Source organism: Hyphomonas sp. CY54-11-8, from assembly GCF_000682735.1.
In the GTDB taxonomy this organism is placed as follows: Bacteria; Pseudomonadota; Alphaproteobacteria; order Caulobacterales; family Hyphomonadaceae; genus Hyphomonas.
In genome coordinates this window covers 56,568-112,443 of sequence record NZ_AWFD01000006.1, presented here as the reverse complement: position 1 = coordinate 112,443, position 55,876 = coordinate 56,568, and the positions used below count along the sequence as shown (strand labels likewise).

At 61.4% G+C, this 55,876-nt stretch carries 54 protein-coding genes and 2 tRNA genes (2 of these 56 only partly in view); 18 read left to right on the top strand and 38 right to left on the bottom strand.

All coding sequences use genetic code 11. From position 1 onward, the window contains the following. The 7 genes from HY17_RS06905 to HY17_RS06875 form a co-directional block, all read right to left on the bottom strand. Positions 1-268, bottom strand: the 5' portion of a protein-coding gene (locus HY17_RS06905) for a hypothetical protein (protein ID WP_034764739.1). 752 nt of this gene lie to the left of the window's left edge; only the first 268 of its 1,020 coding nucleotides appear in the window; the start codon lies at positions 266-268; its stop codon lies off the left edge, out of view. Beyond that, positions 265-648, bottom strand: a complete 384-nt coding sequence (locus HY17_RS06900; RefSeq protein WP_139068931.1) for a lysozyme inhibitor LprI family protein — start codon at positions 646-648, stop codon at positions 265-267. The genes HY17_RS06905 and HY17_RS06900 overlap by 4 nt, the downstream gene beginning before the upstream one ends. Positions 649-726: 78 nt before the next feature. After that, positions 727-1,167, bottom strand: a complete 441-nt coding sequence (locus HY17_RS06895) for a hypothetical protein (protein ID WP_034764724.1) — start codon at positions 1,165-1,167, stop codon at positions 727-729. A 1-nt stretch (position 1,168) separates the two neighbouring features. Next, complete coding sequence (locus tag HY17_RS06890; protein WP_197020240.1) at positions 1,169-1,756, bottom strand: hypothetical protein; 588 nt, start codon at positions 1,754-1,756, stop codon at positions 1,169-1,171. 148 nt (positions 1,757-1,904) lie between these two features. After that, a tRNA-Val gene (locus HY17_RS06885) sits at positions 1,905-1,980 on the bottom strand. Positions 1,981-2,071: 91 nt separating this feature from the next. Continuing rightward, a complete protein-coding gene (lon, locus tag HY17_RS06880; RefSeq protein WP_034764720.1) occupies positions 2,072-4,486 on the bottom strand; it encodes an endopeptidase La in 2,415 nt (804 codons plus the stop codon). A gap of 166 nt (positions 4,487-4,652) precedes the next feature. Beyond that, positions 4,653-5,954: an NADH:flavin oxidoreductase/NADH oxidase family protein gene (locus tag HY17_RS06875; protein WP_034764718.1), complete on the bottom strand. Its 1,302-nt coding sequence runs from the start codon at positions 5,952-5,954 to the stop codon at positions 4,653-4,655. A 54-nt stretch (positions 5,955-6,008) separates the two neighbouring features. Between HY17_RS06875 and parE the strand changes: the two genes are divergently transcribed. Beyond that, positions 6,009-8,012: a DNA topoisomerase IV subunit B gene (gene parE / locus HY17_RS06870; protein ID WP_034764716.1), complete on the top strand. Its 2,004-nt coding sequence runs from the start codon at positions 6,009-6,011 to the stop codon at positions 8,010-8,012. A 45-nt stretch (positions 8,013-8,057) separates the two neighbouring features. After that, the gene (locus tag HY17_RS06865; RefSeq protein ID WP_034764715.1) at positions 8,058-8,480 is read left to right on the top strand and encodes a hypothetical protein; all 423 of its coding nucleotides are present in this window, start codon (positions 8,058-8,060) and stop codon (positions 8,478-8,480) included. Between the two features lie 89 nt (positions 8,481-8,569). On the opposite strand, the gene HY17_RS06860 is transcribed toward HY17_RS06865, so the two are convergent. Further along, positions 8,570-8,815 (bottom strand): YrhK family protein, encoded by a 246-nt coding sequence (locus HY17_RS06860; protein ID WP_051599792.1) that lies wholly within the window; start codon positions 8,813-8,815, stop codon positions 8,570-8,572. 263 nt (positions 8,816-9,078) lie between these two features. Here HY17_RS06860 and HY17_RS06855 point away from each other — a divergent pair, with 263 nt between their 5' ends. Both HY17_RS06855 and HY17_RS06850 read left to right on the top strand, forming a co-directional pair. Then, a complete protein-coding gene (locus HY17_RS06855; RefSeq protein ID WP_155843552.1) occupies positions 9,079-10,746 on the top strand; it encodes a hypothetical protein in 1,668 nt (555 codons plus the stop codon). Positions 10,747-10,833: 87 nt separating this feature from the next. After that, complete coding sequence (locus tag HY17_RS06850; RefSeq protein ID WP_034764853.1) at positions 10,834-12,483, top strand: NAD+ synthase; 1,650 nt, start codon at positions 10,834-10,836, stop codon at positions 12,481-12,483. 2 nt (positions 12,484-12,485) lie between these two features. Here the strand turns inward: HY17_RS06850 and HY17_RS06845 are convergent, their stop codons facing one another. Both HY17_RS06845 and HY17_RS06840 read right to left on the bottom strand, forming a co-directional pair. Continuing rightward, positions 12,486-13,430 carry a diguanylate cyclase gene (locus HY17_RS06845; RefSeq protein WP_051599791.1) on the bottom strand — a complete coding sequence of 315 codons (945 nt, stop codon included), beginning with the start codon at positions 13,428-13,430 and terminating at the stop codon, positions 12,486-12,488. 196 nt (positions 13,431-13,626) lie between these two features. Further along, positions 13,627-14,478 carry a hypothetical protein gene (locus HY17_RS06840; protein ID WP_051599790.1) on the bottom strand — a complete coding sequence of 284 codons (852 nt, stop codon included), beginning with the start codon at positions 14,476-14,478 and terminating at the stop codon, positions 13,627-13,629. 145 nt (positions 14,479-14,623) lie between these two features. Between HY17_RS06840 and gltX the strand changes: the two genes are divergently transcribed. Together gltX and HY17_RS06830 are read left to right on the top strand one after the other, a co-directional pair. Then, positions 14,624-15,964, top strand: coding sequence for a glutamate--tRNA ligase (gltX, locus tag HY17_RS06835; RefSeq protein ID WP_034764843.1), 1,341 nt, complete (start codon positions 14,624-14,626; stop codon positions 15,962-15,964). 166 nt (positions 15,965-16,130) lie between these two features. Next, entirely contained in the window at positions 16,131-16,454 is a 324-nt protein-coding gene (locus HY17_RS06830; protein ID WP_034764711.1) for a hypothetical protein, read from the top strand. Between the two features lie 91 nt (positions 16,455-16,545). On the opposite strand, the gene HY17_RS06825 is transcribed toward HY17_RS06830, so the two are convergent. Both HY17_RS06825 and HY17_RS06820 read right to left on the bottom strand, forming a co-directional pair. Then, positions 16,546-18,450, bottom strand: coding sequence for a biotin carboxylase N-terminal domain-containing protein (locus tag HY17_RS06825; protein WP_034764710.1), 1,905 nt, complete (start codon positions 18,448-18,450; stop codon positions 16,546-16,548). Further along, complete coding sequence (locus HY17_RS06820) at positions 18,419-19,336, bottom strand: DUF817 domain-containing protein (protein ID WP_081813024.1); 918 nt, start codon at positions 19,334-19,336, stop codon at positions 18,419-18,421. The genes HY17_RS06825 and HY17_RS06820 overlap by 32 nt, the downstream gene beginning before the upstream one ends. 148 nt (positions 19,337-19,484) lie before the next feature. On the opposite strand from HY17_RS06820, the gene HY17_RS06815 reads away from it, so the two are divergent. Continuing rightward, entirely contained in the window at positions 19,485-19,832 is a 348-nt protein-coding gene (locus HY17_RS06815; protein WP_034764708.1) for a hypothetical protein, read from the top strand. Between the two features lie 11 nt (positions 19,833-19,843). Here the strand turns inward: HY17_RS06815 and HY17_RS06810 are convergent, their stop codons facing one another. The 4 genes from HY17_RS06810 to HY17_RS06795 all read right to left on the bottom strand — a co-directional run bounded on the left by HY17_RS06810 (position 19,844) and on the right by HY17_RS06795 (position 23,548). Beyond that, the gene (locus HY17_RS06810) at positions 19,844-20,644 is read right to left on the bottom strand and encodes an enoyl-CoA hydratase-related protein (RefSeq protein ID WP_034764706.1); all 801 of its coding nucleotides are present in this window, start codon (positions 20,642-20,644) and stop codon (positions 19,844-19,846) included. A 141-nt stretch (positions 20,645-20,785) separates the two neighbouring features. Beyond that, positions 20,786-21,112: a hypothetical protein gene (locus HY17_RS06805; protein WP_051599789.1), complete on the bottom strand. Its 327-nt coding sequence runs from the start codon at positions 21,110-21,112 to the stop codon at positions 20,786-20,788. A gap of 153 nt (positions 21,113-21,265) precedes the next feature. Continuing rightward, positions 21,266-21,850 (bottom strand): NAD(P)H-dependent oxidoreductase, encoded by a 585-nt coding sequence (locus HY17_RS06800; RefSeq protein ID WP_034764704.1) that lies wholly within the window; start codon positions 21,848-21,850, stop codon positions 21,266-21,268. 90 nt (positions 21,851-21,940) lie between these two features. Continuing rightward, entirely contained in the window at positions 21,941-23,548 is a 1,608-nt protein-coding gene (locus HY17_RS06795; protein ID WP_034764702.1) for a carboxyl transferase domain-containing protein, read from the bottom strand. Positions 23,549-23,664: 116 nt separating this feature from the next. Between HY17_RS06795 and HY17_RS06790 the strand changes: the two genes are divergently transcribed. Together HY17_RS06790 and HY17_RS06785 are read left to right on the top strand one after the other, a co-directional pair. Continuing rightward, positions 23,665-25,482, top strand: a complete 1,818-nt coding sequence (locus HY17_RS06790) for a patatin-like phospholipase family protein (protein ID WP_233348681.1) — start codon at positions 23,665-23,667, stop codon at positions 25,480-25,482. Between the two features lie 73 nt (positions 25,483-25,555). Beyond that, positions 25,556-27,523, top strand: coding sequence for an ATP-binding protein (locus HY17_RS06785; RefSeq protein WP_034764827.1), 1,968 nt, complete (start codon positions 25,556-25,558; stop codon positions 27,521-27,523). A 12-nt stretch (positions 27,524-27,535) separates the two neighbouring features. On the opposite strand, the gene HY17_RS06780 is transcribed toward HY17_RS06785, so the two are convergent. The 6 genes from HY17_RS06780 to HY17_RS06755 all read right to left on the bottom strand — a co-directional run bounded on the left by HY17_RS06780 (position 27,536) and on the right by HY17_RS06755 (position 33,719). Further along, on the bottom strand, positions 27,536-28,084 hold the full coding sequence (locus tag HY17_RS06780) for an arsinothricin resistance N-acetyltransferase ArsN1 family B (protein WP_034764698.1): 549 nt from the start codon (positions 28,082-28,084) through the stop codon (positions 27,536-27,538). Beyond that, complete coding sequence (locus tag HY17_RS06775; RefSeq protein WP_034764696.1) at positions 28,081-29,253, bottom strand: isovaleryl-CoA dehydrogenase; 1,173 nt, start codon at positions 29,251-29,253, stop codon at positions 28,081-28,083. Before HY17_RS06775 ends, HY17_RS06780 begins: the two co-directional genes overlap by 4 nt. 38 nt (positions 29,254-29,291) lie before the next feature. Further along, positions 29,292-30,452 (bottom strand): lysozyme, encoded by a 1,161-nt coding sequence (locus tag HY17_RS19285; RefSeq protein WP_051599788.1) that lies wholly within the window; start codon positions 30,450-30,452, stop codon positions 29,292-29,294. A gap of 105 nt (positions 30,453-30,557) precedes the next feature. Continuing rightward, complete coding sequence (mgtE, locus tag HY17_RS06765) at positions 30,558-31,940, bottom strand: magnesium transporter (RefSeq protein WP_034764820.1); 1,383 nt, start codon at positions 31,938-31,940, stop codon at positions 30,558-30,560. A 43-nt stretch (positions 31,941-31,983) separates the two neighbouring features. Further along, entirely contained in the window at positions 31,984-33,156 is a 1,173-nt protein-coding gene (locus tag HY17_RS06760) for an acyl-CoA dehydrogenase family protein (protein WP_034764681.1), read from the bottom strand. 101 nt (positions 33,157-33,257) lie between these two features. Continuing rightward, positions 33,258-33,719 carry a MarR family winged helix-turn-helix transcriptional regulator gene (locus HY17_RS06755; RefSeq protein WP_051599787.1) on the bottom strand — a complete coding sequence of 154 codons (462 nt, stop codon included), beginning with the start codon at positions 33,717-33,719 and terminating at the stop codon, positions 33,258-33,260. Between the two features lie 264 nt (positions 33,720-33,983). Here HY17_RS06755 and HY17_RS06750 point away from each other — a divergent pair, with 264 nt between their 5' ends. After that, positions 33,984-34,553, top strand: coding sequence for a tetratricopeptide repeat protein (locus HY17_RS06750; RefSeq protein WP_034764679.1), 570 nt, complete (start codon positions 33,984-33,986; stop codon positions 34,551-34,553). Between the two features lie 186 nt (positions 34,554-34,739). Here HY17_RS06750 and HY17_RS06745 read toward each other — a convergent pair. Continuing rightward, positions 34,740-34,824: transfer RNA gene (locus HY17_RS06745), tRNA-Leu, on the bottom strand. 85 nt (positions 34,825-34,909) lie between these two features. Between HY17_RS06745 and lipB the strand changes: the two genes are divergently transcribed. Further along, a complete protein-coding gene (gene lipB, locus HY17_RS06740; RefSeq protein ID WP_034764815.1) occupies positions 34,910-35,608 on the top strand; it encodes a lipoyl(octanoyl) transferase LipB in 699 nt (232 codons plus the stop codon). Here lipB and HY17_RS06735 read toward each other — a convergent pair. From HY17_RS06735 to HY17_RS06715, 5 genes are all read right to left on the bottom strand, one after another. Beyond that, the gene (locus tag HY17_RS06735) at positions 35,593-36,366 is read right to left on the bottom strand and encodes a hypothetical protein (RefSeq protein WP_034764677.1); all 774 of its coding nucleotides are present in this window, start codon (positions 36,364-36,366) and stop codon (positions 35,593-35,595) included. The genes lipB and HY17_RS06735 overlap by 16 nt on opposite strands. A gap of 27 nt (positions 36,367-36,393) precedes the next feature. Next, positions 36,394-36,918 (bottom strand): DUF805 domain-containing protein, encoded by a 525-nt coding sequence (locus HY17_RS06730; RefSeq protein ID WP_034764674.1) that lies wholly within the window; start codon positions 36,916-36,918, stop codon positions 36,394-36,396. Between the two features lie 164 nt (positions 36,919-37,082). Beyond that, a complete protein-coding gene (locus HY17_RS06725) occupies positions 37,083-37,532 on the bottom strand; it encodes a DUF805 domain-containing protein (protein ID WP_034764672.1) in 450 nt (149 codons plus the stop codon). A gap of 101 nt (positions 37,533-37,633) precedes the next feature. Further along, positions 37,634-38,167, bottom strand: coding sequence for a DUF805 domain-containing protein (locus tag HY17_RS06720; protein ID WP_034764670.1), 534 nt, complete (start codon positions 38,165-38,167; stop codon positions 37,634-37,636). Positions 38,168-38,314: 147 nt separating this feature from the next. Beyond that, positions 38,315-40,318, bottom strand: coding sequence for an acetyl/propionyl/methylcrotonyl-CoA carboxylase subunit alpha (locus HY17_RS06715; protein ID WP_034764666.1), 2,004 nt, complete (start codon positions 40,316-40,318; stop codon positions 38,315-38,317). Between the two features lie 148 nt (positions 40,319-40,466). On the opposite strand from HY17_RS06715, the gene HY17_RS06710 reads away from it, so the two are divergent. Further along, a complete protein-coding gene (locus HY17_RS06710) occupies positions 40,467-41,435 on the top strand; it encodes a hypothetical protein (RefSeq protein WP_051599786.1) in 969 nt (322 codons plus the stop codon). Here HY17_RS06710 and HY17_RS06705 read toward each other — a convergent pair. Beyond that, positions 41,432-41,893, bottom strand: a complete 462-nt coding sequence (locus HY17_RS06705) for an ion channel (RefSeq protein ID WP_034764664.1) — start codon at positions 41,891-41,893, stop codon at positions 41,432-41,434. The two genes, HY17_RS06710 and HY17_RS06705, sit on opposite strands and share 4 nt — an antisense overlap. Before the next feature lie 129 nt (positions 41,894-42,022). On the opposite strand from HY17_RS06705, the gene HY17_RS06700 reads away from it, so the two are divergent. The 4 genes from HY17_RS06700 (at position 42,023) to ald (ending at position 46,887) form a co-directional block, all read left to right on the top strand. After that, positions 42,023-42,838: an SDR family NAD(P)-dependent oxidoreductase gene (locus HY17_RS06700; protein ID WP_051599785.1), complete on the top strand. Its 816-nt coding sequence runs from the start codon at positions 42,023-42,025 to the stop codon at positions 42,836-42,838. Between the two features lie 174 nt (positions 42,839-43,012). Further along, positions 43,013-43,690: a TorF family putative porin gene (locus HY17_RS06695; protein ID WP_034764661.1), complete on the top strand. Its 678-nt coding sequence runs from the start codon at positions 43,013-43,015 to the stop codon at positions 43,688-43,690. A gap of 170 nt (positions 43,691-43,860) precedes the next feature. Further along, positions 43,861-45,684, top strand: coding sequence for a cation:proton antiporter (locus tag HY17_RS06690; RefSeq protein ID WP_051599784.1), 1,824 nt, complete (start codon positions 43,861-43,863; stop codon positions 45,682-45,684). Positions 45,685-45,771: 87 nt separating this feature from the next. Continuing rightward, positions 45,772-46,887 (top strand): alanine dehydrogenase, encoded by a 1,116-nt coding sequence (gene ald / locus HY17_RS06685; RefSeq protein ID WP_034764659.1) that lies wholly within the window; start codon positions 45,772-45,774, stop codon positions 46,885-46,887. 84 nt (positions 46,888-46,971) lie between these two features. Here the strand turns inward: ald and HY17_RS06680 are convergent, their stop codons facing one another. Then, the gene (locus HY17_RS06680) at positions 46,972-47,505 is read right to left on the bottom strand and encodes a phospholipid-binding protein MlaC (RefSeq protein ID WP_051599783.1); all 534 of its coding nucleotides are present in this window, start codon (positions 47,503-47,505) and stop codon (positions 46,972-46,974) included. Between the two features lie 536 nt (positions 47,506-48,041). Here HY17_RS06680 and HY17_RS06675 point away from each other — a divergent pair. Continuing rightward, on the top strand, positions 48,042-49,322 hold the full coding sequence (locus HY17_RS06675; protein ID WP_233348679.1) for a tyrosine-type recombinase/integrase: 1,281 nt from the start codon (positions 48,042-48,044) through the stop codon (positions 49,320-49,322). On the opposite strand, the gene HY17_RS06670 is transcribed toward HY17_RS06675, so the two are convergent. Beyond that, positions 49,310-49,930 carry a hypothetical protein gene (locus HY17_RS06670; RefSeq protein ID WP_034764656.1) on the bottom strand — a complete coding sequence of 207 codons (621 nt, stop codon included), beginning with the start codon at positions 49,928-49,930 and terminating at the stop codon, positions 49,310-49,312. The genes HY17_RS06675 and HY17_RS06670 overlap by 13 nt on opposite strands. A 94-nt stretch (positions 49,931-50,024) precedes the next feature. On the opposite strand from HY17_RS06670, the gene HY17_RS06665 reads away from it, so the two are divergent. Continuing rightward, positions 50,025-51,059, top strand: coding sequence for a PIN domain-containing protein (locus HY17_RS06665; RefSeq protein ID WP_034764654.1), 1,035 nt, complete (start codon positions 50,025-50,027; stop codon positions 51,057-51,059). 15 nt (positions 51,060-51,074) lie between these two features. Here HY17_RS06665 and HY17_RS06660 read toward each other — a convergent pair whose 3' ends face one another. The 7 genes in view from HY17_RS06660 to trbJ are tightly spaced (at most 16 nt apart) and all read right to left on the bottom strand, a layout consistent with a single transcriptional unit that may run on beyond the window. Next, the gene (locus tag HY17_RS06660) at positions 51,075-51,377 is read right to left on the bottom strand and encodes a DUF736 domain-containing protein (RefSeq protein ID WP_034764651.1); all 303 of its coding nucleotides are present in this window, start codon (positions 51,375-51,377) and stop codon (positions 51,075-51,077) included. Between the two features lie 2 nt (positions 51,378-51,379). Further along, the gene (locus HY17_RS06655) at positions 51,380-51,607 is read right to left on the bottom strand and encodes a DUF2274 domain-containing protein (RefSeq protein ID WP_034764648.1); all 228 of its coding nucleotides are present in this window, start codon (positions 51,605-51,607) and stop codon (positions 51,380-51,382) included. An 11-nt stretch (positions 51,608-51,618) separates the two neighbouring features. Next, on the bottom strand, positions 51,619-52,878 hold the full coding sequence (locus tag HY17_RS06650) for a TrbI/VirB10 family protein (RefSeq protein ID WP_034764645.1): 1,260 nt from the start codon (positions 52,876-52,878) through the stop codon (positions 51,619-51,621). Then, the gene (gene trbG, locus HY17_RS06645) at positions 52,871-53,872 is read right to left on the bottom strand and encodes a P-type conjugative transfer protein TrbG (RefSeq protein WP_034764642.1); all 1,002 of its coding nucleotides are present in this window, start codon (positions 53,870-53,872) and stop codon (positions 52,871-52,873) included. Before trbG ends, HY17_RS06650 begins: the two co-directional genes overlap by 8 nt. Positions 53,873-53,876: 4 nt before the next feature. Then, entirely contained in the window at positions 53,877-54,581 is a 705-nt protein-coding gene (gene trbF / locus HY17_RS06640) for a conjugal transfer protein TrbF (protein ID WP_034764639.1), read from the bottom strand. Between the two features lie 16 nt (positions 54,582-54,597). Further along, on the bottom strand, positions 54,598-55,875 hold the full coding sequence (gene trbL, locus HY17_RS06635) for a P-type conjugative transfer protein TrbL (RefSeq protein ID WP_034764636.1): 1,278 nt from the start codon (positions 55,873-55,875) through the stop codon (positions 54,598-54,600). Then, positions 55,875-55,876: a 2-nt sliver of a P-type conjugative transfer protein TrbJ gene (gene trbJ, locus HY17_RS06630; RefSeq protein WP_051599794.1), read on the bottom strand. 727 nt of this gene lie beyond the right edge of the window; a 2-nt sliver of its 729-nt coding sequence is all that appears in the window; its start codon lies off the right edge, out of view; the stop codon is cut by the window's right edge — 2 of its three bases fall inside, at positions 55,875-55,876. The genes trbL and trbJ overlap by 1 nt, the downstream gene beginning before the upstream one ends.

Here is a 55,876-nt window from a genome sequence, read left to right as displayed (position 1 = left end):
CATCTTCATCGGGAAAGTATTCGGCAACCCTCGGCATGTGCCGCTCAAAATGGTCCATATCCAGAATGCAGCCGTCCGGAAGACCGACCTCCACGATCCCGGCGAACTCACCGCTCCAGTTCGAGACTTCGACCGTCCAGCCATTGCTGGCGCGGTACAGAATATCGCCCTTGAACTGCTCCTGCGGATCCTGCTCCGGGACCAGCGTCACGTCACCCGTTTCGATCTGGCGGAGAACCGCCATGACCTCGTCTTCGGTTGGCATCATGGCGCGACGTCGTAAAGCTCGCGCAATTGCACTGTTCGCGCTTCAGTCAGTTCCGTCATGCAGTCCAGTTCATCCACGTGCCGGGACGTGCCGCCGCTCATCAGGCGAAAAACGGCCGTACAATGTTCATCCCGATAGTTCGTCCAGGCGGATTGCCCGAGTTCCAAGCTTTCTGCGATGTCCGCAGGCTCGACCATGAAATCTTCGAACCCATTGTTTGCGATTTTCGTCTGGACTGCGTCCAGAGTCTCAGCCATCTCCGTATCGGCCAGATCAAACGCCGCCTGTGCCGTGCACATCTCTTCGGGAAACTCGCAATCGGTTTCCGCGTGGCAGCTCATCGCGAGCATCGACAATGCCGCAACCAAAACAAATCTCATGAATATATTCCCCCGGGTAAAATGCTTGATCAGTTCAATCTGGCTTATCACGACCTAAAACAATGGCATTTCCTAGGCCTAATTTTGCTGGTCTTGTACCGGGCACCAACGCTCGGAGTCGAACCAGTCAGCCCCCATGTGCTCATCGCTGAACCGCGCAATCGCATTCGAGGTAATCTCGGGACCCGTCCATTGACGCAAAGACAATCCTTGCGCTGCAATCAAGCGCTCCTGTTCAGCCTTGTCAGCTACGTCACGTCTTATCTTTCGGATGCGCGGCGCGCGGTTTTCAAACCAGTCACGCTTTTCTTCAAACCATGCCAGGCTTTCGGCGACCTGTTCCGGTGCAAGGTCAAATATCTCATAGGTACGGGTCTCTTCTCCCGCATCGCTCGCAAGGCGGAACCAGACGTCTTTGCCCTGCCATCGCGCGAGCCCGGACACCGGGCCGTCATACCAATCCAGCCAGCAAGTCAAATTGACCCCGTTTGCGTCCACGAAGTTTGCCGAGGAGCCCATATTACCCAAGCCTCTTTCTCAAGCGCTTCACGACCGTCTCCCGCGCCTGCTTTGTCAGGAAGACTTGAGGAATTTTCATCAGGAACGGCCAATATGTAAAATCGTCAGGCTTTCGTTGAGAGGCATCAATGAACTCCGCCAGTTCCAAGACGCTGGCGCGGTCGAAAGCCCAGAGCGTGTGGTTCCTGTACTCGACTTGGTAGAAAGCTTCCTTCGGCCAATCCAGAACATGTTTTCTGCGCACACCACACGACGCGCAAATGAGGGTGCCACGCCAGTCTCCCAAAGGACGAAATTTACGGTCTGAATGCGCCCAGTCTTCCATGCGATAACCCGCCGGAAGGTCGCCAACTGCCGGCAGGTCATTGCCCGCCAGCTTATGGTAGTACGTCGCGACATTATAAGACTGCCCGTTCGGATCTTCCATTTTGTGGCATTCGAAATGTTTCGAATTCTGGAACCACCCCAGATCTGCGTTGGTTTTGATCCGAACATTTTCAGCAAACTCGAAAACGGCTTCGCCGGCGCATTCGGAGCACGTGACAGCCACACGGTGCGGCATGACGCTGTGGTAGGAATATGAACTCACCTGAATTTGCCCCCATTCCCTTCCAGCTGATCCAAGATAGCCGAAGTCAGATCGTGCAAGACGTGCTCGCAGAGCTCTAGAATGCAAGACTGGCGGGCCGGTTTACAGACCGAATTCGCAGCGGAAAGCCATAATGCCTTGAAAAGAATGGTGGGCGGTAACGGGCTCGAACCGCTGACCCTCTCGGTGTAAACGAGATGCTCTACCAACTGAGCTAACCGCCCATCCGGGCGCGTTCATGCCGGGCCTTGGAACAAAAAGCAAGACGGCCGCTCCAGAAGAAGCGGCCGCCTCGTGTTTTTAGTTTGCCGAGCCTCAGTGGGCGCGGGGCTGGTTGCCCGATCCGCTGCCCTGCCCGGACAGCGACGCATGCAGCGCCGCTTCGTCAGCTTCCGACCATTCGATCGGGGTCAGCGGCCGGGTCAGCGCAATCTCCAGCACCTCATTGATGTCAGAGACCGGCACGATCTTCAGGCCCGTCTTCACGTTCTCCGGAATCTCGTCGAGATCTTTCTCGTTCTCCTCCGGAATGAGGACCGTCTTGATGCCGCCGCGGAGGGCTGCGAGCAGCTTCTCCTTGAGGCCGCCGATAGGCAGGACCTTGCCACGCAGCGAGATCTCGCCGGTCATCGCGACCTCGCGGTCGACCGGGTTGCCGGTCAGCAGCGAGACGATGGCCGTAGTCATGGCGACACCGGCAGACGGGCCGTCCTTCGGCGTAGCGCCATCCGGCACGTGGACGTGGATGTCCGTCGTGTTGAAGACCGTCGGCTTGATGCCGAGCATCACCGACCGGGACCGGACGAGCGAGCTCGCCGCCTGGATCGATTCCTTCATCACGTCGCGCAGGTTGCCAGTGACCTTCATGTTCCCGCGGCCGGGCATCTTGACCGCCTCGATGGTGAGGAGGTCGCCGCCCGTCTCGGTCCAGGCAAGGCCGGTGACGGCGCCCACCTGATCGGTCTCGTCGGCAAGGCCGTAACGGAACTTCCGCACGCCCGCGAACTCGCCGAGATTTTCCGGCGTCACGGTCAGCGTTGCGCCTTCGCCCTGCTCTGCCAGCTTGCGCACGGCCTTGCGGGCCAGGCGCGCAATCTCACGCTTCAGGCTACGGACACCGGCTTCGCGGGAGTAGTAGCGGATGAGGTCGCGGATGGCCTGGTCGGTGACGACGAACTCGTCTTCGGCAAGGCCGTGATCCTCACGCACCTGAGGGATCAGGTGGCGCTTGGTGATCTCCAGCTTCTCATCTTCCGTGTACCCGGCGATGCGGATGATCTCCATACGGTCCAGCAAGGGCTGGGGCATGTTGAGCGAGTTCGCCGTCGTCACGAACATCACATCCGAAAGGTCGTAGTCGACTTCCAGATAGTGGTCGTTGAACGTCGAGTTCTGCTCCGGGTCGAGCACTTCCAAGAGGGCCGAGGCCGGATCGCCGCGATGGTCCATGCCCATCTTGTCGATCTCGTCCAGAAGGAACAGCGGGTTACCCGACTTCACCTTCTTCAGCGACTGGATGATGCGTCCCGGCATCGAGCCGATATAGGTCCGGCGGTGGCCGCGGATCTCGCTCTCGTCACGCACGCCGCCCAGCGACACGCGCACGAAATCGCGTCCCGTGGCTTCGGCGATGGACCGGCCGAGCGAGGTCTTACCGACACCCGGAGGGCCGACGAGGCAGAGGATCGGCCCCTTCATCTTACCGGTGCGTTTCTGCACGGCGAGATATTCGAGAATCCGCTCTTTCACCTTTTCGAGGCCGTAGTGATCGTCGTCGAGCTGATGCTCGGCTTTGATCAGGTCGGTCTCGATGTCCTTGCGCGTGCCCCATGGCAGGGCGAGCAGCCAGTCGAGATAGTTCCGCACAACGGTGGATTCCGCCGACATCGGCGACATCTGCCGCAGCTTCTTCATTTCGGCTTCGGCCTTGTTGCGGGCCTCTTCGGACAGCGGCGTTTCCTTGATGCGGGCTTCCAGTTCGGCCAGCTCGTCGCGCTCGCCGCCTTCGCCCTGCTCACCCAGCTCGCGCTGGATCGCCTTCATCTGCTCGTTAAGATAATACTCGCGCTGGGTCTTCTCCATCTGCCGCTTGACGCGGTTTTTGATTTTCCGCTCCATCTGCAGCATGCCCATCTCGCTCTCCATGAGCGCGAAGACCTTTTCGAGGCGTTCCTTCACGTCCGTGAGTTCGAGCAGTTCCTGCTTGTCGGAGAGCTTGACCGAGAGGTTCGACGCCACCGAGTCAGCCAGACGGCCGGCATCGGTCATCGCCGCAATCGTGCCCACCGATTCCGGCGGGATCTTGCGGTTCAGCTTGACGTAATTCTCGAACTGCTCCTGCACGGCCCGCATCAGGGCCTGCACGTCGGAATTGTCCGTTTCGGCTTCTTCCAGCGTTTCGACTTCGGCTTCGAAATAGTCGCCGCGGTCGATCAGCTCGTTCACGCGTGCACGTGTCTTGCCTTCGACCAGCACTTTCACGGTGCCGTCGGGCAGCTTCAGAAGCTGGAGGATGGTGGCGATCGTACCGGTTTCGTGCACGTCATCGGAGCCGGGATCGTCGATCGCGGCATCCAGCTGGGCCACCAGCATGATTTCATTGTCTGCCTCTTCGATCATTTCGAGGGCGCGAACCGACTTGTCGCGGCCCACAAAGAGCGGGGCGACCATGTCGGGAAAAACCACGATGTCCCGAAGCGGCAACACCGGAAGGTTCTTGGTCTTTGGCATGTAACTGCCTCCTTCGTATTATGGTCCCGCCTGGCGGCGACCATGTGACCCTACCTGCCAATGATGACGGGAGTCGGGCGATGTACCAGATGTGGAGAGTGGCAACGGCCGCTTCAACCCGGCCCCTGCGCAACAAAATTGTGATTTACCCCGCCCCTGCCTGCAATCAGGGCGCTGCGGCCCGCCATGCCTTTGCGGCAGCCTTTTCCGATTTCTGATTGGCCAGAAAAGCCGACAGAACGCCAAGTTTCTCATCTGGCTCCCCTCCCGCACCGAGCCGTTTCAGCTGCTCATAATACCACCCCATGGCGCCGAAACCGTTAAGCGCCTTGACGAGTTTGATCGGTGAGTGCGGCCCCAGCAGGCCCGGCCCGATGCGCAGTTTCTGCTCCCACCGGTCCAGCGCGTCCTGCGAGCCGTCCAGCAGGCGGGCCGGCGCAGCCGTATCGACACAAAGCGGCCGGCCAAGCCCGATCAGGTCCGCCTCGCCCGCCGCCAAGGCGTCGTTCATCGCAGCCACAGTGCGGAAACCGCCGGTGACCATCAGGGGCATCTTCGCCCGGTCCTGTACGGCGCGGGCGTATTTCAGGAAGTAGGCCTCCCGCGCGCGGGTCGACTCGGCCACCGGCTGGTCGAAGGCCGGCTGCAGGCCTTCCTGATCCATCATTTTCGGCTGCTCGTAATTGCCGCCGGAAATCTCCACGAAATCAACGTTCAGCGTATCGAGGAGGTCGATCACGCCGAGGCAGTCCTCAAAGCTGAAGCCGCCTTTCTGGAAGTCTGCGGAATTCAGTTTCACCGACACGGAAAAACCGGGGCCCGCCGCCGCCTTCGCCTCTTTCACGCAGGCGACCAGCAATCTTGCCCGGTTTTCAAGCGGGCCGCCCCATTCGTCCTGGCGCTGATTGGCCAGCGGCGACAGGAAGGAGGACAGGAGGTAACCATGGGCGGCATGGACCTGAATGCCGTCAAACCCGGTCTGTTTCGCGACTTTCGCGGCCCGGCCGAAGCCTTCGATCACGGCCTGGATCTCATCCGCCGTCATCTCGCGGGGCGATCCGAACTGGCCGCCCGGCAGGCCAAGCGCCACAGGGCTCGGCGCAGCCGGCCGCGGATTTACCAGTTTCGGCGTCTGCCGGCCGGCATGGCTGACCTGCATGACCAGCACCGCGCCATGGCTTTTCGCCGCCTCCGCCCAGCGGGCGAACCCGTCCAGTTCCTCATTCGAGACCTTCGGGCCGATGACGACATTCCCCACTTGTTCGAGGTGGTCGGGGTCGATCTGGACATTGCCGGTGATGATGCCGCCAAGGCCCCCTTCGGCCCAGCGCCGGTAGAGCGTGACATGTGCCTCAGTGACCCGGTTGCGCGAATCAGCCAATCCCTCTGTCATTGCCGCTTTCACAAGACGGTTGGGGAATGTCAGTCCGCTGGCCAGGGTTAATGTAGTGTTAATCGTGGCAGTCATTGATGTTCCCCCAATATCGACACTGACTCGTGACGCCCTTAAGGGAGACCATAAATGGCCGCCGCCAAGCAAGCAAAGCTGTTCGACCAAATGAGCTCCGACACGTCCGGTTACTCCGCCAAGGACATTGAAGTCCTCGAAGGCCTCGAGCCTGTCCGTAAACGCCCCGGTATGTATATCGGCGGCACGGACGAGCGCGCCTATCACCACCTCTTCGCCGAGGTGCTGGACAATGCCATGGACGAAGCCGTCGCCGGCCATGCCAACCGGATCGAGATCAATCTCGACGCCGAAGGCTACCTGACCGTCACGGACAATGGCCGGGGCATCCCGGTCGACCCGCACCCGAAATTCCCCAAGAAATCCGCCCTCGAAGTCATCATGACCACGCTGCACTCGGGCGGGAAGTTCTCGGACAAGGCCTACGCCACCGCCGGCGGCCTTCATGGCGTGGGTATCTCGGTGGTAAACGCGCTTTCGGAGCATGTGGAAGTCGAGGTGGCCCGCGACAAGCGGCTTTACCGCCAGTGCTTCTCCCGCGGCCTCGTCGAAGGCAAGCTGGAGAAGGTCGGCGCGGCCCCGAACCGGCGCGGCACGTCGGTCAAGTTCAAGCCGGACCACCAGATCTTCGGCGAGAAGATGCGCTGGCGCCCGGCGCGCCTGTTCCAGATGGCGCGCTCGAAAGCCTATCTCTATCGCGGCGTCGAAGTGCGCTGGAACTGCGACGCGTCCCTCCTGCCGGAAGACTCCAAGATCCCGGCAGAGGCCGTCCTCTCCTACCCGAACGGCCTCGCCGACCAGCTGGCAGAGGTGTTCGGCGGTAAAGCGACGATCACCGAAGCGCCTTTCACGGGTCTCGTTGACATGGGCGCGGAAGGCAAGGTCGAGTGGGCCATCGCTTGGACGCAGGCCGGCTTCGGCGAGAGCGACGGCTTTGCCCGCTCCTATTGTAATACGATCCCGACGCCGGAAGGCGGCACGCACGAGGCGGGCTTCCGCTCGGCCATCACCAAGGGCCTGCGCAATTTCGGTGAGCTGACCGGCAACAAGAAGGCCGGCGACATCACCGCCGACGACATCATGGGCCACTCCGGCCTCTTGCTCAGCGTCTTCATCCGCGGCCCGGAATTCGTTGGCCAGACGAAGGACAAGCTATCGACCACCGCCGCGTTCCGCCTCGTCGAGAACGCCGTGCGCGACCGGTTCGACCACTGGCTGGCCGGATCCCCGAAGGAAGCCGATAAGCTGCTGACCTGGGCGATCGACCGCGCCGATGAGCGCGCGCGCCGCAGGAAACAGAAAGAAATCAACCGCAAGTCCGCGACCAAGAAGCTGCGCCTGCCCGGCAAGCTGGCGGACTGCTCCGAAAAAGGTCCGGACGAAACCGAGCTGTTCCTCGTCGAGGGAGACTCGGCTGGCGGCAGCGCCAAGCAGGCGCGCGACCGGAAAACGCAGGCCATCCTGCCGCTCCGCGGCAAGATCCTGAACGTCGAGAGCGCCTCGCTCGACAAGATGATGGCCAACCAGGAGATCAATGATCTCGCCCTGGCCCTCGGCACCCAGCTCGGCAAGAAATTCGCCATCGATGACCTGCGCTATGAGCGCATCATCATCATGACCGACGCCGACGTGGACGGCGCCCACATCGCGGCGCTGCTGATCACCTTCTTCTACCGGATGACGCCGGGACTCATTGAATCCGGACGGCTTTTCCTGGCCATGCCGCCGCTCTACAAGCTCTCCAACAAGGGCACGATCGTCTACGCCATGGACGATGAAGACCGCGCGGCGAAGATGAAGGAACACTTCAAGCCGAACCAGAAAGTCGACATGACGCGCTTCAAAGGTCTCGGCGAGATGAACCCGGCGCAGCTGAAAGAGACCACGATGAACCCGGCAACCCGCACGCTCGCCCGCGTGACGCTGCCGGATTCCATGGACGAGCTGACCGAGATGAAGCCTGCCGAACTCATCAACACGCTGATGGGCAAGAAGGCCGAGCTGCGCTTCCGCTTCATCCAGGAAAACGCGGCCTTTGTGGAAGATCTGGATATCTAGGCCAAACAGGCGCACACTCCCCGAAAAATAAGGGGAGCGAAAACAATGTACTCACAGAAAGACTGGCTGCTCATCTTCGGGGCGGGCCTGTTCCTGCTGGGCCTCGTCACAGGCTTTGTCGGGCCGCTTTTGCTCAATCCGCGGATGGGACTGTCCTCGCATCTGGAGGGCCTGATGAACGGCACTTTCCTGATCGCCATTGGCGCAATCTGGGACCGGGTGCACCTCGGCCCGGCGCTGAAGAAGACGGCGTTTGGCCTGTTCCTGTTCGGCACGACCGCCAATTGGGCGACCGTGTTCCTCGCCGCCGCCTGGGGCGCGAGCGCACTGATGCCGATCTCAGGCTCCGGCCATACCGGCACGCCGTTTCAGGAAAACATCGTCGCGACGCTGCTGATGGGGCTCTCCATCGCGATGCTGATCGCGACCGCGCTTATGCTCGCCGGGCTCCTGCGCAAACGCGCCTGAAGTGGTGGATAAGTGCCCCGCCGGGCAATGAACAACACCTTGAATACACCGTGTATAGACCATGCTTACGCGGGCTGGGCGGGCCGCCCCTACGTCTTCGGCAGCCGCCGCATGTGCACGTCGCGCATGACGTGTACGACCGGGCGGATGGCAAAACAGACAGAGCCGACCAGGAACAGCCACGTCCCCACTGTCTGCGTCGCCTCCCCGAAAAACAGGACCGAGCCGATGATGAACAGGATCGCCGCCAGCGCATCGACACAGTCATAGACCGTCCCATAGGCGACATAGACCTCCCTGTGGCGCGGCGTCGTAAAACGCATTCCTTCGGTCATGATGGACGCTCCCGTGTTTGCAGTGAGGCCTATGGGTGCCGGTTTCAGGTGGGGCTGTAAACAGATGCGTCCACGCTCTTGCGCCCGGCAGGAAGTAGAAACGAATTCAGGAGATCGACCGATCTCTTATAAGTTTGACGCTCCAAACCAACCACCGCTCCCCAAAATCAAAGAATCTGCTTTGCTTATTACAGAACAGGAGCCTAAAAATATTGACACCTTTGGTTGATGAAGGGTGATTGAGATTTCTAGGGGGGCAGAACATGCCGGTAAATTCCGCAAAGCGCACGGCGCTTCTATTTCTATCTGCGAGCGTACTGGCCCTTGCGGCATGTGGCGGTGGGGGTGGCGGTGGCGGCACTTCTACCCCGACGACGACCTCTCCACCGCCGCCCCCACCACCACCGCCTGCGAATGCAGCGCCGGCAATTGTGACTGCGGTGGACAATTCTACTCCGGATGAAGGCCAGACGTTTACTTTGGACGCTTCAGGCACTTCGGATCCCGAAAGCGATCCTTTGACATTTTCCTGGGCGCAGTTGAGTGGCCCCGCAGTCGATATCCCCGATACATCGATGGAAGTTCTCGCAGAACTCCGGGTCCCTGAACTGAACGAGACAAGTGTCGCAACTTTTGAAGTAACGGTCAGCGACGGAACGAATGAGTCGAAGCAAAGCCTGGATATAACGTTCACGGATATTCATCAGGAACCGCGTTTTGACGCGGAACCAGCCCTCCTTGACACACTCTCGTTCGACGATCCTGTGGAAGCCGTTTTTGTTGACAACCGAATTTCATTTTCGATGAGTGGAGCAAATGCAGCATTTGTTGCGACAGAACTTCCTACTGGAGAAAAACTCCGTATTCAGCAGCTTGGACTTTCGCCAGCGGATGAACTGGGGATCGTGAACCCGGCTTCTATTTTGGAAGATCCGACCAAGCCTGCGAGCTTCGCATCTGCGCATGTTATGGGTGCAAGCCAGTATTACTGGTCCAGCTTCGCCGTTCTTGAAGAAGCCACAAACCGGCTGAAAGTGTTCGTGCAATACGACGCGGAAGAAACTCTGGAAAACGTTCTATCTCTACCTGTGAAGAGCCCGTGTGCTTCCTATCGGATCACCAAGCCATTCAACAACTGGAATGGCCCTATGCTTATCGGCTCGCGTGAGGGAGGCTTCAGCCTCATAGACACCAAAAATGGATACCAGGGAAGTCCACCAGAAGTCCCGCTTTACAGGACTTTCGGAACTGTCGAGTCATTTTGTGCGATCTATGCCGCCGAGAATCCCCTGCAGGGACAAACTTACAATTCTTACGACCCTACCATGATCACATTGCCCGATGTGGTCGCACTGAATTCGGATACGAACGAAATTTACCACTACAAGCAGTCGGTATACGCAGATCCTTACACATCCGAATATGGCGCGCCTGAAATCACCGAACTGGATTTGCAGACATCGGAGTCCCTGCAGCTTGTGGCCTCCACACGCATTGGCAGGTTTTCCGATTTCGGTACGGGCATGGCACTTGTCTTCACTGACGGAAAGCATAACGGGACCCACAGGCTTGTTATCATCGGTACAAATGTAAACCGAGAAATCATCCAAGGCACTTATAACTGGAGTAAAGGCGTACCCGCAGACGTCCTTCTGGATGATCTCAACGGGGACAACTTTCCGGAAATCGTTGTCATTACAGAAACGTCTCCTGACGCTGTCGTATTTACCGCCCAGCCGGATGCGGCGATCATTCCGCCGGAGCCGAATGGCCAATGGGGCTTTCTGCCACTCCTCGGACCCAGCTACATCGATATCGGCCTCGGCGCGGTCAGCGCAGTCCCCAGTATTCGCAACGCATTGGGGCCGGATCTGCTGCTGATTGCTGACAAGGAAGGCAAGGAAATTCGCGCCTACGCCACCGGAAATTGAGGTGCAGGAAATGCAATTAAGCGGATGTGGATCAAAACTTCCACGCCCGCGATTGCCCCCCCGCGCCTTCCAGCCTAAATGCTCTTCATGAGCAAAAATCTGAAAATCCTGGTCGCGCAGCTCAATCCTGTGGTGGGGGACATCAAGGGGAACCTTGAGCTGGCGCACGGGGCGTATGCCGAGGCCAAGGACAAGGGCGCTGACCTGCTTGTCCTCTCCGAACTGTTCATTCTCGGCTATCCGGCCGAGGATCTGGTGCTGAAACCGGCCGCCGTGGAAGATTCCATGAAGGCGGTGCAGGACCTCGCCGTGGAGACCGCGGGCGGACCGGCCGTGATCATCGGCAGCCCCTGGATGGACGGGAAGAAACGGCACAATTCCGCCGTGCTGCTGAAAGATGGCGCGGTGGCCGGGCGCTATGACAAGCGCGAGCTGCCGAACTATGGCGTATTCGACGAGAAGCGCATCTTCGATGCCGGCGAAGGCCCCCTGCCCGTGTTCGATCTGAACGGTATCTCTGTCGGCCTCGCGATCTGTGAGGACATCTGGTATCCGCGCGTGCCCTCTGCGCTGGCCGAGGCGGGCGCCGAAATGCTGATCGTGCCGAATGGCAGCCCCTGGCGCCGCACCGTGCAGGTGGAGCGGCACACGAGCTTCTCCGCCTGGACGAAGACGGGCGTGCCGTACCTCTTCGTGAACCAGGTGGGCGGGCAGGACGAACTGGTCTTCGACGGGGCGAGCTATGCCGTCGATTTCGACGGGACCGAGCACCAGCTGCTGGGCGATTTCGTCACCGGCACGGCGCTGGTCAATTTCGATGGCGAGACGCATCAGTTCTCAAGCGACAGCCAGGTAGAGCTGACCAGCGGCTGGGAGGCCGAATACCGCGCGGCGGTGCTGGCGCTCGGCGATTACGTCAACAAGAACCGCTTCCCCGGCGTCGTGCTGGGCATGAGCGGCGGGATTGATTCCGCGCTGACGGCCGCGATTGCGGTGGACGCGCTCGGGCCGGAGCGCGTGTGGTGTGTGATGCTGCCGTCGAAATATACGTCCTCTGACAGTCTGGAAGACGCGAAACTGTGCGCCGAGGCGCTGGGCGCGCGCTATGACACGATCAATATCCGCCCCGGCGTGAATGCGCTGGACGAGATGTTAAGCGAACAGTTCGCGGACCTGAAGCCGGACACCACAGAAGAGAATATCCAGTCCCGCCTGCGCGCGGTGACGCTGATGGCGTTGTCGAACAAATTCGGGCACATGGTGGTGACCACCGGTAACAAGAGCGAGATGGCCGTCGGCTATGCGACGCTCTATGGCGACATGTGCGGCGGCTATAATGCGCTGAAGGATTTCTGGAAGACCGAAGTGTTCGAGCTGGCACGCTGGCGCAACATGGCTGTGCCGAAAGGCGCGCTGGGGCCGGGCGGGGAAGTGATCCCGATGCGGATCATCACCAAGCCGCCGAGCGCGGAGCTGCGCGAGGACCAGAAGGACGAGGACTCCCTGCCCCCGTATGACGTGCTGGACGATATCCTGCGCGGCCTGGTCGAGGGCGAGGAAGACGTGGAAGACATCATCGCCCGCGGGCATGACCCGGCTGTGGTGAAGCGGATCGAGCACCTGCTCTACATCGCCGAGTACAAACGCCGCCAGGCCCCGCCGGGCGTGAAGATCGGCGGCAAGAATTTCGGCCGCGACCGGCGCTATCCGATCACCAACCGGTTCCGGGACGCCTGAGCTCAGGAGGCCAGCCGGCGCTCCATGGATGGATCCCAGACGACGGTCATGTTCCGCCCCCGCTGCTTGGCAGCATAGGTCGCCTGATCGGCCCGCTCGATGCATTCCGCCACGCTGGCATCCGGATCGAGCAGCGTGAGGCCGAAGGAGGCCGTGATCGAGAATGGCGGGAAGCCGTCGGCCTCAATTTTCACTTCGGCCAGTTCAGACCGGATCCGGTCGATCATGTTGAACGCCGTGTTGATGTCCGTGTGCGGCACACATAGCAGAAATTCCTCACCGCCGTAGCGGAACAGGCGGTCAAACGGGCGCGAGTGCCGCATCACATGATGCGCAAACTCCGCCAGCGCCCGGTCTCCGACCAGGTGGCCATACCGGTCATTGACCAGCTTGAACCGGTCGATATCCATCATGACAATCACGCAGCTTTCCAGCTTGCGGCGGACAAGTTCCTGTTGCTCCCGTAGCTTTGTCAGCATGCCCACGCGGGTGCTGGCACCGGTCAGGGCGTCGACATTGTAGATCTCGTCTTCCAACTCGCGCTTCAGCGTCTCGATCAGCAGGCGCATTTCCTTCAAATTGCCTGTGAACCTCTCATAGTCCGCCATCGGGATGTTCTGATGGGACTGCAACAGCATCAGCAGGTGCGCCGCCGTTTCGTGCATGCTCTGGTGGGCTTTTTCCAGTTCCTGGAAATTCGGATTGCTCTGAACCACGTGCGAGCCGGGATTGTAATACCATTGACCAAAGCGGCACCTGCGGTGCGAGTCCGGTTCGAGATCGCGCGCATCTGGCTGGAGATTGCAGATCAGCGTCGTGTTCAGCGCATCCGTCCAGTGGACGTGGTTGAAAAGTGCTTGTTCCAAGACGGAAATCGCGTTCCGGATATCGCCGGGGGACACGCGCGCAAAATCGTCAGTCCCAACATCACCCTTGGTCTCAGCCATCGGCTCCCTTTCATATCCTAAAGCAAGCAGCAGACAGAATGATGTAAGGTAAAAAAATCAGGAAAGGCTCTCGAATTCCTGTTTGATTTTCGAGCTTTGTTACCTTTGGGGTAAGGACTCCGGGCCTTCGCAAAAGCCCGCGCCCGCCTCTGCACCAAGGGCGGCTTTCCGGCCTGCCCGTTGATTTGAGAAACGACTACTCGTTGGGGCCTTCGTCGAAAGAGCCGTTCTGGAAGGCTTCCAGTTCGAGCCCCTCGGCACGCACCTTGTCGACTTCATCAGGATAGATGTCAGACGCTTCGCCGAAGCCGACGATGGGCGACGGCACAATGTCGTCATGTGCGATGGCATCGTCATAGAGCAGCCAGGCGCGCGTGCCGCCAATACAGGCGACCTCCACCCACTGGTCTTCCTCGAGGCTGACCGCCGACATGCTGGAGATGTCGCGCAGCTCGGCCTCGTTGATCGTGTATTCCTGCCCGTTCACGCCGAAGATGGCGAAGCCTTCGCCGAGATAGCGCAAGTAGGACAGGACATCGCCGGCCTTCAGGTTCAGCACCTGCATGCCTTCATCGCCCGGCGTCTCGATATTGGCGTCGACCAGCATGGTCACCGGCTCGATCTTCGAGGCGACGATGAATTCCAGGCTGTCGCGCTCCACGCGCTGGCGGTTCCAGATCTGGTAATTGGCATATTGCGGCAGCGTGCAGGCGACATTGGCCGGCGCATCCGGATTGGGCCGGGCGCGGCCGTTCAGCGTGACGCCCTGCTCCAGCACGACAAAGCCGGACGGGTACTCCCCCGGCCAGCCATAGGAGACGTACCAGGTGTCGGGATATCCCGCGAGCGCGGCATAGTCTGTGTCGTCCGGCGCGGACTCGGCCACTTCATAGGGAGACGCAATCGGCTCGGACTCCGGAACCTGGGCCTCAAGCGTTTCGTGTTCGATGGCGGCAGGGGTGGAGGCGTCGCCGCCAGCGGGCGTGTCCGACGGCTGTCCGCAGGCCACGAGGCTTCCTGCCAGGACAAGAATCCAGGCTTTTTTCATGACCCCCTCCTCGGGTTGCGACTCAACTGCCGGTGCCACACTAGCATACAGATTAGCAAGAAACTGGCATGGGTCGCTTGGCTTTTTCTGCAATTTGGTGTCGAAAGCGGCACACATTCTCCTGATCCACGGCCATAACACGTCCATGACCTCCCCTATCGTCCGTTTCGCCCCGTCGCCAACAGGCCGCCTGCATGTCGGCAATGTGCGCACTGCGCTCATCAACTGGCTGTTTGCCCACAGCCAGGGCGGAAAGTTCATCCTGCGCATCGACGATACCGACGTGGAACGCTCCACGAAGGAGAACGAGGACGCGCTGAAGGTCGACCTCGAATGGCTGGGCCTGGTCTGGGCCGACACGTTCAACCAGTCCGACCGCTTCGCCCAGTATGACGCCGCCGCCGACAAGCTGCGCGAAATGGGCCTGCTCTATCCGTGCTATGAAACGGCCGATGAACTCGACCGTAAGCGCAAGATCGCCCTCTCTCGCGGCCGCCCGCCGGTCTATGACCGGGCGGCGCTCAGCCTAACGGACGAGGAGAAGGCGAAACTCGAGGCAGAAGGTCGCCAGCCGCACTGGCGTTTCAAACTCTCGGGCGAGCGCGTCGAGTGGGAAGACCTCGTGCGCGGGCCGCAGAGCATCGACACGTCCAGCCTCTCCGATCCGATCCTGATCCGCGAAGACGGCTCCTACCTCTACACCCTCCCCTCCGTCGTCGACGACATCGAGGCCGGCATCACGCATGTCGTGCGGGGCGAGGACCATGTGACCAACTCCGGCGCCCAGATCGAGATCTTCAAGGCGCTCGGCGGCACCGCGCCGGACATGGCGCACACGCCGCTGCTGATCGGCGCGGACGGCCAGGGCCTGTCAAAACGCCTCGGCTCGCTCTCCATGGGCGAGCTGCGCGCGCAGGGCTATGAGCCAATGTCGATCTGCTCGCTGCTCGCCAAAATTGGCACGTCCGACAATGTCGAGGCGCGCGAAAGCCTTGAGCAGCTCGCCGATGAGTTCGATTTCGGCAAGATCGGCCGCTCCCCGGCCCGCTTCGACGAGGCGGAGCTGAAAGGGCTGAACGCGTCGATCCTGCACGCCCTGCCGTTTGACGCCGTGAAGGACCGCCTCGCGGCGGTGGACCCGCGCGCCGCTGACGAAGCCTTCTGGACCGTAGTACGCGAGAACTGTTCCCTGCTGCCGGATGTCGCCGAATGGGTCGACACCGTGTTCGGCGACATCACCCCGCTGGTGGACAATGAGGACAAGGACTTCGTCGCCACGGCCGCAACGCTGTTGCCGGAAGGTCAGCTGACGGGCGAGACCTGGAGCCAGTGGACAAATGCCGTGAAGGCAGAGACCGGGCGCAAGGGCCGGGGCCTGTTCATGACGCTCCGCAAGGCGCTGACGGGTCAGGAACACGGCCCCGACATGGGCGCCATCCTGCCTCTGATCGGACGCGAGCGGGCGCTGAAACGGCTGGGCGGCTGATACCGGAACAGCCAAGTTCCTGATTTTGTTCCGTTTTGGTTCGACGTGAACAAAAATGGAACTTTTTCCTTTCCAAATCGTGAATATTCTGCTTATGTTCTCATATCGCGGGGCAAACGGAACGCACCCGCAATCTGGGTTCAAAACATAGGCTGGGAGTTGCGTGATGGTACGTCTGGTGATCAAGGGATGTGAGTTCGATCCGGCGCAGGTGAAGGATGTCGTTTACGGCGACAGCTTCCGCATGGAGCTCGACAAGGCGATGGAACTGGCAGATGCCGGCGTCGAATTCTGGGCCGCCGGGCCGGACGGCGCCATGGCCCGCGTCACCCTCGGCGAGAACGAATATGGCGAGCGGATCCTGAAGACCGAAGCCATTGCCTACGCCGCCAACCATCTTGGTGAAATCGTTGCCCCGCCGGTCGTGCGCCGCCCCTACCGCGCTGAGACACATATCCCTGCACGGATGGATTTCGCTGTCGCAGCCTGATCCGCGGCGCCTTTGAATTTACGCAGCGGCCCTCACCTCCTGCCCGCGCCAGAACGGTGCTGCCACCTCCCCCGGACGCGGGAGGTGAGGGTTACTCCGCCACCAGTTGGACGAGCACATCGCCTTCGGAGACCTGGTCGCCTACGTTTCCGGTCACGGCTTCCACCACGCCATCGCGCGGCGCAGTGAGGGCGTGCTCCATCTTCATGGCTTCCATGACGGCGACCGTATCGCCTCGCTTCACTTCGGCGCCGGCCTTCACGGAAATCGACAGCACCTTGCCCGGCATCGGCGCGCTGACATTGTCACCGCCGAGCACGGCTTCGACGTCGGCGTCGAATTCCGGCACCTCCACTAGAACCGTGTCGCCGCCTGTCGTCACCGCATAGCGGCGGGGCGAGATGTCCGTCACCAGCGGCAGCGGCGTCTCCGGATCCACCGGATGGTCTTCCGGATCGATCCAGTCGGCATCGGCGCCAACCGCCACCATCGACTTGTGCACCGGCGCGGAATTCATCCGCCAGCCATCCTGAATGCCCCACGGCGTCGCCCCGCCCGCCTCGTTCAGGCGCACATCGCAAACCGCCATGACAGAGGCATGTTGGTGTTCCGCAGGCGGAAGGGTCAGCGCATCGCCCGCTTCCGCGATCCAGTTCACATGATGGGAATGGTTGAGGAAGGCATCCGACGAGGCGCAGCGGCGAAGGAAGCCCGTATTGGACGGCACGCCAGCCAGCTGCAGGTGAGACAGCGTCTCGATCAGCCGTTCGCAGGCCGCGCGCCGGTTACCCTCATGCACGATCAGCTTGGCGATCATGGAGTCATAATTCGACGGCACGCGATCACCCGTCTCGAAGCCTGCATCCCAGCGCACGATCTCGCCATCGGCGGGTTCCATCATGCCGAATTCGAGGATCAGGCCCGCGCCGGGGCGGAAGCCTTCGGCGGGGTCTTCTGCGCAGATCCGTGCCTCGATGGCATGACCGTGCAGCGGAATGTCCTGCTGGTGAAGCGGCAGCAATTCGCCGGAGGCCACACGCAGCTGCCATTCGACCAGGTCCTGCCCCGTGATCATCTCGGTCACCGGATGCTCCACCTGCAGGCGGGTGTTCATTTCAAGGAACCAGAACGTGTCGAGCGCCAGCGGCCTTGATCCGTCCACGATGAATTCCACCGTCCCGGCGCCTTCATATTTCACGGCCTTGGTGAGCGCCACGGCGGCATTCGTCATCGCCTCCCGCACGTCTTCCGGCATGCCGGGCGCGGGCGCTTCCTCGATCACTTTCTGGCGGCGGCGCTGCAGCGAACAGTCGCGCTCGTAAAGGTGCACGGCGTTGCCATGGGAATCCCCGAACACCTGCACCTCTATATGCCGTGGGCATTCGACCAGTTTCTCCAGCATGACGCGGCCATCACCAAAGCTGCTTTCCGCTTCGCGCACGGCGCTTTCCAGTTCGGCTTTCAGCTCGGACGCCCTGGAGACGAGGCGGATGCCCCGGCCTCCGCCGCCGGCCACGGCCTTGATCAGCAGCGGGAAGCCGATCTCTTTCGCCGCTTCGGTCAGCGTCTTGGCGTCCTGCGCCTCGCCGCGATAGCCAGGCAGCACCGGCACGCCCGCTTCCTCGGCGATGCGCTTGGCTTCATCCTTCGGCCCCATGGACCGGATCGCGGAGGCAGGCGGGCCAACCCAGATGAGCCCGGCCTTCACCACAGCCTCGGCAAAGTCGGCATTCTCGGACAGGAAGCCATAGCCGGGATGAATCGCGTCCGCGCCGGTCTCCTTCGCTGCGGCGAGGATCGCCTCGACCTTCAGATAGCTCTCGGCGGCGGGCGCCGGGCCGATATGTACGGCCTCGCCCGCCTCGCGCACATGCTTGGCGCGCGCATCGGCGTCGGAATAGACGGCGACGGTAGCGATGCCGAGGTCACGGCAAGTGGCAAAGATGCGGCACGCGATCTCGCCCCTATTCGCGACGAGAAGCTTCTCGATTTTCATGTCCGGGCCCTCCGGTGTCCCGGTGCCCGCTGCGATGAACGGCGGCGACCAGAACGAAACTGATGATCATCAGCAGATACCACGATCCGAGCTTGGATAAAGAGACCGGGTGCCAGCCATCCTCCTGGCCTGGATAGGTCCAGGCCCGGGCGAAGGTGCCGATGTTCTCCGCAAACCAGATGAAGAGGGCGACGAGCAGGAAGCCGATGACCAGCGGCATCGGCCGGTGAAACCGGTCCGGCCGAAACCAGACGAGGCAGGGCCCGTAAACCATCACCGTACCCGCGAACAGGGCGATCCGGACATCCGGCAGCCAGTGATGGGCGAAGAAATTCACATAGATCGCTGCCGCGAGCAGGCCCTGGATCCAGAGCGGCGGGAGGCGTTCGAAGCGGAACTCGAAGATGCGCCACACCCGCGCCAGATAGGAGCCGACGGCGGCGTACATGAAACCGGTGAACAGTGGAACGGCCCCGATCCTGAGGACGCTTTCCTCCGGATAGATCCAGCTGCCATGGGCCGTCTTGAACAATTCCATGATCGTGCCGGTGATGTGGAAGACGAGGATGACCTTTGCCTCTTCCAGCGTCTCCAGCCCCGTCCAGAGCATCAGTATCTGGATCACCACCGCGCCGATCACCAGAAAATCGTAGCGCGAGACTGGTGCGCTCTCCGGGTACCAGAGGAAGGTCGCCAGCAGGAATCCCAGCATCGCCCCGCCGAACAGGCAGGCCCAGCCCTGCTTGATGCCGAAACTGACGAATTCGAAGGCGGCGAGGCTCCACGGCCCCCTCACCCACCTCTCCCGCAAGGCTTCGCGCCCGGCATGCAGGCGCCGCTGGACGGCATTGGGCGGCTTCGGGCCGAAGGCTGGGGGCGCGGGCATTGTCTGGCTTTTACATTGATTCAAGGCGGGTTTCGGGCCGGTTGGTGACCCTTCCCGGCCCGGGCCTGACCGGGTTCGGGCGGTCGCGGCCTCTTGCGCGGGGGTAAAGCGCTTGTAGGGTTAACAACCTGAATCGGAGGGAATTCATATGGCCTATGCATCTGGCGTCCGGGTAAGCAGCCTCGCCGGCCTCGTGGGAGCCGCTGTCGGCGGCTATATCGGCTACACACAAGCCGCAGACGTCAGTGAATTGACGCCTCTTGCCGGCGCCTTGATCCTTGGCGGCGTTGGCCTCGTTGCGGGTAGCGCGGGCGCCTTCCTGCTGAAGTCGCTGATGCAGTTCCTGATCTATCTGATCATGTTTGGCGTGCTGATCTATGTCTTCCAGGGTCCGATCGAACAGCTGACCGGAATAAACCCCGTTCAGGCGACCCTGCACCTTTTGTCCGATATCGGTATACCTGTGGGCAGCTGGCTCAAATCGACCGGCGGCTGAGGCGCCAGGCCCTAGCGCACCCAGGTCGGGCGCCGCTTTTCGAGGAAGGCGGCGATGCCTTCCTTACCCTCGTCAGACACACGCCGCGCCGCGATGCGCTTGGCCGTCTCATGGCCAAGATCGCGGTCGATGATCTGGCCGGTGACATCGGCGACGAGTCGCTTCGCATCGGCCACGGCGCCCGGCGCCGCCGAGAAAACGAGATTGGCGAGGTGCTCTTCCATCTTCGTCATCTCTTCCATCGTTTCGACGACATACTGGACGAGGCCGATCTTCTCGGCGAAGGCGGCGTCGAAGCTTTCGGCCGTCGTGAACAGTGCGCGGGCCCAGCGCGGGCCGATGGCGTCGATCACATAGGGGCTGATCGTTGCCGGCGTTAGACCAAGGCGGACTTCGGAAAAGCGGAACTTGGTGTTCGACATGGCAACGGCCACGTCACAGGCTGCCACCAGCCCTGCCCCGCCGCCCATGGCCGCACCCTGCACCATGGCCAGCGTCATCTGCGGCATCTCGTAGAGCGACTGCAGCATCTCGGCGAGGTTCACTGCATCGCGGACATTGTCGTCCTTCGTGTGCGTGGCGGCGCGCTTCATCCAGTTGAGATCGGCCCCGGCGCTGAAGGTGTGGCCATTGCCGCGCAGGATCATCATGCGGATCGTGGGCTGGTCGGCGATCGTCTTGAACGCGTCGGTCAGCTCGGCGATCAGCTCCATGTTGAAGGCATTGTGCACGTCAGGCCGGTTGATGGTGACGACAGCGAGGCCCTCTTCGGTGGCCTGGAATTTGATGAGATCGTAATTGGAATCGCGCATGGGGCCCTCGCGTTGAATTTCTGAGAGTCTTTTGGACCGCTGACGCGCTCACGGCAACCGGTGTTCCGCCGCAGGGGATACCCCAAAAAGCCGACGGCCCCCCGCCGCGCGCGGGAGGCCGTCGTCGGACAGTGCTCAAGCTCAGCTCGTTTTACCGTCCGGTTCCTGTTCATCGTCAATGCCGTTTTCGGGGATCAACAGCTTGGGCCCGGCGCGCCAGGCGTCGATTGCGGCATTGTATTCGGCCTCCAGCACATAGCCATCTGCATCGGCGTCGAATTTCGAAAACTTCGCGACAGCCTCGGCTTCGGTGGCCCGGCCTCGGGACGTCTTCCAGGAAACGAATTCCGCTTCGCTGAGGCGGCCATCTGCATCGGTATCGAGACCGGAAAAGTCCGGCATCTCCCCGGCATGGCCCATCAGGGCCGTGGCAAAGGCGGCGACCACAAGGAATGGGGTGCGTTGCATGACGTCTCTCCTTTGGTGCTGCGCCGCCTCATCACCTGCGACACGAGGAGCCTACGCCAGGGAGCCGTTCATGTTGCGTGAAAAGGGGTTCACGACACGATTTTAATGATCGGTTTCACAACGTGATTTTAATGGACGGACACCGTCTACGGATCAGACTCCCTCGGCGCCGATCTTGCGGCAGAAGGTTTCCCACGACCGGAAACCTTCGTCGCCAAGCTCCCCCGCCCCGCCGATGATCGTGTGATGAAGCGGGTGGAAGCCCGAAAGGCCAAGCAAGCCACGCTCCAGCGCCTTCAGCGCCCCGGCATCCATGCCGAACCGGTAGACGAGGCCGGGCATCCCCATGGAGACGAGCACGCGGGCCGACTTGCCCTTCATCATCTGGGCAGGCCAGCCATTATCGCTCTGCCCAAGGAAGAATTCGCCGCGTGCTGCCTGTTCCAGGAACGCCTTCAGCATGGCCGGCATGCTGCCCATCCAGAGCGGGAAAGCGATCAGCAAATGCTCGGCCGCAGCAATCTTCTCACGTTCTGTCAAAATGGGCTCGGGCGGCGGAGTCTCGAACTCCTCCGCGGACCGCAGCAATGGTATGTCGAGTGCAGCGACATCGATCCGGGTGACCGTATGGCCCGCACTTTCCGCGCCATCAGCATAGGCGGCGCACAGCTCATGGATCAGGTGTTTCGGGTCATTATCCGGATGGCCGTTGATAATGCAGATCGATTTCGTGGTCATGGGCGTGTCCTTCTTTCTGCCGGATCGTACGCCAGGAAGATGTCAGACCTGCGACGCTGCGCAATCCGCAAACGTCCCTATTTTCGATCCTTACATCCGGAAGACGCCGAAGCCGCGATCGGGGAATGGCGCATTGAGGCTGGCCGAGAGGGCGAGGCCCAGCACGCGGCGCGTGTCCGCCGGGTCGATAATGCCGTCGTCCCAAAGGCGCGCGGTGGAATAATAGGGCGAACCTTCGGTCTCATAGAGGTCGCGGATCGGCTGCTTGAAGGCTTCTTCCTCGTCTGCAGGCCATTCCCCGCCCTTGCGCTCGATGCCGTCGCGCTTGACCGTTGCCAGCACGGAGGCCGCCTGTTCGCCGCCCATGACGGAGATGCGGGCGTTCGGCCACATGAAGAGGAAGCGTGGGGAATAGGCCCGGCCGCACATGCCGTAATTCCCTGCCCCGAAGCTGCCGCCGGTGACGACGGTGAATTTCGGCACGCTGGCTGTGGCAACGGCGGTCACCATCTTGGCGCCGTCCTTGGCGATGCCGCCGGCCTCGTATTTCGAGCCGACCATGAAGCCGGTAATGTTCTGGAGGAAGACGAGCGGGATGCGGCGCTGGTCTGCCAGTTCGATGAAGTGCGCCGCTTTCTGTGCGCTCTCCGAGAACAGGATGCCGTTATTGGCGAGGATGGCGACCGGCATGCCGTAGAGCCGGGCGAAGCCGCAAACGAGCGTTTCGCCATAGAGTTTCTTGAACTCATGGAATTCGGAGCCATCGACAAGACGGGCGATGACTTCGCGGGCATCATAGGGCTCGCGTACATCCTGCGGGACGAGGCCGTGTAGCTCTGCCGGATCGTAGAGCGGTTCGGCTGGCTCGGTCAGGTCGAAGGGCTGGGGTTTCGGCTTTGCGAGTGTACGGACGATGGAGCGTACGATGGCGAGTGCGTGGGAGTCGTGAGCGGCATAATGGTCGGCCACACCGGAGCGGCGGGCATGCACATCAGCGCCGCCGAGGTCTTCTGCCGAGATCACCTCCCCCGTCGCGGCCTTCACCAGGGGCGGGCCGCCGAGGAAGATCGTGCCCTGCTTGCGGACGATGACCGTCTCGTCCGACATGGCCGGCACATAGGCGCCGCCTGCCGTGCAGCTGCCCATGACGGAGGCGATCTGGGGGATGCCCTTCGCGCTCATCTGCGCCTGATTGTAGAAAATGCGGCCGAAATGTTCCCGGTCCGGAAAGACTTCCGACTGGTGGGGCAGGTTTGCCCCGCCGCTGTCGACAAGGTAGATGCAGGGCAAATGGTTTTCGAGCGCGATTTCCTGGGCCCGCAAATGCTTCTTCACCGTGACGGGGAAGTAGGCGCCGCCCTTCACGGTCGGATCGTTGCAGACGATCAGGCATTCCCGGCCTTCGACCCGGCCAACGCCCGTGATGATCCCGGCGGCGGGCGCTTCATTGTCATACATGCCGTGGGCGGCCAGCGCGCCAACCTCAAGGAAGGCGCTGCCGGGATCCAGAAGGCGTTCGACCCGATCGCGCGGGAGAAGCTTGCCCCGGCCGACATGGCGCTGGCGCGAGGCTTCAGGTCCGCCAAGCGCGGCTTTGGAGGTGTGCTCGCGCAACTCATCGAGCAGGCGTTCCATGGAGGCCTTGTTCGCGGCAAAGCGCGGGCCAGCCACGTCGAGACTGGATTTCAGGACGGGCATTCAGCCTCCCTTCAGAAGTTTTTGGCAGGCTTAACTGCCTCTGGGTCAGGTGTCACGCGTGTGTCACCGGTTTTTACCAGACTGGCGAAAAAGCCCTCTAGGAAAGACCGCAGTCGATGCGCATGTTCAGGAATATGAAGCTGGATATTACGACATCCCTGAAGGCGATTGCCTTCCTCAAGGATGTGCCGGCCAAGGCGATGAAAGCGGCCGGGCGCGAAGCCTCATGGTTTTGCGTGCCGGCGGGCGGGACGCTGTTCCTGCGCAACGAACCGGCCGACATGATCTATTTCGTCCTGTCGGGCGCACTTGGCGCTTTCCGGGCGAACCCCAACGGGCAGACCGAATTTGTCGGCCATATCCGCCCCGGCGAGCCGGTGGGCGAGATGGCGCTGTTCCTGGGCGGCGTTGACCTCGACGGAGACGGCGCCCCCAATAACGCACCCCATACGAGTTCGGTGTATGCGCTGCGCGATTCCGAAGTTGTGGGCTTCTCGCGCGAAGGCTGGCGGCAACTGGTCAAGTCCGAGCCGGAACTGCTGGAGCACATGATCCGCATCATCCTGCGCCGGGTCGGTCGGGAGGGACAGCGCAATGTCAGCGCCGCCCCGAAAGTCTTCACGCTGGTGGCGACCTCGCCGACCATCGACCTCGAATTGCGTGCCAAAGCGCTGAAGGCAAGCGTCGAGGCCCTCGGCAAGACCGCCATCGTCGTGGGCGAGCGCATGGGCGAGGACAAGCCCGCTGCCTTCTTCGACGACCTGGAACAACGCCATGACGTGGTGATCCTGATCTCGACCATCGGCGATACGCGCTGGTACCGCCTCTCCGTGCGCCAGGCAGACCGGATCTGGGTGGTCGGCCGAGCCGATGCCAAGCCGTCCAATCCGCTGATGCCGGAAGATGACTCCCCTGCCCGCGAACTGAAACTGGTCGACGTGCTGCTACTGCACCCGGGAGACAATCGCCGCGCCTGCAAGCCGGTCGAATGGCTGGAAGCGGCGGGCGCGAGCCGCCTGTTCCACTGGCAGGGCATGGAAGGCGCAAATTGTGACCGGCTCGCCCGGGTCATGGCGGGTGTATCGGTTGGGCTGATACTCTCCGGCGGCGGCGCGCGCGCCTATTCGCATATCGGCGTGGTGCGGGCGATGCGCGACCGCGGTATCCCGATAGACTTTGTCGGCGGGGCTTCCATGGGCGCGGTGATCGCCGCCTGTGTGGCCATGGGCTGGGACGATGCCGAGATCGACATGCGCATCCGCAAGGCCTTCGTCGAGAGCAATCCACTGGGCGACTATACACTGCCCGTGGTCGGCATGGTCAAAGGCGTGCGCGTGAATGCCCGCCTGAAGGAGCATTTCGGAGACGTGGAGATCGGCGACCTGGAGCTGCCCTTCTTCGCCACATCCACGAATTTGATGACCGGGACGCAGCGCATTCACCGGACGGGCCTCCTGCGCGATGCGTTGCGTGCCACGATCTCCCTTCCGGGAATCCTGCCGCCGGTTGTCGATGGCAACGAACTGCTGGTCGATGGCGCCGTGCTGAACAATTTCCCGGTCGATGTGATGCGGGACATGCATCGCGGTTTTGTCATCGGTTCCGATGTGACACGCCAGCCAGAGGGGCTGAAGATCGACGAATTTGAAAAGCCCGCAGGCTTTTTCCGCTGGGTCGCGCGGCATGGATTCTCCAATCCGCCGCCGATCGCCGGCGTCCTCATGCGAGCGGCGACGATCCGGGCCGATACCCAGTTCGGGCGGGACATAACGGACGTGCTGATCCTGCCGGAACTGGCGGAAACCGAGCTGCGCGACTGGGAAAACTACGACGTCAGCGTCGAGTCCGGCTATCAGGCCGCCCTGCTCGCGCTGGATCAAGCTCGTCTGGCGTCACCCATCCGGCCGGAAACGGCGGTTCTGACAAACCTGTAATTTTCAATACAGTATTAAGCATATTCGGGCAGCTTCCGTCAGGGCTGAAGGGGGAGGATGGGAGATGCTGCGCATGGATATGGCGCTTTGGGATATGTTGCCGGTGGTCATTTGCGAGACTGCCGCCGTTCGTGATGAATCCGGAAAGCTGATTGATCTTCAATGGACCGCTTCCAATCGGCTCATGAATGAGTCGATCCTGCCTGACGGTAAAAGCATTATCGGGATGCGCATCTTCGAATTCGACCCGGCGTACAAAGATACCGAAATGGTCCGCGCGGTCACCCATGTGATCGAGACCGGAGAGTCGCGCACCTTCACGACCGCCAAAGGCCGGGCAGCCAGGATGCTCGGCAAGATCATGAAGACGACAATCATCCCGGTCGAGCGCGATGGCGAACGCCGCGCGCTGTCTGTTTCTCACGAAATCACGGATATCGCCGAAGAACGGGACGAAGCGGTACGCTTGTATGAGCTCGCTAAAACGGCGTGTGATCATGCCCTGCATGGCATTATCCTCAACGATGCCGCCGGACGAATCACCTATGTGAACCGTGCGCTTTGTGAAATGTCCGAATATTCCGAAGAGGAACTCATCGGCCAGGATGTTGGCATCCTAACGGGTGATGAAACCTATGAGCCGGACCCCGAGCTGGCGATGAAACTCGCCAGCGGCGAAGTCCTGCGTCACGTCACCCAGGCTGAGACGCCGACAAAGTCCGGCGGCACCAACCAGGTGGAACTGTCGCTCACCAGCGCCCGCTGGGGCAAAAAAGGCGAACGCGTCTTCATCACCTATGTCCGCGATATCCGCGAGGAACGCCGTCAGGGGCACGAACTGCGCGATGCCCTGCACCGCGCCGAACAGGCGACCCGGCTGAAATCCGAATTCCTGGCCAATATGAGCCATGAAATCCGTACGCCGCTGAATGGCGTGCTCGGTATGACGCAGGTTCTGGCGCACACCAGCCTGACGCCGGACCAGCGCGAGCAGGTCGCCACGATCCTCGATTCCGGCAAGACGCTGATGTCGATCCTTAACGACATTCTGGACCTGTCGAAAATCGAAGCCGGCAAACTGGAAGTCACGCCGGTGAACGGAGACTTGCGCCACAAGTTGAGCCGCATGATCAAGCTGCATGCAGCAACGGCTGAGGAAAAGGGCATCCAGCTCCAGTTGTTCATCGACCCAAGCGTGCCGTCCCGAATGAAGTTCGACCCCGTGCGTGTGCGCCAATGTGTCGGCAACCTTGTTTCCAATGCCATCAAATTCACGGAAAAAGGTGAAGTGATAGTCGTGGTCACCTGTGAACCAACCGAGAACGGACATACGCGCGTGATCGTTCACGTGTCCGACTCCGGTTGCGGTATCCCGGCAGAGAAAATGGACCGTGTCTTTGAAAGCTTCTCGCAAGCCGACGGGTCCACAACGCGCCGCTTTGGCGGCACCGGCCTCGGCCTGCCGATCACACGGAAACTGGCCCGGATGATGGGCGGCGACGTTACGGTTGTCAGCGAACCTGGCCGCGGATCTGTCTTTACCCTGAAGTTCGAAGCGGAAGCCGGCGAAGTGGTCCATCTGCACGAAGCCGTGCTGCCGAAGCCTGCTGCGCCGCAGACCAAACAGGTCGGCCTTGGCGGCCGCCGCGCTCTGGTCGTGGACGACAATGGCATCAACCGCCGGGTCGCGCGTACCTTCCTTGAGCATTATGGCCTCGTCGTATCGGAAGCCGGGGACGGCAACGAAGCGCTCGAAGCGCTTGATTACGAACCGTTTGACATCGTCCTGATGGACATTCACATGCCGGGCCTCGATGGCGCGGAAGCCTTCAAGCGCCTGCGCAATTCCGCCAGCCTGAACCGCGTCGTGCCGGTCATTGCCCTGACCGCGGACTCCATGCGCGGCGACCGGGAAAAGTATCTCGCCAAAGGCTTTGACGGTTACGTCGCCAAGCCGATTGATGAGCGGTCGCTCGTCACGGTGATCGGACAGGTGCTGAGCGTTCCAACCGAATTCGAGGAACGCCGCGCACGGGCCTGACGGGGCGGCTCTCTATCGCTTCAAGAATTCCGGCAGCGCCACGGGATCGCCCGGTATTCCGGGCGCGTCGGTCAGGATTTTCTGCCACCAGCCGACATCGTGCCAGGCGCCAAGCTTGTAGCCGACATCCCGGTAAGTCCCGAGATGCGTGAAGCCGAGACGCTCATGCAGCGCAATGCTGGCGTCATTCGGCAGGGCGATCCCGGCAAAGGCGTTCCGGAAGCCCTGCCCTTCCAGCATGTCCAGCAGACGGACATAGAGCTGCATCCCGGCGCCTTTGCGCTGGGCGTCCGGCGCGACATAGACGCTGACATCGCAGGACCAGCGATAGGCCGCCCGCGCCCTGTGCTGGGAGGCATAGGCATATCCAAGCGGCGTGCCGCCTTCTTCCCCAACGAGCCAGGGGTAGGTCTTCAGTGTGGATTCAATACGCTGAGCCATCTCTTCCGCAGAAGGTGGCTCCATCTCGAACGAAATGACCGTTTCACGCACATAGAGCGCGTAGATGCCGGCGATCCATCCGGCGTCGTCAGACGTCGCCAGGCGGATCTTCAGGCTCATGCGGTTTCGCCGAACAGCTCCCGTCCGATCAGCCAGCGGCGGATCTCGGACGTCCCTGCCCCGATCTCGTAAAGCTTCGCGTCGCGCAGCAAGCGGCCGGTCGGATATTCGTTGATATAGCCATTCCCGCCGAGGATCTGGATCGCATCGAGCGCGAGTTTCGTTGCCGTCTCAGCCGCATAGAGGATCGCGCCAGCGGCATCCTTGCGGGTGGTCTCGCCCCGGTCGCAGGATTTGGCGACGGCGTAGACATAGGCCTTGGCCGCGTTCATCTGGACATACATGTCTGCGACCTTGCCCTGGATCAGCTGGAACTCGCCGATCGACTGGCCGAACTGTTTGCGGTCGTGAATGTAGGGGATCACGACGTCCATGCAGGCCTGCATGATGCCGGTCGGCCCGGCCGACAGCACGGCGCGTTCGTAGTCGAGCCCGCTCATCAGCACACGGACACCGCCATTCAGCGGCCCCATGATGTTCTCTTCCGGCACTTCGCAATCCTCGAAGACAAGCTCACCCGTCTCCGAGCCGCGCATACCCAGCTTGTCGAGCTTCTGCGCGACGGAAAAGCCTTTCATGTCCCGCTCGATCAGGAAGGCGGTGATGCCTTTCGAGCCAGCCTCAGGCTCCGTCTTGGCATAGACCACGAGGACATCTGCATCCGGCGCATTGGTGATCCACATCTTGGTGCCGTTCAGCACATAACGGTCGCCCTTCTTGTCTGCGCGCAGCTTCATCGAGACGACATCTGACCCTGCCCCGCTCTCACTCATGGCGAGGGAGCCGAGGTGCTCGCCGGTCATCAGTTTCGGCAGGTAGCGCGCCTTCTGGGCGTCAGAGGCCCAGCGGCGGATCTGGTTCACGCAGAGGTTCGAATGGGCACCATAGGAGAGGCCGACGGACGCGGACGCGCGGGAGATTTCCTCCATCGCGACGACATGCTCGAGATAGCCGAGGCCGGTGCCGCCCCATTCCTCTTCAACCGTAATGCCAAGCAGGCCGAGCTCGCCCATCTTGGGCAAAAGGTCACGTGGAAACGTGTCCGTCCGGTCGATCTCGGCGGCGCGGGGCGCGATCTCGTTCTGGGCAAAACTTGCCACGGTTTCACGGATCATGTCGGCGGTTTCGCCGAGGTCGAAGTTCAAGGTGGGATATGTGTTCGCAATCATGGCGACTGACTAGCAGGCCGTTCCCGGCCTGTCAGCAGTCAATCCTGCCGGGTGATCGCGCGATAGAGATAGTAGATGGCCAGCACGCTCAGGAGGGCCGAGCCAAAGGCCAGAAGCGGCCCGACAAAGGCCTCGCCTTCACCGGCCGGAAAGCGCTGGGCAGCCGGCAGGGCCGTACGGCGCACACCTTCGAACACACCCCACAGGCCCAGCCCGGACAGCAGCGCATAAGGCAGCCAGCGCATGACGCTGATGTCGCCATTAAGGCCATTGCTGCGCGATGGCGGAAGCGCCGGCGGACGCAGGATTTCCCGGCGGCCTTCTGACGGCACGGGCACAGGGCGAGCCGGCGCGGGCCTTGCCGGATGGCGCGGCGGCGCGGCAGGGGCCGGGCGGGCTTCGATCACGGTATCGTCCGGGAGCTCTTCCCCTACCCCGTCCGGCTCTGCCAGAGCGGAGACGGCGCGGGTAATCTCGTCGGCCGTAGGCACACTCGTGTCGGTGGCTTCCGGAGACGCCGTGCGTTCCGCTTCGTCGCCGAGCAGTTTCGTCATACGCTCGCCCACGGCGCGGGCAGCGGCTTGCGCTGCGGATTCGGAGACAGGTCTCGGAGGTGCAGCAGATGTGCGGCCATCTTCGGTACGGGCTTCGATCACCACGGCCCGCTCGCGGGACATGGCCAGTGCGGCGCCCGGGTCGAATTGCGGGCGCAACAGCGCGCCGGGCACCGGGATACGGCCCGATGGGTGTTCCAGGAACAGGGCTTTCTCGGCCGCACGCCGGCGCACCAGCGCATCCACCACGCGGACTTCGCCATCGACCCGGCCTTTGCGCCAGGCCGACATGCCTTCGGCGGCCTGCAGGCGCTCGCCGCTGTTCAGCAGCGCCAGCACATTGGATTCGAGAAAGGCCTTTGGCCCGATATTGAACGCAAAGGAGACCAGAGCATCAAATTCGTTCTGGGTCAGCGGTGTCAGGACGGACTCGCCGATCAGCGTTTCAATCGGCTTCAGGTCATGGTGGCGCAGGACGAGTTCAGCGTCCGCGCGGGTGACCCGCAGGCCTTCGCGGGCCCCGGCTGTGTGTCCGTATCCGACGATCCAGGTGCCATCCGGCAGGCGGGTTGCGCGCGCGCGGAAGCCCTCGAAGCTCTTGATAAGCTCGACCCCGGCTCCAGACGTGCGAATTGGCAGGGCCAAGAGACGTGGCTCCCGTATTGAAACAGTTGGTGTTTTTCTATGCCGCACCCGTGCAAATAGCGCGCCTTTTCCCCTGAGGCGGGAGTCCGTCGCCTTTGCAGGACGTCAGAGCAGAACCAGTGTCGCCAGCCCCAGGAAGGAGAAAAATGCCATCACATCTGTCAGCGTCAACACGAAGACCGAGGAGGCCACCGCCGGGTCGGCGCCCAGCTTCTTGAGTCCGAGCGGCACGAGGATGCCCGAGAAGGCCGCCCACAGGAACGTCGCCAGCATGGCGATCCCCAATACAATCGACAGTTCCACATCGTGGAACCAGACAAGCGCCACCAGTCCGACGCCCACGGCGAACAGCAGGCCGTTCACCACCCCGCTCAGCGCTTCCCGCAGGATGGCCCGGCGCACGGCATCGCCTTCCAGCTGGCGTTCGGCGATGGCGCGCACGGCCACCACAAGGCCCTGGCTGCCGGCATTCCCGCCCAGCGCTGCGACGACTGGCATCAGGATCGCCAGCTGGACGACCTGGTTCAGCGTACCTTCGAACAGCGAGATAATACCGGAAGCGATGAACGCCGTGACGAGATTCACAGCCAGCCACGGCGCCCGCGCGCGCACTGTATCGACGACGGAGTCTGCGCCGTCAGCGGAGCTGACGTTGAGCAGCGAGAACAGGTCTTCCTCGGCCTCTTCCTGGATAACGTCGACCATGTCGTCGACCGTGATCATCCCGACGAGGCGCCCGGCAGTGTCCTTCACCGGCGCAGACGCCAGCGAGTATTTCTGGAACTGGAAGGCCACTTCTTCCTGATCCATGTCAGTGCGTATGTCCGACAGCGGATCGGTCATGATGTCGGAAAGCTGTACCTCGCGCGGCGTGCGCATCAGCGTCGCCAGCTGGACGATTCCCTGCAGCCGGTAGGCCGGGTCGATGACATAGATCTCGTAGAAGACTTCCGGCAGCTCCTCGCCGAGCTCGCGGGCATGGTCGATGGCGTGGCCGACGGTCCAGTATTCCGGCACGGCCACGAATTCCGTCTGCATGAGACGGCCGGCCGATTCCTCTTCATAGGCCAAGCCGCGTTCCAGCTGGGCCCGGTCGAACGGCTCCAGGTCCTCGAGGATGCGTTCGCGGCGCTCGTCCTCAAGGTCTTCCAGGATGACGGTTGCATCATCGGAATCGAGTTCGTCGAGGGCGCTCGCAACGGCGGTGTCCGGCAGGACGTCGACAGCCTCTTCGCGATAGGAATCGCGCAGTTCGATCAGGATGTCGGAGGGCAGCTCCCCACCGAGCAGTTCGACCGCTTCAGAGAAGGTGTCGAATGGTAGTGCTTCCAGCAGGTCGGCCGCGTCGGCCGGGTGCATACGCTGCAGTGTCCGCGCCAGCCAGCGCGTATCCTTCTCATCGATGGCGTCGATGAGGTCGTCCAGCAGATCCGGATCGACATTCGGCGGCTCTGGCGCCGGATTGGGAGGCGTGGACACATCGGTCATGGCGCCTGTCTTGCCGCTGTTGCTGCGCCGCGGCAAGAGGGCGTCAGGCAGACCGGCTGAGTTCTGCCTTTTTGATTTTCTTGGCGAGCGACCATTTGTGCACTTCGGTCGGCCCGTCATAGATGCGGAAGGCGCGGACCTCGCGGAACAATTGCTCCACGATCGTGTCACGGGTCACGCCCATGGCGCCCATGACCTGCACACAGCGGTCGGCCACGCGGAACAGTGCCTCAGACACCGCAACCTTCGCCATCGAGCTTTCGACATTGCCGTTCTCGCCGGCATCCAGTGCGTCGGCGCACCAGTCGATCATCAGCTCGGCCTGTTTCAGGTCGATCTGGTTCTCGGCCAGCATGAAACCGACGCCTTCATGATCGACCAGCAGCTTGCCGAACGCCCGACGGCGGCAGGCATAAGTGGTGGCAATTTCGTGGGCACGCGTTGCGACGCCGTGCCAGCGCATGCAGTGCGACAGGCGCGCCGGGGCCAGACGGATCTGCGCATAGCGAAAGCCTTCGCCGGGATTGCCCAGCATGTCGCTCGCCGGGACGCGTAAATTCTCGATGCGGATTTCGGCATGGCCGCCGGGCATCGAGGAGTCGATCGTATCCAGCAGGCGGACGATCTTGATGGCGGGGTGCGGCAGGTCGACGAGGAACATGCAGGCCCCCTCTTCCGCCTTCGCCATGACGATACCGACGGAGGCGCCTTCCGCCCCGGTGATGTAGGTCTTGTGGCCGTTGATCACCCACGCGTCGCCATCCTGCACGCAGACGGTCTTCATCATGGACGGGTCGGACCCGGCGCCATTGTCGGCCGACGGCTCGGTCATGAAGAAAGCCGAGCGCGCTTCACCGGTCAGCAGCTTGTCGAGAAAACGGGCACGCTGGGCGTCGGTGGCCACCTTGCCCAACAGGAACATGTTGCCTTCATCCGGCGCGCCGGTGTTGCAAGCGACCGGACCGAGGGGCGACAGGCCGGACTTCTTCAGCACGTGTGCCGTGCCCCGCTGGGTGAGGTGCGTGTGGTCAGGCAGGATGTGCGGCGTCATCACGCCGGCCTCGCGGGCCATGGCGCGGAGTTCCCGGACCAGGTCCTCCGAAGGGCCATGATCCTCCAGACGCGGGTCACGCTCATAGCTGGCGACGGTTTCGCGGACGAAGCGTTCGACGCGCTCGCCGATTTCCTCGGCCAAAGCCTGATCGGGATAGGACATGGGTTACCTCTGCACTGGATCTCTCGCGGCGTATCTGCCGGTCAGGTCAGCAGAGGACAAGACCTGTCGCAACGTCGCCAATGCGGACAGTTTGTTTCGGGTCAGGCCGACAGCACGTCCGGGCGGACTTCCCGCAAGGCCTCTGTCAGATTACCGAGATGGGTGTCGCCCAGCACAGCCTCCATCTTTGCCTGAGCGGCCTTCCAGTAGGGCCGCGCTTCCTCCAGTTTCTTGAGGCCGAGCGTGGTAAGCAGGACGCGGCGCTTGCGGCCCGTCCCTTCATTGCCGCGGTGGACGTAGCCCGCCTTTTCCAGCGGCTTCAGGTTCCGGGACAGGGACGTCCGGTCCAGATTCATCAATTCGGCCACGCGCGAAATCGAGTCCGGCTCGTACCGGCCTATCACATGCAGCAGGCCAAACTGGGTGATGGTCAACCCGGTCGGGCGCAGCGCATCGTCATAATGACGGGTGATCAGGCGTGCTGCGCGTAGCACGCGGCCCGCCACGCACGTCCCCGTCACTTCGGACAGGAGTTCATCTGAGTCGATCTTCCCGGGCATCATACCGTGTATATGCAGTCTTTTAAAAAGAAGTCCAATCACGCCTAGTTTTACTATGGTCACGCTTTAGAGGCCATATCTGGAAAACTCAATATAGTGCATATACACTACTTACAGGTTCGGCATCACCCTTTCAGACACCTCCGTATGCCGGCCTCACTCTCACCCCGTCCGGCTTTCCTCGGCCGGACGGGATCTTTCACCGCACGCTCCGGCTCAGCCGGTATCGTGCATATACACTAAAATAGCCGCTGAAAGGCACACCCCATGTTCTCCTCCCGAAACATCACCGCCGGCCTGCTCGCTCTCGGCTTTGCCGCCGACCCCGCTTTTGCCGCCCCGGACATCTATTACAATGGACCTGCTCCCGCCGAAGCCTGCGCCGATGGCGTGGCGATCCCCGGCGCAGCCTCTCCGGAACTGAAACGGATCTGTGAGGACGCCCTCAAGGACGATTCCCTGACGCTTGCGGACAAGACAGCCACGCTCGCCAATTCCGGGATCGTCAGCCTGCGTCTCGGCGACTTCGAGCCCGCACTCACCCGCCTGAAGGAAGCCTCCGACCTCGGCCCGAAGCGCGGCGACGTGTCGGTCAGCCTGGCGGCTACGCTGATCCGGCTCGGACGGCCGGAAGAAGCGGTTGCTGCACTGGCGGACATCGATGCCGTATCGCCGGAAAACCAGCACATCGCCTACTACAACCGCGCGCTGGCCTACTGGGCGCTAGAAGAGACCGAGGAAGCCTATCGGGACTTCTACACCAGTGCTGCCCTCAAGCCGGGATTCGCGCCTGCCGAGGAAGCGCTCGGGCAGTTCAAGGTGGCTTCAGTGGAGTGAGGGAGCATACCGCGAAGATTCATTCGATCACTCAAATTGGTCCACCGGATCGAATTGGGTGATCGAGCAGCCTTGAGCCTGTTACATCGCGGAACGCAGTGAAGCGGGAAACATCAATGGATTCATTCATTCGCGAAAATCGATCCTTGATCGATTTTTTGGCGCGGAGCGCCAATCGCGAATGAATGGTGCGGTCGAGAGGACTCGAACCTCCACGGGTTGCCCCACAGCGACCTCAACGCTGCGCGTCTACCAATTCCGCCACGACCGCACTTGTCTCATTCGAGGCGAAGGCGCCGTATAAGGCCCACCTGCCGCTTTGTGAAGCCCCGAATACACCCTATATGCGGGGCGTGATGCACAATTTTCCTCCTGTCCAATGGGCCGTGTCTGATCGGCCGGTTCCGTACGAAGATGCACTGGCCTTCATGGAGGCGCGGGCGCGGGCAATTCATGATGACAGTGCGCCGGAACTTGTCTGGTTCCTGGAGCATCCGCCGCTTTATACGGCGGGCACTTCAGCGAAGCTGGACGACCTTCGGGATCCGTCCCGCTTCCCGGTTTTCGATGCCGGACGCGGCGGGCAATACACCTATCACGGCCCCGGCCAGCGGGTGGCCTATGTGATGCTGGATGTCGGCAAACGCGGCAAGGATGTGCGCGCCTTCGTCCAGAACCTGGAAAAGTGGATCATCACGGCGCTGCAGAGTTTCAACATCGAAGCCGGCCCCCGCGACGGCCGTATCGGTGTCTGGGTCGACCGGACGCAGGCTGGCGGTCCGCAGCGCGAGGACAAGATCGCCGCCATCGGCATCCGGCTGAAGCGCTGGGTCAGCTTCCACGGCATCAGCCTGAATGTGGAACCGGACCTTGAGCACTTCACCGGCATCACGCCCTGCGGCATCGCCGATCCGCGCTATGGCGTGACGAGTCTCGCCGACCTCGGCATCCCGGCCGCGATGGCGGACGCCGACATCGCCCTGCGCGACGCGTTCGAGACGGTGTTCGGCAGCCAGCTCGTGCCGGTGCCCTGCCCGCTTCAGCCCGCCGCGTAAGCCGGCGGTAGCTCTTCCTCACCCTGTGCGATGTCGCTGCCGGTCCGGAACCGGCCGACGCCTCCATTCGGAATGCGGGCGACATAGAGCAGCGACCACAACATCACAAGGAAAGAGGTAGGCACCCAGAGCATCGTGGCAAAGCCGAACCCGCTGCTGGCCGCCATGTCCCGCTCGCTTGGCGGCGGACCAGGCCGGCGGCGCTGTTGCTGCTGTTGTGGCTTCGCCTCGGTATTCGCAGCCGCGGCGCTTTCCCTGGCAGGGGCTTCAGCCGTCACGGCAGGCTTCGGTGCATGCATTTCCTCGTACTTCTTGATGCCGCCCTGAGCACCCAGATAGAAGCCTACCAGACCGAGCATCAGGGGCAGCAGGACGATCATCGCCCAGATCGGGGATTTATGTGCCTCGTTGAAGCGGCGCACATGCGCGACCCAGGAGGTCAGCTCCGTCACTAGCGTGAACACAAAGAACGGCAGCAGCAGTTCCGGGATCGGAAGAACCAGGGCTTCGACCGGCTTCCAGAGACCACTCAAATTCGCCCCGGCGAGCGACGCAACAAAAACGGCGAACACCGGCACGATGAACAACAGGAGCCGTCCCATAAACATCAAGGTCCACGCGCGCGTGAAATGCAGCTTCGGGCTGGAGCCGAGCGGATTGAACAGGACCTGTCCCCAATTCATGTCATGGGGGTTGTCACGGGCATCCTTGATCCAGGGACGGTGCGGATCAATCGCGTCGGGATAGTAGGGTTTCATGCGTGGGCAGGTTCCTTGCGCGGGGAGTCAGGGGGCGTCAGAGCGGCCGGTTGCCGGTCCGTGCGCGTTGGCATCCGGATCGGATGGCAGGCGGGCACCGACCAGGGCGAGGCCGGCGCTGGTGAGCAGAAAACTGGCGAGCGTTGTCAGGGCGGTGCCGCGGGCGATCTGCAGGGCATGCTCCTGCTGGGCCTGCAACATGCCGCCGAAACCGTCCTTCAGCCCGATCTCCTGGATCTGGGTCATCAGTGGCATCATTCCGGGTGACAGGACCGGCAGCAGCACCGCGTTCAGGATGGATGACGCCACGACGAACCCGAACAGGAACAGCAGGTTGAACCAGGCCGTCTGTCCGGCATCGTGCAGCCGTTTTCCGAAAACGCAGAAATAGGCCCACAACATCGGATATTGCAGGATCGCCACACCGATAGAGGCAACGACTGTCAGGACCTGGATGACCGTTCCGGCACCCGTCAGCAGGATCAGGCCACGCAGGAAGTCGCGCGAGCCGATCCGGCCTCTCGGGTTCAGCAGGACATGGGAAATGTCCATAACTTGTAATTCTCCTGTCGTCAGGTCGGGTCGTCTGGCGCGTTCTTATCAATAAACGATAAATTTACGCAAGAGAAACCCGCACAATAAAGAGCCGGACCACGAAAGGGCCCGGCTCGGAAGGTTACGTCCGGCCGCGGCCGGGATCGAGGCGAAAGCCGCGATCAGACGAACGTGTCAGCAGCGCCAGCGGTCGGGTTCGCCGGATCCGGACCATACTTGTTCGGGCCCTTGGTGCCCGGGATACAAGCGATGACGATCATGGCGATGGAAGCGATAAAGCCGACCACCGGGATCACGCTGGCAACGACAAGGCCGAGATAGATCCAGCCAGTCTGGTTGATGTCGTGCAGGCGACGCACAAAGAGTGCGATGCTGGGAATGACAATGGCGAGACCATAGATGGCGATCAGCGCGATCAGGATGAAGCCGATCGGCGAGACTTCCTCGGTGCGCATATTGATGCCGCCCAGACCGAAGAACAGGACCGCCCAGACGATGCCGATGATGAGGTTGAACAGGTAGACCCACCAGTATTCCGAACGCATCGAGCGTCCCTGGAAGTCGACATAACGTGCAAAGAACATTTTTACTGCGTCGGGAAAGCTGACCATTTCAGGTCTCCTTGTGTTGCCGGGCCCCCCCTCTGAAGCACCCGTACGGTTGATCATTCTGACTCGGTGCCGCCCGCCAAGGGCCGGCAGAACTCTACTGACTAACTGAAACTGGTGGCTGCACCGCCCGGACCCGGGCCGTACTGGTTGTCGTTCGGGTCGGTCTTGAACAGGCTCATCACAAAACCGACCACACCCGTTACAATGCCGGTGGACAGGATCGATGGCAGCAGCTGCGCCTGGGACATCCGCTTGGATTCCTGCATGACGTAAGCCATCGCCGCACCCGGATCATTGGAGGAGAGATAATCCTCCATGTTCTCTTCCATCTCGCGCTGCATGGAGGCGACATCCACGCCGAACAGGCCCGGCAGGATAAAACTGGCGACGGCGGAAACGACGATGCCGAGCACGATCATGGCCAGTGTCAGCCAGCCGGTCTTGCCGGCATCGTGGAAGCGTTTCACGTGTACGGCGATCCACGGCCAGATGAAGATGATGCTCGCAAAGCCCAGGAACGGCGACACATAGGCCGAAACGACCGTCAGCACCGCGCTGATGCCGAACAGGATCAGGACGGCCCGCCAATAGGTGGGCTGGTCGATGCGTCCATTCGGACTGAAAAGAAGTTCCATTGCCGGTCCCCGATATGATCTTTAGATACAGGGGAAATCTGCCCTCCCCTCGCAGGACTTGCCGGGCGGCAATCTAGGCCAGCCCGGGCATCCCTGCGGCAGGATAGCGCGGCAATTTGATTATTGGGAGGTTAATTCGCCCCCGATTTAGGAGAACTCGACCATAATTTCGTCGGCCGCGACGCTGTCGCCCGCCGCCACGTTGATCGCTTTGACCGTTCCGGTTGCTTCAGCCCTGATAATATTCTGCATTTTCATGGCTTCGACGACGCAGACAGCTTCGCCTTCCTGCACTTCCTGATCGAGCTCCACATCGATAGACACAACCAGGCCGGGCATTGGCGAAATAATCAACTTCGACGTGTCAGGCTTCGGTTTCTCAGGCAGGCGGGCATGGAGCTCGGCGATCTGCGGCGTGCAGACCAGCGCACGCAGAGACACACCGCGATGACGGAAGACATAGCCTTCGGTCCGGTCCGCAAACTTCACGGCGAATGCCTTGCCGTCCAGCGTGCCTTCGACGAGGTGCTGGCCGGGCACCCAGTCGGTAACCAGCGCGTGCGGCTTGCCGCCATTGATGGAGATTTCTGCATCGCCGTCACCGCCGAGATCCAGCGTGACGGGATATTGCTTGTCGCCAAGAATGACGATCCACTCGCGGCGCGCTTCCGGCACCGGCGCCATGCGGCCGGACGTCAGCGCCGCGCGGCGGGACAGGAAGCCGTGTACATAGGCAGCAGCACAGACCAGCTGGGTTTCCTGCGCCTTCGTCGGCGGCACACCGTCAAAGCCGTCCGGGAACTCGTCCTTGATATAGGCCGTGGTGATGTTGCCAGAGCGGAATCGCTTCTCGTCCATCACGGCGGCGATGAACGGGATGTTGTCCTGAATGCCTTCGATGTGGAACCGGTCCAGTGCTTCCCCATGGACATCGAGGGCCGTGTCGCGGTCCTTGCCCCAGGTGATCAGCTTGGCGATCATCGGGTCGTAGAACATGGAAATCTCGTCGCCTTCGCGGACGCCGCTGTCCATGCGCACTTCGCCTTCGCCCAGCTTACCCTCACCCGGCGGGTGGAAGCGCTTCAGGCGGCCGATAGACGGCAGGAAGTTGCGATACGGATCTTCTGCATACACACGGCTTTCGACTGCCCAGCCATTGATGCCGATATCCGACTGCTTGAGCTTCAGCTTTTCGCCATAAGCGACGCGGAGCATCTGCTCCACGAGGTCGACGCCGGTGATCATTTCGGTGACCGGGTGCTCCACCTGCAGGCGGGTGTTCATTTCAAGGAAGTAGAAGCCCTTGTCCTTGCCGGACGCAACGAACTCAACGGTGCCGGCGCTGTCATAGTTCACAGCCTTGGCAAGGGCGACAGCCTGTTCGCCCATCTTCTTGCGGGTTTCCGGATCAAGCAGCGGCGACGGCGCTTCCTCGATAACCTTCTGGTTCCGGCGCTGGATCGAGCACTCGCGCTCATTCAGGTAAATGCAGTTGCCGTGCTTGTCGCCCAGCACCTGGATCTCGATGTGGCGCGGCTCGAGGATGAATTTCTCGATGAAGACGCGGTCGTCGCCAAAGGAGGATTTCGCCTCCGCCTTCACGGCCGGGAAGCCCTCTTCGACTTCCTTGTCATTATAGGCGACGCGGATGCCCTTGCCGCCGCCGCCGGCCGAGGCCTTGATCATGACCGGATAGCCGATGTCCTTGGAGATCTTCACGGCCTCTTTCGTGTCCTCGATCAGGCCCATATGGCCCGGCACCGTGCTCACGCCGGCTTCGGCAGCGAGTTTCTTGGAGCTGATCTTGTCGCCCATCGCATCAATGGCGAAGGCGTTCGGGCCGATCCAGCCGATCCCCTCTTCTTCGAGGCGCTTAGCAAAGCCGGGGTTCTCGGACAGGAAGCCGAAGCCCGGATGGATCGCTTCAGCGCCGGTGGCCTTCACGGCCTCGATGATCTTGTCGGCAACCAGGTAGGATTCCGCGGCCGGGGACGGTCCGATATGAACGGCTTCGTCCGCCATTTCGACCGCCATGGAGCCAGCATCGGCGTCTGAATAGACGACCACCGTCTGCACGCCCAAACGGCGGCAAGTCTTGATGACACGGACGGCGATTTCGCCCCGGTTTGCAATCAGGATCTTCTTGAACATCTCTACCCCGGCAGGCCTGTTGAAACTTACAGCTTGCCGCAGTTACGCCGCACACCGGAACTTGTCCACACATGACGGAGCGACAAAAGGCCTTGAGAATTGCAGCGATTTATGTTAGTGAACGCTCACTATTGAAAAGGGAGCCGCCATGGCTACGATCCGGATTGATCCGCAGCAATTACAGGCCGCGGGCCTGATTGATGCCGAAATGGCCCAGCTGATTGCGGCGCACGCCTTGCCGGATTCCCGGTTCGGCCTGTTCGTGAACCTGTCCCTGATCATGGGCGCGCTGGCCGTGGCGGCGGGGACAATTGCCCTTGTGCCTGACGCTACGACAGGTCTGCTGCTAGCCATCGTGGCCGTTGCCGCAGCCGAAATCACTCGCCGGTTCGCGCCCGGCGCGTCTCTGAAGGTGCTATCAGCGGGTCTGGCGCTGATGGGGGTTCTGGGCCTCGCCGGCTGGATCGGCTGGCAATATGAAGACGCCCCCGACACAACAATGCCGGCCCTGCTCATCACCATGTTGCTGGGCGCCGGGGCCGTCTGGTTCCGTTCGGCGTTCCTTATGGTCCTGTCCGTCCTGGCCTTCGGCGCCGTCTTCGGCACCGGTACCGGCTACTGGCATGCCTGTTACGGCCTGTTCGTCGAAGAGCCGATCATGACAATCGCCGTGTTCGGCGCGTTGACGGCTGGTCTCTACGCGCTGCGCAGCCGGATCGCCGAAACCTGGAAGAATCTGGCCAGCGTCGCTGCCCGCACAGCCTTCTTCCTTGTCAATTTCGCCTTCTGGGTCGGTTCGCTCTGGGGCGACGACCTCGGCCCGGCCTACCGTTATTCCGATGAGACCGACTGGGAAACCTGGCGCGCGGCCACCACACATGTGCCTGAAGCCGTGTTTTCCATCGGTTGGCCCGTCCTGCTGGTCGCGATTATGGCGCGCAGCCGGAATGGCGGTTTCCTGTCGGTGACATCGACCGTTTTCCTCGCGATCCACGCTTATACGCAGTATTTCGAAACGTTCGGCGCCCACCCGTGGACGCTGCTGGTTGGCGGGATTGTCCTTGTGGGCCTGGCGGTCGGCGCAGCGAAGCTGATGAAACTGCCAGCGAACACCTAGTCGTCCAGACCCTCGATCTTGGCTTCGAATGCCCGCACGCGGGCTGTCAGGGAGACAAGGAAGGCGGTCGACCAGCTGATCAGCAGGAAGCCGTTCATGGATTCCGCCACGCCCAGCATCCGCCATTTGTGCGACAGGATCACGTCGCCAAAGCCGACGGTGGTGAAGGTCGAGGTGGAGAAATAGACCGCCGTTTCGATCTGGTGCAGTTCACCCAGGAAAAGATAGGCGAAGGCATAGAGCCAGATCTGCAACGAATGCAGCGCAAACAGGCTGAACACGACGATCAGGATACCAATCCCCTGGCCCAGGGTTTCGCCCATTTTCGACGTCCGGCGCCGGAATTCCCGCCCCCGCTGGCGCAACAGGGCTGTCAGGCCGACCAGCCCGGCAAAGTGAATCGAGAACGTGATAGCGACCATGACTGTCGCCACAGCCAGATTCTGGAACAGGATCATGTCCTGAGCCTCCATAATTACACGCCTGTTTACCCAACAGCCATTTAGCTTTCGTTGACGGAGCGAAAATCTGCCGCCACAAGCGCAGTCACAGCAGAAGACACACTAAAACAGGCAGGGAGGCCGGACATGGCAGACAGCAAGGATCTCGCAGGGCGCAAGGCGATCGTCACAGGGTCGGCCACCGGGCTTGGACGTTCGATTGCCCTGCGGCTGGCCGAGCGCGGTGCCGATGTGATCATCAACTGCACCAAGTCCGTCACCGATGCCGAACAGACTGTTTCCGATTGCCAGGCTGCCGGCGCGCAGGCCCGGCTGGTGCAGGCGGATGTCTCCACCGAAGAAGGCTGCAAGGCCCTTGCGGATGCCGCCAGCACCTGGGGCCGGCTGGATATTCTGGTCAATAATGCGGGAATCACCCGTCACGCCCGCGATCATGCGGACCTTGATGCCCTCTCCCGGCAGGATTTTCTGGACATCTACGCCGTCAACGTCGCAGGCCCTTTCCTGATGATGCAGGCCTGCAAGTCGCTTCTGGTGAAATGCCATGAGGAAACGGGCCGGGCGGCCGCAGTGCTGAACGTGTCCTCCATTGCAGGCGTCACCGGGGTCGGCTCTTCGGTCGCCTATGCTGCCTCCAAAGGCGCTTTCAACACGATGACGCTGTCTTTGGCCCGGGCACTCGCCCCGGCGATCAGGGTTAACGCAATCTGTCCGGGATTCATCGGCACGCGCTGGTTCAAGGATCAGATGGGTGAGGAACAGTACCGGAAAATGGAGGCGGGTGTCGCCGCGTCAGTCCCGCTCAATGTGGCCAGTGGCCCCGATGATATTGCAGATTCGGCCGTTTTCTTCTGCACGGATGCGAGTCGGCATGTGACCGGCGAAACGCTGCTTGTGGATGCTGGAATGCATCTCGGTTACGCGCCTTTGGTGGCTCGCTAACGCATTCGTGACGCCCAAATTCGAGGCAGCACTGCCTCAAGTCTGCTCAATTCAGCGGCGATCCTTAACTCGGTACCCGGATAACTTCTTTTTCAGTCCGCCGCTGCACAAAGGCGCGGCAATCTGACCCCGGCGCTCAACGAAGCGCGCTTATCAAGAACGGGGAAGTTCAAAATGGTATCCAAGTTTACACGGGCGGGGGTCGCCCTCGCAGCACTCGCCGCCGCAGCCGGCGGCGCCTATGCGGAAGGCGAATGGTCGGGCAATGTCGCGCTGACGACTGACTATGTCTGGCGCGGGGTTTCGCAGTCCAACGAAGATTTCGCCATCCAGGGCGGCTTCGATTACTCCAATGGCATGTTCTACGCCGGCACCTGGGCGTCGAACGTTGATTTCGGCGACGAGCCGGAAGACGCCAACCTGGAACTGGACCTGTATGGAGGTCTCGCGGGGGAGACTGAAAGCGGGATCAGCTGGGACGTCGGCTTCATCTACTACGCCTATCCGGACACGGAAGAAGCAGACTACGACTTCGTCGAACTGCAGGGTGCGCTCGGCTACACATTCACCGGCGGCGTATCCGTCGGCGGCGCCGTGTACTGGGATCCGGACAATGAGAACATCTATGTCGAAGGGTCTGCCGGTTACTCCTTCACCGACAACTTCTCGATGGATGCAACGGTCGGCAATTACAGCTTCGATGCTGGCGGCGACTACACCAACTGGTCGCTCGGCGGCACCTACTCCCTGCCGATCGGCATCGATGTCGACGTGCGTTACTGGGATACGGATGTGGACGGTGTCGGCGTCTCTGACGAGCGCGTTGTCCTGACACTGGCGAAGTCCCTCTAAGGCTTCGAATTGCTCCAACTGCGCGGGGATCATGCCCTCCTCCACGCGCAGCAAGGTGAAGGCCGCTGGTTCCCGCCGGAACTGGCGGCCTTTGTTTTACCCCATTCCCTTCCTATCTGTAGCATAACGGGGGTACCCCAAAACCAGATTGGCCAGAAGGAGACGATTGCGTGGCAGCCGAGTTCACCCCTGTGCAAGCTGTGGATGCGCTCGTCCCGGCGATCACGCTGCTGGGTTTCGGCGCGGCATCCGCACTGGTGACGAAAGCCGCGCGGCTGAGCCCCATCGTCGGCTACCTCATTGTTGGCATACTGATCGGGCAATACGGTCTGGACCTGATTCACGAAAGTTCGGCCACGCACCTGCTTGCTGAACTCGGCGTTGTGTTCCTGTTGTTCGACATCGGCATGCATGTCTCCATGCGCGAGCTGAAGGAAAGCCGGCGGGACCTGCTGGGCCTTGCCCCGGCACACCTGATGCTGACCGGCCTGATGAGCGCCGGTGCGCTCTGGATGATCGGGATCGCCTGGCCAATTGCGCTGGCCGTCGGGCTCAGCCTTGGCCTGTCCTCCACGGCCGTTGTTGCCCGTATCCTGACAGAGCGGGAACAGAATTCCTGCCCCATCGGGCGCGCCGCCACGCATGTCCTGATCTTCCAGGACATGGTGGCGATCTTCCTGATGATCTACGCCACATCGCTGGGCGGCGCGGAAACCGGCGCCTCCGGCCTTGCGGGCGTCATCTCCACCCACCTCCTTGCCGGGGCCGACCTGCCGCTGATTGGCTCCTTGGCCCTCTCGCTGGTGCAGGCGGGGCTCGCCTTCTATGCCGCGGTGCTGGCCGGCAAGTTCCTGATCAATCCGATCTTCCGCACGCTGGTGGCGATCCGCAACGAGGAAGCCTTCACGGCCTTTACCCTGCTGTTCGTGCTGGCCGCCGCCTGCGCAACGGCCATGAGCGGCCTGTCGCTGACGCTTGGCGCCTTCCTGGCCGGCCTCGCCGTGTCCGGCACGCCCTACCGCCACGAAGTGCAGACCGAGATGGCCCCTTTCCGCAGCCTGCTCCTCTCCTTCTTCTTCATCAGCGTGGGCCTGTCCATCGACGTGCCTGCCCTCCTCCGCAACCTGCCGCTGGTCCTGCTGGCCGCCGGCGGCCTGATCGGCTTCAAGACCGCGCTGGGCTTTGCCGCCGCGCGTCTCAATGGCTGGAGCGTGCCGGGCGCAACGCAGATGGCCTTCCTGCTGGCGCAAGGGTCGGAATTTACGCTCGTCGTGCTGTCGCTCGGCGCCATCGTCACCGGCATGCCCGGCCCGCTGATGAGCAGCGTGGTCGCCGCCGTTGCGCTGTCGCTGGCCATCGCGCCGGTCTGGGCGGACCTCGGCGCGCGCCTCTCCCGCGAGATCGTGCGCCGGACCCAGTCCCGAACGGAGGCGGCGCCGGCCAGCACTCCGCTGCTCGACCGCCCGGTCATCATCGTTGGCATGACGCAGACCGGCCGCCTCGCCGTCGACGCACTGGAAGATCACGGCATCCCCTATCTTGCGACGGAGTTCGACCCGGACCGGCTTCTGTCTGCTGTTGCGGACGGATACCGCGTCTCATTCGGCGACGCGTCGAACCACAAGCTGATCGAGGCGATCGGCGGCAACCAGGCCCGTGCCATGGTGCTCGGCATTCCGCGCTACGAAGTCTCGCTTGAAGTGACACCGGTCGTGAAGCGGCGATTCCCAGATCTCAAACGTTTTGTCACCGTCGACAATGGCGAGGACATGGAGCGGTTTTCGAATCTCGGCATCCGCACCCATTTCGCGATGGGCGAACCGCGCGGCATCGAAATGGTGATCGATATGCTGAACGCGCTTGGCGTGCCTGAAGAAAAGGTCAGCGCCTGGATCAGCTACGAAACCGAACGCTTCGCGATTGGCGAAGCCAAGTCTGACGAGGATGATGACGACCTCGATCCCGCGGAGCCGGACCTCGACAAGGCCGCCTGACGCGCGCCTGACGCCCGGAGGAAGTGTGGGCTGGAAATTGCGTAGAATGAGGTCTATAGACACCATCATTCCCCTCAGGAGGCTGAAATGCGCATTGGTGTTCCAACAGAAATCAAGAAACAGGAATCTCGTGTCGGCCTGACACCGGAAAGCGTTGGCGAGCTGGTCCGGGCTGGCCACGTGGTCGTCATTCAGGATGGCGCAGGCCTCGGGTCCGGTTTCCCAAATGAGGATTACACCAGGGTCGGCGGCAAGATCCTGCCAGACGCAGACGCCGTTTTCAAAGACGCCGAACTGATTGTGAAGGTGAAAGAACCGCAGCCGGAAGAGACCGCGCGCCTCACGCCGGAGCACACGCTCTTCACCTATCTCCACCTCGCGCCGGACCCCGTGCAGGCCGAAGGCCTCAAAAAGTCAGGCTGCCTCGCTATCGCCTATGAGACCGTCACCGATGCGCAGGGCGGCCTGCCGCTGCTGCGCCCGATGAGCCAGGTGGCCGGCCGCATGTCGATGCAGGTCGCGGCCTGGGCCCTGATGCGCACCAAGCGTGGCCGCGGCATCCTGCTGGGCGGCGTGCCGGGGGTCATGCCCTCCAAAGTCGTCATCATCGGCGGCGGTGTCTCCGGCACCCACGCGGCAGAGATCGCGGTCGGCATGCGCGCAGACGTGACCGTGTTCGACCGCAACAATCGCCGCCTCGACGAGCTCGACAGTGAATTTCGCGGCAGCCTGAAGACGATGTACTCCACGGCCCATTCCCTCGCCGAAGCCATCAAGGAAGCCGATCTTGTTATCGGCGCCGTGCTGATCCCCGGCGCGGCCGCCCCGAAACTGGTCACGAAAGCGCAGCTGAAGACCATGAAGCCGGGCGCCGTGCTCGTCGATATCGCGATCGACCAGGGCGGCTGTTTCGAGACCAGCCACGCCACCACGCACGAAGACCCGATCTATGAGGTCGACGGCGTGCTGCACTATTGCGTGGCCAACATGCCGGGCGCCGTGCCGCGCACATCCACCTACGCCCTGAACAACGCCACCCTGCCCTTCGTGATGCAGATTGCGAACCTCGGCGCGCGTGAGGCGATCAATGTGAACCCGCACCTCGCCAACGGCCTGACGGTCGACGCCGGCAAGATCGCGCATGAGGCTGTCGCCCATGATCTCGGGGAAGACTATGTCCGCCCGGCCTGGCTGAAAGCCTGATCCCGGCCGAAGCCGACTGGAAACAAGCAAAAGCCGTCCGGACGCACCGGACGGCTTTTAATTTTTACACAGACTAAATCAAAGTCAGGACAGCGCCGCAATGGCGTCATCAATCGTGGCGCGGGGACGATCAAGGATCGCGCTGATCTGGGCGCGCTGTTCGATGGCCAGCCACAGGCCGAGCACTTCGACGTCCACGACGCGCCATTCGCCGTTCCGCTCGATCACGCGCCAGCGCACGGTCATCGGGTCTTCGCCCTTTGGCGTGACCCGGGTTGCGACGATGGAGTCGGTCGCGCTGCGGTCCTTGGACCCAAGCACAACGATTTCGGCTTCCTGGAACTTGTCGGCATTATCCCGGAACGTGTCTGACAGGAACACGCTGAGCGCCTCGGTGAAGCGGGCTTGTTCGTCTGCACTGACACGGCGGGCGTGCTTTCCGAGGGCGAAGCGGGCGACGGCGGCGATATCGATCGAACGGGTAAAGGCTTCTTCGCCTTTCACCGGATCGGAAATGTCGGCCGCAGCGCCTGCAATCAGCGCCTCGGCCTCTGGGCCTGCCAGCGCCGGCAGCGGCGCCAGGGCGATGACGGCGGATGCGATGAGCGTGCGGATCATGAAACTCAATCCTTCAGGTTGAACGACACACTACATATGGCGTGCCACCCCGCTGAGTTCCCCGAGTAACTATATAGTAATCATGCGGATTGCGCATGAACCCGCCCTCTTGAAACGGCCGAATCCGAATCAGGCGCGGCTTTTGTGCCACATCGAAACAGTTCTGTTTCAGGCTGAAGCGATACGGACCTGCTTGTGTTTTTCCGGTCACAAGCCCCTGCGCCTAAAAGAGTTTTTGGTAAACCGGCCGGTAACCACAAAAAGAACGTCCAAACAGCCGCCTGCAGCCGGGCCAAACGTGCGGAGATCAGGCTTTGAAAAAATAAACCGGGAAAACGGGGTGGTGCGCGCTGTGGGACTCGAACCCACACTCCCGAAGGATGGGGATTTTAAGCGTGCCAAAATACCTTTTGCAACAGGTGCGAAAGGAGTGCATGCTTTGCGAAATTCTAATATATATCAACGGCTTGCGACATGCGATATTTTGAGCATGCGCTCAGTCATTTTGCATCCATTTCGGGGGTTTTCCGGCCTTTTTGGCCCCCAACAAACACCCCGAAAGTCGTCCGTTTTTTCGACACAAGAGATGCGAAATCCGTCATGCGCGGAGGGTGCCTGATATGCCCGTCGCCAAACTTACCAAGACAGTTGTCGAGAACGCAAAACCGAAATCAACAACCTACGAACTGCGCGATACCGAAGTGAAGGGATTCCTTCTCAAGGTCACGCCGAACGGCGCGAAGACGTACTATCTCGCCTATACGACGCTTCGACGTAAACGCCGCAAGCCGAAGATTGGCGACGCCATCGTGTTCAAGGTGCAGGAAGCCCGCGACATCGCCCGGTCCTGGCTCCAGGAAGTCCGCGCTGGCGAGGACCCAAGCGCCAAGCGACAGGACATCCGGCAGTCCCTGTCTGTTGCCGATCTTTGCGAACGGTTCATCCGTGATCACTCTGAGCTCTTCAACAAGCCGAGTACGACCAAAGGGTATCGCCAGCAGATCGCCCAACGGGTTCTGCCTAACCTCGGCGCGAAGGCCGTCACTGAAGTCAGCCGGTCTGACATCATCAAGTTCATGAAAGACAATGCTTACGCGCCGACGCAGGCTAACCGCACCCTCGCCATGCTCAAGAAGATGTTCAATTGCGCCGAGCTTTGGGGCCTGCGGGAGGAAGGCACCAACCCGTGCCGGCTCGTGAAAATGTTCAAGACACAGCCCAAAACACGGCTCCTCACCGATAGCGAAGTAAAGGCTATCTTTGACGCGATGGAGAAGGCCGAGGCCGAACGTCTGATGGAGCCAGTCTATCTTCTCGCCTGTCGCCTGCAGTTTGCATTTGCCGCGCGCATCAATGAAATCCTGCTGCTTGAATGGTCATGGGTGGATTTCGAACGGCGTCTCATTCGCTGGCCGGACAGTAAGACCGGCGGCATGGAGAAATTCATGGACGCCCCCACCATCGAATTGCTTCAAGAAGCGCCCTCTCGCGACAAGTCCCCCTTTGTCTGCCCGGCTGTAACCGATCAGGACCGCCCGCTCAGTAGAGAAACCTATTACTCAAGCGGCTGGAAACGCATTCTCGTTCTCGCAGGGGTCGCGCATTGCGGCACACACCATGTCCGACATCGCGCCGCAACCGACATTGCCAACGCAGTCAGCAATGTGCGAACCGGCATGACCATGACGGGACACAAGACGGTGCAGATGTATATGCGGTATATTCACCCCGAAGAGGAACGCATTCGGGCCGCTCAAGATCGCATTCGAGCTGAGCGCCGCCGGATCATTAGCGGCAAAACTACTTATTCGACCTGATCGCCAGGTGCCGGTGGATCGCCAAATTCAATCCGGTCAAGGACAGTCTCCACAAAGGGTTGCACATGTAAAACCGCCTCCCAGTCGGCGTTCCGCCATCGGCCCGAGAGTTCGATCTCTCCAGTCAAATACCAGAAGCGTTGAACCTCCCCCTGCCCTTCAACCACATATGGATCAACGTCTTCGTATAGGGGGCGAATAATTAGAGCATGTACAATCTTGTTGCAGGCCTCGCGAAGATCAAAGTCGCGGCCTTCCAGATGGCCAATTTCATCCAGCCCCCGTGTTGCATTGGCGTGAGCGCCATAGGCTTGCGCAGACGATGAGTTACGCAGGATGTCGTCATAGGTTCGCGTAAGGAGCGCAAGCTGAAGCAGGCGTTCTGATATTGCGCGTTCGGCGAATTCGGTCTGAAGCGCCCAAAGCCTGGAGGCTGCGAGATCAATGGCTTCGCCAAGCTCAATGGCTTCGGCTTCAAGAGCCATCATTTCGTCGGCAAGCGTTTTCGACCCGCCGAACACGTTGAGAAGATCAAAACAGATAGCTCTGATCGCATCACGATTCACATGATGGGCGCGATTTTCCGATGACCAATATGGATTATCCATGGCGCCTATTGAAACGGGGTTTGATAAAAAGGAAAAGCCCAGCGTTTCGGCAAGAACGGCTATATGATTAGTGGCGACTGGAGAGAATTTTCCTATGACTTATCATATTCTGATCGATACCAGTGTCTGGCTCGACTTGGCGAAAGACGCACGTAACCTACCTGTTGTTACGGCGCTCGAAGAATTGACCAAGGGCGGCGATGTCGTTCTGGCAGTCCCCGATATTGTCCGCACGGAGTTTGAGCGAAACAAAATCCGTGTTCTTGGCGCCGCTCAACAAAGCCTTAGATCTCATTTCCAATTAGTTCGACAGGCCGTCCAAGCGTTATCCGATGATCCTGACAAGGAAGCCGCATTAGGCGCGCTATCGGAAGTTGATCGGAGGATCAAAGTCGACTCGCAAGATGTCACACGCGTCATTGAGAGGATTGAAGCCTTACTAGCTGCGGCTCCTGCCTCTCCGCAAACCGAGCAGCAAATGATGCGTGTAACGACCCGCGCTTTGACCAAACGCGCGCCGTTTCACCGGGACAAGAACTCCGCCCCCGACGCCCTGATCATTGAGGCATATGCCGATCTTATCGGCGGTGACACTGGCAAGAAGAATCAGTTCGCACTGGTCACGCACAATTATCGAGATTTCAGCGCAGTGAACACCGACCGCCGCCAACCACATCCCGATCTGGCTGATCTTTTCTCGGATGAAAAATCCACTTATTGGCTGTCGCTGCCGGACCTTCTTGCCTCGATTGACGAGGATCTTCTTCCCAATCACGATCTTGAATTTCAAGGCTGGGATGAATCCCGACGATTGTCCGAAATTGTCGACGCGGAACACTTTCTCTATCTGCAAGTCTGGTACAATCGCCATTGGAACAGGCGGGTCGCTATCGACAAAGGAAAAATCAAGATTGTGCCGGAGGCTGAGTACGATCGGACGACATACCGAGCGGATCAAATCCTGGATTCGACATGGGAAGGCGCACTCGCCGCCGCCAAGAGAACTGAGGACGAGCTTGGCGAAGACAATATCGGTCCTTGGGATGACTTCGAATGGGGCATGATCAACGGCAAACTGTCTGCGCTCAGATGGGTGCTGGGCGACGAGTGGGATATGCTCGATACATGATCGACAATGAAGGACTCACCGAGACCAGACCATGACTCCGGTCCCCTCCTCGGCATTCTCGAAGAAGGCCGCCCGGATCGGCCCGGCGAAACTCGGATCATCGAGCTTCAGCGCCAGATAACGCTTCGCGCCGTCCTTGCCCTCTTCCATCCAGCCTGCGCCAAGTTCGGCGCCGCCTGCATAGACACGATAGTCAGGCGCGGACTCCTTCGATTTGTCCTTGTTCGGCACGATCTTGGCTTTGACGTTGATCGTCATCGTCCTGATCGTCCCGACAAAGCTGTCTTCGGTTTTCGAAAACGTGCCGATGGTCGCCATTGCTAGTTCTCCTCTTGGTGAAGTTGTTTCCGGGCGCGTTTGAACGCAGCGTCTGCGTTCAGAAATCCGTCCAGCATGAAGGGAGCGAGATCTTCGATGCGTTCCTTGGAGCCGTAGGATCGCTCATAGATCGCAGCATAATCTGTCAGCGCCGCATGAAGATCCGGATCGACGGCGATGGTGAGTTTGACCGGCGTCCGGTCAGGCAGCTTTCCGAGTCTCAGAGACATGAGGCATTCCTTTATTCATACGGACGAAGGATGAGATCGCGGGTGACGATCACACGCAGCGGCCAGCCTGGCCTAACCTTCAGTGTAGGTTGGATATTGAGATTCCGGTCGACAACACGCTGGCCAGCCTGATTGGCCGTATCCTGAAAACTGTCCCGGACGGCGTTGGCAATCTCGTCATTGCTATCGACCGCAAGCTCGGTGCCGATGCCCAGGAGCGAAGCAAGGCCAGCGGCCGTGAAGACGCGGCCCCAATGATTGTCCACCTTGTCTGACAGGCCCGCATATCCCGACTGGTCTGCGCCCGGCAGTGCATCAATCTGGATGGAGGCGCCATTGGGAAACAGCACGCGGTCCCAGACCACGAGGGCGCGATCCTGGCCGAATGAGACCTGACTGTCGTAACGTCCGATCAGGCGAGCGCCCTGCGGAATCAGCAGATGTGCGCCCGAGACGGTGTCGTAAACCGGCTGCGTCACCTGCGCGATGATCGTCCCCGGCAAATCGGAATTCAAACCGGTAATCAGGCTTGCCGGAATGATCGTGCCCGCCATCACCTGATAGGGAGAGGCCGGCTCGACAATCCGGTACGAATTGTAGATGGAGGCGTCCGCCACATCCGCTGCGAATGCGATTTTGGAGGACTGCAGATTGGCGTCCCGGCTTGCCGGACCGGCGGGCAACGCCCCCCCGCCGGCAAACGCCGCCGTCGCTTCGGTCAGCGCCGCAAATGGGTCGACCGGCTGTGGCGTTTCCCTTGGCGCGGGAGCCGAACGCTGACCGCCCTGCACCTGAAAGAAGACCGGGGATTCGAGACTTTCCTGCGCGAGCTTCGCCTGGCGGATACGCTCGGCGCGTTCGGCCTCCGAGGCAGGGTCAGGCCTGAAATCATAGACAGGCTCAGCAATTGGGTCCGGCTGCAATCCAAGCTCGCGCTCGGTCTGGACAAAGGTTGCGCCCAGATCCCCGGACAATGCCGGTCCCAATGCCGGCGCATCGACGGCAACGGGCCGGACCTGATCATAAGACGCCGGCAATGCGGCCAAAGCATCAGCGGTCGGCTTGTTTCGCGTGTTGTAAAGCTCGCGCGGCTCATCCTTGCCAGACACTTTTGGCGGATCGAGCGCAATGGAAGCGGCCAGGAAGAGCAAGACGCATCCAATACAAGCCGCAGTAATCACGACCTTTCGGTTGATCTGCGTCACCGGCTTCGGCTTGGCGCGGAGTTTCAGCGCTTCGGCCTGCTCCTCAAACGGGATCGGTTCAGCCATCGCTCCGTCCCCCAAAGAGTGATGCACGGCGTGGCCCCGCCTTGACGATCCGGACGATGGTCTGGTTCTTCTCGCCATGGCGCAATTCGGCGCGGGCGAAGAGCCGGTCGACAATATAATATTGTCCGCGGACCCTGTAATTGACGAGTTGGGCGTCGCCACCTGTCCCCACAACAAAGAGCGGCGGTGCGTCGGTCGTTTCGATGTTGTCCGGCATCTGGATGAAAACATGCCGCCCGTCGTCGAAAACACGCACCGGGCGCCAGTCCGGCCGGTCGCCTTCGACGCGATAATCGAAATTCAGATCAGCGAGCGTTAGTCCGCGCGCGATCGTGCGGTCCGCTTCGGCCTTGGCGCGGGCGTTTCGCGTCCGCAGGGATTCCAGCTCATCCTGCGGGTAGCGCCAGGACAGCGCCGCCATGTAGGAGCCGGATGTTGATTCCAGTTCGAGGTGATAGGTCCGCCGGTCTGTAGCGATCATCAGATTGGTCGAGAGGTTCGCCGAAATCGGTTTGACCAGCACATGCGCACGGCTGCCGTCCGATCCGCCCGACATGGTGTCGCCCACGACCCAACGCACAGTATCGCCTGCGGAGACAGAAATCAGCTCTTCGCCCGGCTGCAGTGCGATGTCGGAAACCTGGCCCGGCGCACAATACAGGCGATAAAGCGCTCCTTCCGTATAAGGGTAGACCTGTACGGCGTTCATATAGCCATCGATTGATGGTTCGACCTGCGCCTTGATGCGGCCTTCGCGGATGGCGTCGGTGGGTGACGACGACGACGTCGGCGACACGCGGGGCGTCGGCGTTTCCTTCATTTGCCCCGGCAGCGGCAGCGGCGTCACGGTCTCGACAATCTCGACCGGGAGCGCGGCTTCTTCGACCACTTCGATCGCTTCGAAATAGTCATCGTCCGAAACCTGCTCCACCGGATAGCTGGCGCAGCCTGTGAGCGCCGCAACGAACGCAATAGCTGGGATGGCTTTGAACATGACTCTACTCCTGTATCGATGTGCTTGTATTGAGATCTTGGCCCCAGTTCAGGCCATGTATGAAAATGCCGAGCGGGTTCTTGCGCAGGGTCTCGGCATCGGTCGGCGGATCGAGGATGACCGTCATCAGGGCGGTGAAACGCTCGGTCTTGGTGTGTGCTGAATTTTCGAAAGTGCGCTCAACCCAGCGCGCCTGAAAGCTGTCGTCAGAGACGCGCACTACGCTGATGACATCGACCGTGCGCGACCGCCGCCCGACGTTTTCGAAGGGATCATTGTCGCGCGCATAGTCGTTGAGAACCATGGCGCCCTTGTCGGTGGTGTAGTCATAGGCCGAAAGCCAGTTCTGACGCACCACGACCGGATCGACAGAAAGTCCGCGTACATCTTCTAGGAAGCGCGCCAGATGATGAGCGATCTGAGCGTCGGATACGTCGTAGCGCAGCGTGGCGGGGCCGACCGCCTGGACCGCGCCCAGTTCATCGACCTCAACGACATAGGGCGTGACCGTCGATTGCAGGGAGCGCCAAACAAGACCAGCCGACGAAGCGACGGCCAGCGCCAGGCATCCGAAAGCCATATAGCGCCAGTTTGTCGCCTGTGCGCGGGCCGAACCGATGCGCTCATCCCAGACCTGACCGGCCTTCTGGTAAGGCGTTTCAGGTGCGGCCGTATCGCCATAGGCGACCGATGATCGTTTGAATCTCATTGTTTCTCCTCCTCCCCTACTCGTCATCTTTGCCACTCAGCACTGGCGCAGCGCCGCCCGATGACCCGTCCGCGGAGCGAAGGGAATGCGCGGCAAGGCCTCCGGCGTCGCGGACATTTTGTTGGGCTTGAAATCGCTTTGCCCAGTTGTCGTTACGCGGAACGGAGGCGCCTGAGGCAGCCGCAATCGTTCCGGCCGACGATGTTCCGCCGGTTGCGGCGAACGCTCTTGCGCCGCCATTCGCATAGGCGGTCCTCAGGGATTCGGCTCCCGCCATCCCCGCCGCCGCCCCCGCCACGCCGGACTTTCCAGACGCGATCTTGCCGAGGCTGAAACTGGTCGATGTGGCGCCCGCCAGCGAGGTTCCGGCTTTGATGGCTGAGGATGCGCCGCCCACGACGGCGCCTGCCGCCGCGCGGCCGCCTACGGCCCCGGCATAGGCGCCGGCGGCAAGGCCGCCAACCGTCCCGACAGCGGCGCCGGCGCCGAGCTGCGGAGCGCCAGTGATCAGGCCGGCGGCGATGCCGGGTCCGAAGATCCCAAGCCCAAAGATTGCAACGGCGGCGAGCGTCGTGGAAAGCGCCTGTTCCATTGTGACGTCGCCTGCCGAGAATGAAGACGCCATCGTGCCGAACGCCGTCGAGCCAATCCCGACAATGATCGCCAGCACCATGAGTTTGATGCCGGACGTAATGACATTTCCAAGGACACGTTCTGCGAGGAAGGTTGTCTTGTTCCAGAGCGCGAAGGGCACAAGGATGAACCCCGCCAGCGTCGTCAGCTTGAACTCCAGGATCGTGATGAAGAGCTGCACCGCTAGGATGAAGAAGGACAACAGGACGATGACCCAGGCGAAGAACAGGATCGCGATGGTCACGAAATTATGGAAGAAAGCGATCGGTCCCGTGAGGTCGCCAATTTCCTCCAGCAAGGGTTTGGCCGCATCATAGCCGGTCGCGGCAATGAAGCCCGGCCGCATCAGGTCGGCCGCGGTCATGGTCGACCCGCCTGCACGCAATCCCAGTTCGGCAAAACTCTCGAAAACGATGCCGCTCAGCAGCGCGAAATTTCCGATGATGAATGCGAAGAAGCCGACATAGAGCACCTTCTTCAAGAGCTGCGCGATGACATTGGTGTTGTCCGACATCGCCCAGAACAGACCTGCGAGCGTGATGTCGATGGCGATCAGGAACGAGGTCAGATAGGCGACATCGCCGGACAGGAGCCCAAAGCCGCTGTCGATATAAAGTGAGAAGGTGGCGAGGAAGGAGTCGATAACGGAGAGATCGTCCATT

Excerpts from the sequence above, each read along its gene's own strand:
- HY17_RS06900 (WP_139068931.1), bottom strand. The coding sequence starts at position 648 with ATGAGATTTGTTTTGGTTGCGGCATTGTCGATGCTCGCGATGAGCTGC.
- HY17_RS06895 (WP_034764724.1), bottom strand. The coding sequence starts at position 1,167 with ATGGGCTCCTCGGCAAACTTCGTGGACGCAAACGGGGTCAATTTGACT.
- lon (WP_034764720.1), bottom strand. The coding sequence starts at position 4,486 with ATGCCAAAGACCAAGAACCTTCCGGTGTTGCCGCTTCGGGACATCGTG.
- HY17_RS06875 (WP_034764718.1), bottom strand. The coding sequence starts at position 5,954 with ATGACTGCCACGATTAACACTACATTAACCCTGGCCAGCGGACTGACA.
- parE (WP_034764716.1), top strand. The coding sequence starts at position 6,009 with ATGGCCGCCGCCAAGCAAGCAAAGCTGTTCGACCAAATGAGCTCCGAC.
- HY17_RS06865 (WP_034764715.1), top strand. The coding sequence starts at position 8,058 with ATGTACTCACAGAAAGACTGGCTGCTCATCTTCGGGGCGGGCCTGTTC.
- HY17_RS06860 (WP_051599792.1), bottom strand. The coding sequence starts at position 8,815 with ATGACCGAAGGAATGCGTTTTACGACGCCGCGCCACAGGGAGGTCTAT.
- HY17_RS06855 (WP_155843552.1), top strand. The coding sequence starts at position 9,079 with ATGCCGGTAAATTCCGCAAAGCGCACGGCGCTTCTATTTCTATCTGCG.
- HY17_RS06850 (WP_034764853.1), top strand. The coding sequence starts at position 10,834 with ATGAGCAAAAATCTGAAAATCCTGGTCGCGCAGCTCAATCCTGTGGTG.
- HY17_RS06845 (WP_051599791.1), bottom strand. The coding sequence starts at position 13,430 with ATGGCTGAGACCAAGGGTGATGTTGGGACTGACGATTTTGCGCGCGTG.
- HY17_RS06840 (WP_051599790.1), bottom strand. The coding sequence starts at position 14,478 with ATGAAAAAAGCCTGGATTCTTGTCCTGGCAGGAAGCCTCGTGGCCTGC.
- gltX (WP_034764843.1), top strand. The coding sequence starts at position 14,624 with ATGACCTCCCCTATCGTCCGTTTCGCCCCGTCGCCAACAGGCCGCCTG.
- HY17_RS06830 (WP_034764711.1), top strand. The coding sequence starts at position 16,131 with ATGGTACGTCTGGTGATCAAGGGATGTGAGTTCGATCCGGCGCAGGTG.
- HY17_RS06825 (WP_034764710.1), bottom strand. The coding sequence starts at position 18,450 with ATGAAAATCGAGAAGCTTCTCGTCGCGAATAGGGGCGAGATCGCGTGC.
- HY17_RS06820 (WP_081813024.1), bottom strand. The coding sequence starts at position 19,336 with ATGCCCGCGCCCCCAGCCTTCGGCCCGAAGCCGCCCAATGCCGTCCAG.
- HY17_RS06815 (WP_034764708.1), top strand. The coding sequence starts at position 19,485 with ATGGCCTATGCATCTGGCGTCCGGGTAAGCAGCCTCGCCGGCCTCGTG.
- HY17_RS06810 (WP_034764706.1), bottom strand. The coding sequence starts at position 20,644 with ATGCGCGATTCCAATTACGATCTCATCAAATTCCAGGCCACCGAAGAG.
- HY17_RS06805 (WP_051599789.1), bottom strand. The coding sequence starts at position 21,112 with ATGCAACGCACCCCATTCCTTGTGGTCGCCGCCTTTGCCACGGCCCTG.
- HY17_RS06800 (WP_034764704.1), bottom strand. The coding sequence starts at position 21,850 with ATGACCACGAAATCGATCTGCATTATCAACGGCCATCCGGATAATGAC.
- HY17_RS06795 (WP_034764702.1), bottom strand. The coding sequence starts at position 23,548 with ATGCCCGTCCTGAAATCCAGTCTCGACGTGGCTGGCCCGCGCTTTGCC.
- HY17_RS06790 (WP_233348681.1), top strand. The coding sequence starts at position 23,665 with ATGCGCATGTTCAGGAATATGAAGCTGGATATTACGACATCCCTGAAG.
- HY17_RS06785 (WP_034764827.1), top strand. The coding sequence starts at position 25,556 with ATGGATATGGCGCTTTGGGATATGTTGCCGGTGGTCATTTGCGAGACT.
- HY17_RS06780 (WP_034764698.1), bottom strand. The coding sequence starts at position 28,084 with ATGAGCCTGAAGATCCGCCTGGCGACGTCTGACGACGCCGGATGGATC.
- HY17_RS06775 (WP_034764696.1), bottom strand. The coding sequence starts at position 29,253 with ATGATTGCGAACACATATCCCACCTTGAACTTCGACCTCGGCGAAACC.
- mgtE (WP_034764820.1), bottom strand. The coding sequence starts at position 31,940 with ATGACCGATGTGTCCACGCCTCCCAATCCGGCGCCAGAGCCGCCGAAT.
- HY17_RS06760 (WP_034764681.1), bottom strand. The coding sequence starts at position 33,156 with ATGTCCTATCCCGATCAGGCTTTGGCCGAGGAAATCGGCGAGCGCGTC.
- HY17_RS06755 (WP_051599787.1), bottom strand. The coding sequence starts at position 33,719 with ATGATGCCCGGGAAGATCGACTCAGATGAACTCCTGTCCGAAGTGACG.
- HY17_RS06750 (WP_034764679.1), top strand. The coding sequence starts at position 33,984 with ATGTTCTCCTCCCGAAACATCACCGCCGGCCTGCTCGCTCTCGGCTTT.
- lipB (WP_034764815.1), top strand. The coding sequence starts at position 34,910 with ATGCACAATTTTCCTCCTGTCCAATGGGCCGTGTCTGATCGGCCGGTT.
- HY17_RS06735 (WP_034764677.1), bottom strand. The coding sequence starts at position 36,366 with ATGAAACCCTACTATCCCGACGCGATTGATCCGCACCGTCCCTGGATC.
- HY17_RS06730 (WP_034764674.1), bottom strand. The coding sequence starts at position 36,918 with ATGGACATTTCCCATGTCCTGCTGAACCCGAGAGGCCGGATCGGCTCG.
- HY17_RS06725 (WP_034764672.1), bottom strand. The coding sequence starts at position 37,532 with ATGGTCAGCTTTCCCGACGCAGTAAAAATGTTCTTTGCACGTTATGTC.
- HY17_RS06720 (WP_034764670.1), bottom strand. The coding sequence starts at position 38,167 with ATGGAACTTCTTTTCAGTCCGAATGGACGCATCGACCAGCCCACCTAT.
- HY17_RS06715 (WP_034764666.1), bottom strand. The coding sequence starts at position 40,318 with ATGTTCAAGAAGATCCTGATTGCAAACCGGGGCGAAATCGCCGTCCGT.
- HY17_RS06710 (WP_051599786.1), top strand. The coding sequence starts at position 40,467 with ATGGCTACGATCCGGATTGATCCGCAGCAATTACAGGCCGCGGGCCTG.
- HY17_RS06705 (WP_034764664.1), bottom strand. The coding sequence starts at position 41,893 with ATGATCCTGTTCCAGAATCTGGCTGTGGCGACAGTCATGGTCGCTATC.
- HY17_RS06700 (WP_051599785.1), top strand. The coding sequence starts at position 42,023 with ATGGCAGACAGCAAGGATCTCGCAGGGCGCAAGGCGATCGTCACAGGG.
- HY17_RS06695 (WP_034764661.1), top strand. The coding sequence starts at position 43,013 with ATGGTATCCAAGTTTACACGGGCGGGGGTCGCCCTCGCAGCACTCGCC.
- ald (WP_034764659.1), top strand. The coding sequence starts at position 45,772 with ATGCGCATTGGTGTTCCAACAGAAATCAAGAAACAGGAATCTCGTGTC.
- HY17_RS06680 (WP_051599783.1), bottom strand. The coding sequence starts at position 47,505 with ATGATCCGCACGCTCATCGCATCCGCCGTCATCGCCCTGGCGCCGCTG.
- HY17_RS06670 (WP_034764656.1), bottom strand. The coding sequence starts at position 49,930 with ATGGATAATCCATATTGGTCATCGGAAAATCGCGCCCATCATGTGAAT.
- HY17_RS06665 (WP_034764654.1), top strand. The coding sequence starts at position 50,025 with ATGACTTATCATATTCTGATCGATACCAGTGTCTGGCTCGACTTGGCG.
- HY17_RS06660 (WP_034764651.1), bottom strand. The coding sequence starts at position 51,377 with ATGGCGACCATCGGCACGTTTTCGAAAACCGAAGACAGCTTTGTCGGG.
- HY17_RS06655 (WP_034764648.1), bottom strand. The coding sequence starts at position 51,607 with ATGTCTCTGAGACTCGGAAAGCTGCCTGACCGGACGCCGGTCAAACTC.
- HY17_RS06650 (WP_034764645.1), bottom strand. The coding sequence starts at position 52,878 with ATGGCTGAACCGATCCCGTTTGAGGAGCAGGCCGAAGCGCTGAAACTC.
- trbG (WP_034764642.1), bottom strand. The coding sequence starts at position 53,872 with ATGTTCAAAGCCATCCCAGCTATTGCGTTCGTTGCGGCGCTCACAGGC.
- trbF (WP_034764639.1), bottom strand. The coding sequence starts at position 54,581 with ATGAGATTCAAACGATCATCGGTCGCCTATGGCGATACGGCCGCACCT.
- trbL (WP_034764636.1), bottom strand. The coding sequence starts at position 55,875 with ATGGACGATCTCTCCGTTATCGACTCCTTCCTCGCCACCTTCTCACTT.